Origin of the sequence: Protofrankia sp. Cas3, from assembly GCF_963555955.1 — a bacterium.
GTDB lineage: Bacteria > Actinomycetota > Actinomycetes > Frankiales > Frankiaceae > Protofrankia.
On sequence record NZ_CAUVXP010000011.1, the window covers coordinates 1 to 57,671 of the forward strand.

A 57,671-nucleotide genomic window follows, 5' to 3' on the forward strand; every position below is an offset into this window, starting at 1 on the left:
CGTCGACGGCCTGCGGATCGATCATCCCGACGGTCTGGCCGATCCCGAGGAGTACCTGCGCAGACTGTCCGAGGCCACCGACGGCGTGTGGACGGTCGTGGAGAAGATCCTCGAGCCGGGTGAGGCACTACCCGACACCTGGGCGTGCGCGGGTACCACCGGCTACGACACGCTGAACCGGGTCACCCGGCTGTTCGTCGATCCAGCGGCGGCCAGGCCCTTCACCAAGCTGTACGCCGAGATAACCGGCGCCTCCCCCGACTTCGCAGCGCTCGCCCGCGAGGCAAAACTGGCCGCGGTCGCGGACGTCCTACGGCCCGAGCTGGACCGGCTCGTCGCACTCGCACTGACGCAGGCGCGGCAGCGTCGCGCGGACCTGACCCGCGTCGGTCTTCGCGAGGCGCTCGCCGAGGTGCTGGCCGCCTTCGCGGTCTACCGCGCCTACATCTGGCCGGGCGGGGCCGCAACCCTGGACGCCCGCGCTCACGTGGTCGGAGCGTGTGAGCGGGCCCGGGAATCCCTGCCGCGACGGTCGGGCGAGATCGATCTCATCGAGAACCTGGCGCTGGCCGGTCCGCCCGAGTTCGTGGTGCGCTTCCAGCAGACGACCGGGCCCGTCATGGCCAAGGGCATCGAGGACACCGCCTTCTACCGGTACGGCCGGATGGTCGCCCTCAACGAGGTCGGCGGCGCCCCCGGCGACTTCCCCGCCTTTCCCGCCGGGCATCCGCACAGCGCGGTGCACGAGTTCCATGAGGCCAACGCGACCATCCAACGGACCTGGCCGCTGACGATGACGACCCTGTCCACGCACGACACCAAGCGGTCGGAGGATGTGCGTGCCAGGCTCGTAGTACTGACCGAGGACCCGCACGGCTGGGGCGAGGTGGCGCAACGCCTGATCGCTCTGGGTGAGCGCCATACCGACACCGAACGGGGCTGGCCGGACCGGCAAGCCGGCTACCTGCTGGCGCAGACGCTCGTCGGCGCGTGGCCGCTGCCGGCGCAGCGGGTCCGGGACTACCTGCTCAAGGCCGTCCGCGAGGCCAAGGTGCACACCTGCTGGACCGACCCGAACCTCGGCTACGAGTCCGCGCTGGTGAACTACGTCGACGCTGTCCTGGACGACCGGGACTACGTGGCCACCCTGGAGACCTACGTCGCCACCCTGGTGGAGCTCGGCCGCCAGAACTCCGTCGCCCAGAAGCTTCTCCAGCTGGTCTGCCCCGGTGTGCCCGACATCTACCAGGGCCAGGAACTGTGGGACGCCTCCCTGGTCGACCCGGACAACCGGCGGCCGGTCAACTTCGGCGAGCGGGCGAAGCTCCTGACCGAACTGGGGCCTGATGCCGGAGCCCGCAAACCACCCGCGCTCGACGACACCGGCGCGGCGAAACTGCTGGTCGTCGCCCGCGCGTTACGGCTGCGACGGGAACAACCGCAGTGGTTCGGCACGGAGGCGACCTACCGGCCGTTGTGGGCGTCGGGTTCGGCTGCCGAGCATGTGCTCGCGTTCGTCCGCTCCGGATCGGTGGTCGCGGTGGCGCCCCGGCTGGTGCTGGGACTGCGCCGCGGTGGCGGCTGGCGGGACACCACCCTCCCGCTGCCCGACGGCCGCTGGACGGACCTGTTCACCGGCCGCCGGCACGACGGCGGCGTCGCCTACGTCCTGCGGCTGCTGCGCGACTTCCCCGTCAGCCTCCTGGTGCGCACCCCCTGACCAGCCATCGCGTCGTGCCGACCAGCTTCACGTCGTGCCGCGGCCGGGTCGTGACTCAGCCGAAAATCAGCCGAAACGCTGTGCGGGACGGACCCAGCTGTGATGCCCTGAAACATGGGCAGAGGCAGAGCAGGCTGCACGCATTCCTACAAGCGACGAACCCCCTCCCCGGGACAACCGCGGGTGGCGTGTCCGACGCCGCACCGGTAACAGCGCCGTGAAATCGGGATCACAGATGCTCACGCATTCCACAACGGGTAGACAGTACCGATGAGCACTTTCCGCGTCTGGGTGCCAGAGGCGAAGACGGTAGGTGTGATCACCGATACTGGTGGCGACGAAACCGTCCACGAGATGCTGACCGACGACGGCGGTTGGTGGTGGGTGAACGTGCCCGTTGCGGGCCACGGCACCGAGTACGCCTACCTGATCGACGGCGAGGTCGACGAACTGCCGGACCCGCGCTCCGCCGATCAGCCCCAGGGCGTCCACGGTCGCTCCCGGCTCGTCGACCACGCCCTGTTCAGCTGGACGGACAGTGCCTGGCGAGGGCTGACGCTGGCCGGGAGCGTCCTCTACGAGCTGCACATCGGCACGTTCACCCCGGCCGGCACCTTCGACGCCGCCATCGAACGGCTCGACCACCTGGTGGCGCTCGGCGTCGATGCCGTCGAGCTGCTGCCCGTCAACGCCTTCGCGGGCCGCCACGGCTGGGGCTACGACGGCGTGGGTCTGTTCGCCGTCCACGAGCCCTACGGCGGTTCGGACGGGCTCAAGCGGTTCGTCGACGCCGCCCACAGCCGGGGCATCGGTGTGATCATGGACGTTGTCTACAACCATCTCGGGCCCGACGGGAACTACCTCGCCCGGTTCGGCCCCTATTTCACCGACTCCCGCATCACCCCCTGGGGACCGGCTGTCAACCTTGATGCCGCCGGCTCCGACGAGATCCGGGCGTTCATCGTCGACAACGCACTGGGCTGGCTACGCCACTACCACTGCGACGGCCTGCGGCTGGACGCTGTGCATGCCTTTGCCGACGGCCGGGCCGTCCACCTCCTTGAGGAGATCACCATCGCGGTGCACCGGCTCGCCGCCCAGCAGCGGCGGCCGCTGTTCGTGATCGCCGAATCCGACCTCAACGACCCGCGGCTGGTGACCACCCGCGATGCCGGTGGGCTCGGCTTGGACGCGCAGTGGTGCGACGACGTGCACCATGCCATGTGGGCGGCACTGTCGGGTGAGCGCCAGGGCTACTACAGCGACTTCGGCAGTCTCGCGACCCTGGCCAAGGCGATGGAACGCGCGTTCGTCCACGACGGGACGTACTCGGCGTTCCGCGGGCGCTCCCACGGCCGACCGGTGCCCAACCACATCCCGGCGCATCGGTTCGTGACGTTCCTGCAGGACCACGACCAGGTCGGCAACCGGGCAATCGGTGACCGTGCCGGGCAGACGCTCAGCGCAGGGCTGCTGCGGGTAGGCGCCGCGCTCCTGTTGACCTCACCGTTCACGCCGATGTTGTTCATGGGTGAGGAATGGGGGGCGAGCACACCGTGGCAGTTCTTCAGTGACCACACCGCGCCGGGGCTGGCCGACGCCGTCCGCAAGGGTCGCCGGGGCGAGTTCGCCGCGCACGGCTGGGGGCCCGACGAGATCCCCGACCCACAGGACGAGGCGACATTCGTTCGCTCCAAACTGGACTGGGCGGAACTGCGGACGGCGCGCCACGCCGGTCTGCTGAAGTGGTACCGACGCCTGACCACCCTGCGCCGAACCCTGCCCGACCTCACCAACCCGGACCTGTCCTGCGTACGCGCCAGCTTCGACGAGGACGCCCGCTGGTTCGTACTGCGCCGCGGCCAGGTCGCGGTCGTGTGCAACCTCGCACCACGGCGCCAACCGGTACCGGTCGAGGGCGTGCCGTTTGACGTGCCGGCCGCGTCCACCAGCGGGTTCACCTACATGCCGGGCCGTATCGAGCTCGACGGGGAATCAGTGGTGATCGCCCGCCTGCTGTGAGCCGGCCTGCTGTGAGCCGGCCTGCGGTGAGCCGGCCTGCGGTGAGCCGACCGGGTCAACGCCGACGGTCGCGGCGTTCGGTTCGGGACAGCACGGCATACAGCAGGCCGAGAATGCCCACGGCTATCAGTAGCACGACGACCAGCAGCACAACATAGGTCGTCATACGTACAACCGTCCTTTCAGGCCGAACTCGACACGGCGAACGTCCGATACCAGCCACCCACGACACCTCGGGGTCACCGGCACCGCACCCCGTCAGTATCCCGTCCGGGCCAGCGCTGCACATCTCGCGGTCCGGTCAGCCGCCGGATCATCCAGCGGCACCGGCACCGGCAAACGGGCTACCCGGCCAAAGGCCGCGCGATCATGGATCTCCTCGCGCGGCCGGCGGCCCCAAACGGGCTACCCGGCCAAAGGCCGCGCGATCATGGATCTCCTCGCGCGGCCGGCGGCCCCAAACGGGCTATGACGCCTTGGCGCTGCCTTCCCAGACGGCCAGGTCGTCGGACCCGCCGTCGCGGGCCAACGCCGACAACCGCGAAATCGCGCGCTGGAACTTCTTGCGATGCGGCCCAGCCAGCATCTCCGCCGAGAACAGCTCGCTGAAGGGCTGGCCGGACGCCACGACCGGGATCGACCGGTCGTAGAGACGATCGGCGAGGACGACGAGCCGCAGCGCCATCGCCTGGTCGGACACCGCGGTGACGCCATGCAGGCAGAACAGGGCGATATCGTCGACGAGCGCGCCGTAGCGGGACGGGTGCAACTGGCCGAGGTGGGCGCACAGTTCGGCGAAGCCGTCCTCGCTGGCACCGGGGGTCACCGCGGCACGCCGACGCACCTCGTCGTCGCTGCGGGGCGCGGGCGGCTTGGGCAGGCCGCGGTGGCGAAAGTCCTCGCCGGAGATCCGCAGGATGTCGAACCGCGACGACAGCCCCTGGATCTCGCGCAGGAAGTCATCCGCGCCGAAGCGGCCGGCACCGAGGTCCTCCGGCTGGGTGTTGCTGGTCGCGGCCAGGTGCACGCCCGCCTCGGCGAGCCTGGTCAGCAACGTGGAGACGAGCACCGTGTCCCCGGGGTCGTCCAGCTCGAACTCGTCGATCGCCAGCAGCCGTAGGCCGGACAGGGCGTCCACGGTCCGGGCGAACCCCAGCGCGCCGACCAGCGAAGTGATCTCCACGAACGTCCCGTAGGCCTTGGGGCCCGGCACCGCGTGCCACAGCGACGCGAGCAGGTGGGTCTTGCCGACCCCGAACCCGCCGTCGAGATAGACCCCCGGACGCGTACCCCCCGCGTCCGACCCGCCACCGGCGTCATCCCGGCGGCCTCCATCTCGGCGGCCCCCGTCCCGGCGGCCCCCGTCCCGGCGGCTCAGATCACGACGTCCGAACCGGAGCAGGCCACGGCCGCCGGCGCCGGCCGAACCCCGGGCCCGGGTCCCACCCGAGGCGACCCGGTCGGCGAACCGGCCCAGCGCCGCAACGGCACCGACCTGGCTCGGCTCGCCGGGATCCGGCCGGTAGGTCACGAAGCGGACGTCATTGAACCGTGGCGGCGGAACAAGGGCCGCGACCAGATCGTCCGGACGTACCTCGGGATGGCGGTCAACCAGGCGCTCCGGCATGTTTTCACCCTACGGATACACCATCGGTCGATGACGCCCCGAGAAGTACCACGCGAGGTAACTCACACCGTTTCACGCTGGCCACCGTGATATGCGACAGCCCACGCTACGAGCGATCAGCCGGCAGCGGGTCGAATGTCGAATAGAGTCTGCGCCGAATAGAGTCCGGCGAGTGCGCCATTTCCCGTCCCCTGATGACGTCGACCTGGATGCCTTCTACGGCCTGCCACCGGTCGCCGTCGGCGGGGTGCATGTGCGATCGAACTTCGTCTCGTCCCTCGACGGCGCCGCCGAGGTGGACGGTCGTTCCGGCGGCCTCGGCGGCAGTGCCGACCGCCGGGTCTTTCGCATGCTGCGCTGGCTTGCCGACGTCGTCCTCGTCGGTGCCGGCACCGCGGTCGCCGAGGACTACGGGCCGGTCGTTGTTCCGCCGGAACGCCGCGACCGACGACTCGCGGCCGGGCAGGCCCCGATCCCGCCGGTGGCGGTTGTCTCCGGCAGCCTGCGGCTCGACCCGTCCGCCCGGCTGTTCAGCGCGGACGTGCGTCCGCTCGTGCTCACCTGCCGGGCCGCGCCGGCTGACCGGTACCGCGACCTTGCGGCCGTCGCCGACATGCTGGTCTGCGGCGACGAGACAGTGGATCTCGCGACGGCACTACATGTGCTCGCCGGGCGGGGACTGGGACGCGTGCTGTGCGAAGGCGGACCATCGCTACACGCGTCCCTCGCAGGAGCAGACCTTCTCGATGAGCTGTGCCTGACACTTGCCCCGTTGCTCGCCGGCCCCGACCACGCCCGGATCGTCGGCGGCCACCGCTGGCCGAAGCCCGTCACGATGACGCTCGGTCACGTTCTCGAGGACGACGGCAGCCTGTTCCTGCGCTATCTGCGTCGCTGAATCATCGGCGTCGCCGAAGCTCCGGCCTCCGGCCCCGGCCGGGACAGACGCTAGAGAATCATGCCGGCGGCGACCGTGGACCCGGTCACCTCGTCGACGAGAATGACGCTCCCGGTCGTCCGGTTCCGCCGGTACGGATCGAAGCACAGCGGTGTCGTGGTCCGCACCGTCACCCGGCCGATGTCGTTGAGCCGCAGCTCCGACACGCTCTCGTCGCGGTGCAGCGTGTCGACGTCGACCCGGTAGGCGATGTTCTTCAGCACGCTGCGCACAGACCGGGTCGTGTGCTTGATCCCGAGCCTGGACCTGGCCCGCAGCGGCGCATCCGCCATCCAGCACACCATCATGTCGATGTCCTGGCCGACCGTTGGCTGGTTCGCCGGTCGGGCGAGCATGTCCCCGCGGGAGACATCAAGATCATCTTCAAGGCGGACTGTCACCGACATCGGCGGGAAGGCTTCGGCGACCGGTCCGTCAAAGGTGTCGATGGCCGCTATCCGCGAGGACAGACCGGACGGCAGGACGATCACGTCATCCCCGGGCTTGAGAATGCCACCGGCGACCTGGCCGGCATAACCGCGGTAGTCGTGCAGGTCGTCCGATCGCGGCCGGACCACCCACTGCACCGGGAAGCGCACGTCGATGAGGTTGCGGTCGGAGGCGATGTGCAGCTCCTCCAGGTGGTGCAGCAACGAGGTGCCCTCGTACCAGGGTGTGCTCGGCGAGCGGGACACGATGTTGTCCCCACCGAGCGCCGACACCGGGATCGTCGCGACGTCGACGATCTCGAGCTTGGCGGCGAACCCCCGAAACTCACTTTTGATCTTTTCGAACACATCCTCGTCGAACCCGACGAGGTCCATCTTGTTCACGCACAGTACCAGGTGTGGGACGCGCAGCAGTGAGGCCAGAAAGGCGTGCCGCCGGGTCTGTTGCAGCACGCCCTTACGCGCATCCACCAGCAACAGTGCCAGATCGGCGGTGGACGCCCCGGTGACCATGTTGCGGGTGTACTGAACGTGCCCAGGGGTGTCGGCGAGGATGAACGACCGCTTCGGCGTGGCGAAGTACCGGTATGCGACGTCGATCGTGATGCCCTGTTCCCGCTCGGCTCGCAGCCCGTCGGTGAGCAGCGCCAGGTCGACGTAGGCATCGCCCCGCTCGCGGCTGGTGCGCTCCACCGCTGCCAGCTGGTCGGTGAACAGCGACTTGGTGTCGAAAAGCAGCCGTCCGATCAGTGTGGACTTGCCGTCGTCGACAGAACCGGCGGTGGCGACCCGCAGCAGCTCCCCCATCAGAACAGCCCCTCCATCAGAAGTAGCCCTCCCGTTTGCGGTCCTCCATGGCAGCCTCGCTGACCCGGTCGTCGGCGCGGGTCGCGCCGCGTTCGGTGATCCTGCTGACCGCCACCTCCGCGATCACCTCGTCGATCGTCGCCGCGGTCGACGCGATCGCACCGGTGCAGGACATGTCCCCCACCGTGCGGTAACGCACCTGACGCGCAACGGCCCGCTCCCCTTCCAGTGGCGGCATCAGGGCAGTCACCGCCAGCAGCATCCCGTCCCGTTCGACCACCTCACGGGTATGCGCGTAGTAGATCGACGGAATCTCCAGGCTCTCCTGCGCGATGTAGCGCCAGATGTCGAGCTCCGTCCAGTTCGACAGCGGGAAGACCCGGATGTGCTCGCCCGGGCGGTGTCGGCCGTTGTAGAGCGACCACAGCTCGGGACGCTGGTTCTTCGGGTCCCACTGGCCGAACTCGTCCCGGAAGGAGTACACGCGCTCCTTGGCCCGGGCCTTCTCCTCGTCGCGGCGGGCCCCGCCGAACACCGCGTCGAACCTGTTCGCCTCGATGGTGTCCAACAGCACCGGCGTCTGCAGCTGGTTGCGGGACGCGCCCGGCCGGGTGTCTTCGGTGATCGCTCCGGCATCGATCGCATCCTGGACGGATCCGACGACGAGGCGGGCGCCCAGCTGCGCCACCCGGGCGTCCCGGAACTCCATCACCTCGCTGAAGTTGTGGCCGGTGTCGATGTGGACCAGCGGAAACGGCAGCTTTGCCGGCCAGAACGCCTTCTGGGCGACCCGGAGCATGACGATCGAGTCCTTGCCGCCGGAGAACAGCAGCGCGGGACGCTCGAACTCGGCCACCACCTCCCGAAAGATGTGGACCGCCTCCGCCTCGAGCATCTGCAGATGGGTGAGTTCGTAGCCCGTGACAGGCACGCGCAGTCCCCCCGTCGAGCCCAGTAGACAACACCGATAGATGACAACGCCGGCAGAACGCCGGTGGATATCAGCCCAACGTAGCCGAGGGACCGGCGCCCAGGACAGCGAAGCGGCTCGACGGCCATGCCCACCTGCGCCCGCCGCCAGCCCGGTCGCCAGCCCGTCGCCGTGGCAGGACGGACCTCAACGGCTACGGTCAGGGTGTGCCCACCATCCGGGAGAGGACCGCGCTGCTGGTCGACGAGACCCGCGCAACGGAACTGACCGAGGCGTCGCTGCACTGGCCGTCACTGACGCTGACGGCCGCGCAGCTTGCCGACCTTGAGCTCCTGCTGTCCGGCGGGTGCCCGAGCCGCCACGGCCCGGGTGTGACCGAGGATGGCTACGACGGCCCGGTGCGCATGCCGCGGCACACGGTCGACATCGGTGACGCCCATGCGCTGACCAGCGAGAGCACCGAGAAGCCGCGCCCTGGAGTAACAGTTGCGCTGCGGGACTCCGAAGGCGTGATGATCGCCGCTCTGCGAGTGACCGAGATGGCCGGGTCGGCGCTGTCGGGCGTCGTCGAGGGACTACAGCTGCCCGATCACCCCGACTACCCCGAGCTGCGGTTCACCCCCGCGTCGTTGCAGGCGGAGCTGCTCGGACGCGGGTGGTGCACGCCAACTGACCCGGCGCCCACCGCGCTGTGGGTCGACGGCCTGCTCCATACCGCGGACCTGGACCGCATCGAAGCCCTCACCGCCGATGGGAACACCGTCGTGGTCCTCGCTCCGGTCGGTGGGGCGGATCCCGCGGATGCGCGCCACCACCTGCGGGTGCGGTGCCTGCGGGCGGCGCTCGCCACGCTGATCGACGTTCGGGCCATGCTCGCCCTGGTGCCCGTCCGGGCGATGCCGCGGCTGACCGAGGCGGTCGACCTCGGCCCCGACACCACGATCCGGGTCGGGACCACCACCGGTGACCCGGTAAGCGACAATCAGGTAAGTGACAATCAGATAACGAATCACCAGCCCGCCGGCCACCGGGAGACCGACGATCGAGAGACCGAGCCTGCCCTGGCCGCGGAAGTCATCCACCGGGCACAGGTCGCGGTCGCCTACGGGCTCGGTTCGGTCATCGTCGGACCGGCGCCGAGCGCACCGGGGGCAAGCGCCCTGGGACTGCTCCTTGAGCGCGGAACACGGCTGCCGCCGGTGCTCACACCGCCCGCGGTCGCCGCCGAACTCGTCCGCGCACAGCCACCGCGGGCCGAGCGGGGGCTCACCGTGATGTTCACCGGTCTGTCGGGATCGGGCAAGTCGACCGTGGCCGGGCTGCTCGTCTGCCGACTGTTGGAGCGCGGTGACCGCCGGGTGACGCTGCTCGACGGCGACGTCGTCCGACTACACCTGTCCAAGGGGCTCGGCTTCTCCCGCGAGGACCGCAACACCAACGTTGCGCGGATCGGCTTTGTCGCCGCGGCTGTGACGGCCGCCGGCGGCACCGCGGTATGCGCGCCGATCGCCCCCTACGACGCGGTCCGCCACCAGGTCAGGACGATGGTCGAGGACAGCGGAGGTGGGTTCGTCCTGGTCCATGTGGCCACCCCGCTGGAGATCTGCGAGGCCCGCGACCGCAAGGGCCTGTACGCAAAGGCCCGCGCCGGCATCATCCCGACCTTCACCGGCGTATCCGACCCCTACGAGGAACCCGCGGATGCCGAGATCGTCATCGACACCACGCAGACATCCTCCCAGGACGCCGTGCAGACCATCCTCGATCACCTCTGCACCCACGGCTGGCTCGCTCCCTGACGCGGCTCGCAGCCCAGCGCGCGGGGCATTCCCGTAGCCGGACACGTTTCGCACCGTACACGTCGATACACCGCAAGCCAGGCGACTGAACGCATCTCGTAGAGCTACCACGAGACCGACGCGAGTCCACATGTGACACGTAGCGCGACCCGGAAATAACCCGAACGCCGGTAGCGGAAGATCTATCTTCGAATGCCCTGCCGATATGACTGCCGTGGGCCGGCCGCCGGTACCCCACGCACCAGGCGACGCCGGTTCCTGGTACCCGGCAATCTGGTATTCCCGATACCACTACAAATTCATTCTGTCTCCACGACCGCGGGTATCCAATACTGATTCTGTTTCCCGAAGTCGCCACGCCGGGGGGGCAGTCGCCAGCGGAAGGAACTACTCTCGGTCATGGCCATTCATCATGGCAGGTGTCTCATATGACATCCATTACCACGTCAACCATCGGGCAAAGCTCGCTGCTGCATATGGTCCGGCGCGGTGACCTCCCGTCGGATATCCGGATCGAGACTTTACCCTGTACTGACGCTACCAGCAGACCTGAGATCGCCTGGCGCACCGGCGAACCTCGACTGGAGTGGTTCCGTGCGCTGTTGGACGGCTCCCCCGGCCTGCGCTGGATCCATTCGGACTACACAGGCGTAGAGGATCTCCCGCTGGACGAACTGGCCGCCAGGGGGATCCTGCTGACCAACGCGGTGGGCGCGAACTCCCGCCCCATCGCCGAATGGATCGTGCTTGCCCTGCTCACCGCAAGCAAAGGTCTCCTCGACTTCGTCGACCGGTCAGCCAGGGCGGTCTGGGACACCAGCATCATTCCCGTAGACCTCGTCGGCCGGCGGGCGTTGATGCTCGGACTCGGGTCGATCGGCGTCGAAGCCGCGCGGCTACTGGATCCCTTCGGGCTCCGCCTTACCGCGGTCACCCGCCGGCCACGACCAGATCCGGTTCCCGGAGTCGAGCGAGTCATTTCCGACGCATCCTGGCCGGACCTGCTCGCTGAATCGGACTTCCTGATCTGCACCCTCCCATTGACCAAACGGACCGACGGAATGATCGGTAAACGGGAACTCGCCCTGCTGCCGTCCCACAGCTGGCTCATCAGCATCTCCCGCGGCGCAGTCGTCGACTCCGCAGCGCTGATCTCCCGACTTGACGCCGGCCTCCTCGGTGGAGCGGTGCTCGACGGCCATAGACCTGAGCCGTTACCCGTCGACCACCCATTGTGGCGCCGGCCCAACGTCCTGATTCTCCCGCATCACACCTGGCGCTCGCCGCACAGCCGCACCCGGTTCGAAGCGATGTTCGTCCGGCAGTTCCACCGCTGGGTGAACATCGAAGACATGGTGAACGTCGTCGATTACGAGCACGGATATTGAAAAACGGTGGCCACCGAGAAAGGTAGGGCAATCATGACGACAAGCACCGACCCGGTAAAGCCGCAGCCGCTGACAACCAAGACCCGCTGCGAGAACGCGCCGACTGAACCGCCGGTCAGGCTCGCGCTGAACGAAAGTTCGATCCCACCCCCGGCCGCCGTCCTCGATGCCTTCCTTCGCACCGGGCAGACTCCCCACCGGTATCCCGAACCATTCTCCGAGACCCTCGTCGCCGCAATAGCTTCCCAGCTCGGCGTGGCGGCCGACCACGTATTCGTCGGTGCCGGGTCGATCGGAATTCTGCAGGACCTGATTCGCCTGCTGGCGGCCGGCGGCGAGGTGGTTTATCCTTGGCGTTCCTTCGAGGCATACCCGCTGCTCGCGGACAACGCGCCCGCCACCTCGATTGCACTGCCATTGCGCCCGGACGGGCGATGCGATCTGGCAGCCCTGGCCGGCTCCTGCAACGACGCGACCCGGATGATCATCTTGAGTAACCCGAACAACCCGACCGGGACCATCGTCGAGAAAGGTGAGATCGAGTGGCTGCTCGAACGGGTACCGGCGACGGTCACAATCGTCCTTGACGAGGCATACCGTGACTTCGCGGACCCCGACCGTATTCAGGATGGTCTTGATCTTCTTCGCCACCACGACAATGTTGTCGCGTTGCGCACATTTTCGAAGTCCTACGCCCTGGCCGGCCTGCGCGTCGCCTTCTCCGTGTCAACCCCGGCGCTGGCTGAGAAGCTGCGGTCCACATCCTTTCCCTATCGGGTCAACGCACCCGCGCAGGCGGCCGCGCTGGCAGCCCTGAACGAACACGAATGGCTGCGCCGACACTGCGCCGTGGTCCGGCGTGAACGGATACGGCTCACCGATGGGCTGCGCCGACAAGGCTGGACCGTATGGCCCAGTCAGGCCAACTTCGTTTGGCTGGATGCCGGGGCCTACGCCACCCGGATCGGACAGACGCTCGCATCGGTCGGCATCACCGTCCGGATCTTCCCCGACGAAGGAGTTCGGATCACCATAGCGGAAGGAGAAATCAACGACCGGGTTCTGGCCGCAGTAGCGTCATGCGCGCCCGGTCAGCTCGGGTCGCCCGACAGGATGCTTCAGCGGAAGGTGGAACAATGAGCATCGGACCGCCCGGCAAAACCGATGCCGGCACCCGCCCCCATGGAATCGACCCCACCGAGCGGGAACTACGGGTACAGCTGGCGGCCTGCTATCGGATCTTCGACCACCTTGGGTGGACTGAGATGATTTTCAATCATGTGACGGTCCGCCTCCCCGGTCCGGAAAACCACTTGCTCATCAACCCTTTCGGGCTCCTCTACCATGAGGTCACGGCATCCAACCTGGTCAGGATCGACCTCGACGGCAAGGTCGTGGAACCAGGAGACTGGCCGGTGAACCCAGCCGGCGTCATCATTCACACGGCAATACACTCAAGCCGCCCGGATGCCCACTGCGTGATGCACACCCACACCACCGCCGGCAGCGCGGTGGCCTGTCTTCGCGACGGGCTGAGCCCGGACAACTTCTACTCCGCCCAGTTGGCCGGCCAGCTCGCCTACCACGACTTCGAGGGTGTCACCGTATATCCGGACGAGTGCGGGCGCCTGGTGAAGAATCTCGCTGACAAGAACATCATGATATTGCGGAACCATGGCCTGCTGACCACCGGCCGGACGATTCCGGACGCCTTTCTCCGACTGTGGCTGCTGCAGCGTGCCTGCGAGATCCAGCTCGCCGCGCAGAGTTCCGGGCAGACCCTCACAGCCGTGACCGCACAGGCGCACAGGCGCTCGTCCGCCGGCATGCGTGCCGTGCAGGACAGTGGTGGTGGCGCGAGGGAGGTCTTCGAAGCCATGCAACGCCTGATCGAACGCAAGGACCCCGATTACCGGCGGTGACATAATAGCGACTCGATGGCGGAACGTCGAACTGAAACGAGGACCCCGATGATTGCACCCACGCCCGCCGTCACAGCGTTGCGGGCGCTGCCGCGATCCGAACGCCGGGCAGCACTGGAAGCCATGGTGACAGCGGAGTTCAAAGTCACCCTGCTGATGGCCGAACAGGACGATCTTCCGCTGGACCAGAACTATTTCGACCTCGGCCTCACCTCGCTGCGGGTCATTGACGTCAAACAACGCCTTGAGGCCACACTGGGATGCGAGATCGACACGTCCGCACTGCTGCGCAGCCCGACCGTGCGACACCTGATTGACCTCCTCACCCAGGAGGCTCTCCTGGAGCTTTTTGCGGTTCCCGGGGGGCGGGAAAAACCGGTCGAGCAGCCGGCTGCAACGGCGGGCCACAAGCCTCTTGTCGACGAGCTCCTCAAGGACCTGTACGGGATCTGACCGCGAACCGTTCGGACCCGGACCCGGCCCACGACCGCGCGAACAGACCTGCTCGGGCCCGGACGACAGGAGGGACGACGATGTCGGGTGTATCCCATCCCAGCCATGAGGAACTCACGCAGGCGAGAGCGACCATCAGCCAGCAGGAGCTGCTCATCAGACAGCTGCTCCTGGAAAAGTACGAGCCGATCGCGATCGTTGGCGTAGGTCTGCGCTTCCCCGGCGGTAATGACAGCCTGGCTGATTTCACGCATTTTCTTCAGGCCGGACACTCTGGTATCGGGCCGATTCCCGCCGATCGTTGGGACAGCACTTTCTTCGCCACCACCGACGCAGGCACCGATAGCACCGACGTCAGAGGCAGAATAACTACCGTCGGCGGCGGTTTCCTGGACGGAATCGACCAGTTCGATCCGGAGTTCTTCGATATCTCGCCGGCTGAGGCTCAGTACATCGATCCGCAGCACCGGCTGGTGCTGGAAACCGCATGGGAAGCGCTGGAGAACGCCGGCATCGATCCCACTCCGCTACGCAACGGCGATGGTGGTGTGTACGTGGGGGTCAGCGCCGGAGACTACGCGCTGGAGGTCGACTCGCTCGGTTACGAGGAGCTGGCTGCACCCATCGCCACGGGCACCGCACACAGCGCACTACCCGGCCGACTGTCGTGCTTCCTGGGATGGCACGGTCCCAGCATCGCGGTTGACACGGCCTGCTCGTCGTCACTGGTGGCGCTGCATCTCGCCGTCGAGGGCCTGCGGCGTGGGGAGTGTGGGATCGCCCTGTGCGGCGGGGTGAACCTCATCCACCACCCCCGGGCCCATATCCTTTTTTCGCAAGCCAAGCTGCTCGCCCCGGACGGGCGGTCGAAGACCTTCGACGACGCCGCGGACGGCTACGCCCGCAGCGAGGGTTGCGGGATGATCGTGCTCAAACGTCTGTCGGACGCCACGCGTGACGATGACACGGTCCTCGCCCTCATCCGAGGTACGGCGGTGCGGCAGAACGGCGGCAGCGGCGCCTTCACCGTTCCCGACGATGCAGCCCGCGCTGCCCTCATGCGCGCGGCCCTCACCAGCGCGCTGCTTGAACCCGGCGACATCCAGTACGTCGAAGCTCATGCGCTGGGAACGCCGTTGGGAGATCTGGTCGAGATCGCCGCGATCGGTACCGTGTTCGCGGAGTCCCACAGCGCGGTTGCCCCCGTCGTGGTTGGCACTCTCAAGCCGAACATCGGTCATATGGAGGCGGCGGCTGGCATCGGAGCAGTCGTTAAGGTCGCCCTTCAGGTACGTGATGCCGTGATCTATCCGCACCTGCACCTGCAGACCCCCTCGCGGCAGATCCCCTGGGACAGCTATCCGATCGAGGTGCCGACACAGCAACGCCCGTGGGAAGCGCTCACCCGGCGCGCTTTGATCAACTCTTACGGATTCGCCGGAACCATCGCCACAGCCGTCATCGAGCAGGCTCCTGCGGGGACCATCCCCACCTGCGAGGAGAACGACAGCGACGCCCATGTGTTCACCCTGTCCGCAAAGAGCGAGCAGGCCCTGAGCATGCTGGTCGGGAAGTACCAACGGCACGTGGAGGATCATCCCGACCTGTCCATAGGCGACCTGTGCTACACGAGCAACATCGCTCGGGCCCACTTCGGCGTCCGCCTCGCGGGTGTGGTTCACGACCGCGATGAGCTGACATCCCTCCTTGAGCAGACGTCGGCCCGGTTTCGCCAGGCGCCGCGCGGGGACGCGGGCGACCGGCCTGGGATCGCGCTGGTGTTCACCGGGCAGACCACCGCCTGCGCAGGGCTGGGGCGGTCGCTCTACGAGCGCTCCCCGGTCTTCCGTGGGCACCTCGACGACTGCGACCGGTTGTTCACCCCCCACCTGAACCGGTCCGTCCGCGACCTACTCCTGGGTAAAATCGAAAATCCCGACGGACCCGACGATGCCGGCGACACCCGGTCTGCGCTGTTCGCGCTGGAGTACTCCGCCGCGAAGATGTGGATCAGCTGGGGTATCCGGCCCGATACGGTAGTCGGCTTCGGCATCGGCGAGATCGCCGCCGCCGCGATCGCAGGTCTGTTTTCGCTGTCCGACTCGGTCAGCCTGATCGCGGCCCTGGGCCAGCTCAGTGCACCGCAAGTCAGTGCGCCGCAGGTCAACATGTTCCGCGAGGCCGTCGCCGACATCGGTTTCCGCGAATCGGACCTGACTCTTGTCTCAAGTCAGACCGGTGCAGTGGCTGATCCCGCCGAAATCCGCACAGCCGAATACTGGGCCCGTAATTCCGGCGAGCCGAGCGGTTTCGCGGCTGGCCTGCGCACCATCGAAAGACGTGGCCGGCATGTGTTCATCGAGGTCGGCCCGCCCTCGACACCGATCGATCTGTGCCGGCAGTCCGTGGCGGTCTCCGCCCACCGCTGGCTCGCCAGTTTACGCCCGGCAGACGCAAGCGGCAGTGTGCTCCACGAGTCGATGGCGGAACTGTACACCGCGGGCGTGTCAGTGTCCTGGGCCGAATACCACCGCGGCCACGAGCGATGCAGAACAACCTTGCCCAGCTACGCCTTTGACCGGTCGCGGTACTGGCTGCCGATCACCGGCAAACTCCACACAAATGCCTCGGAATAGACATGCTTGATCTGGTGCGGTCCGGACCGGCTGTGAACCTCCGAAATATCTGTAAACCAGAAAACAGCTGAGAACCGTTCGAGAACTGAGGAGTCCGCCCGATGCCCAGTGCGATCTACCATCCAAGCATCCGAACGCTCGCCGACACGGCGGCCTTCCACGGGCGGCGGCAACCGGAACACACCGCCATCATCTGCGAAGGCCACGCCGTCACCTACGGCCAGCTGCACCGCGAGAGCAACCGCACGGCGCATGCGCTGCACGCCCACGCCCGTGGCAACAGCCACAGCCACAGGCACCAGCCGCGCGTCGCCCACCTCGGTAAGGATTCGGAGCACTTTTTCGACATCCTGTTCGGCTGCGCCAAGAGCGGAACGACGCTGGTACCCCTCAACTGGCGCCTGACCGCCGGCGAAATCGCCCACATCCTGCGCGACTCCGGTGCTGAAGTGCTGTTCGTGGGAGCGGAGTTCCTCGGCATGGCAGAAAAGGTCGGTACCGAGCTTCCTGAACCCCCAACGTTAGTCCTGCTCGACCAACCGGACGCCGTTGGTGCGGGTTTCCTGGTCTGGAAGGCGGAGCATCCCGACACCGACCTCGACACGAATCCGGCGCCCGAAGATCCCCTCGTGCAGGTCTACACGAGCGGTACGACGGGTCGGCCCAAGGGGGTCGTACTCGCCCATCGCAGCTTCTTCACGATCCGCGACAGGCTTGCTGAGCACAACCTCGACTGGGTCGACTGGCAGCTCGGCGATGTGAATCTGATCAGCGTGCCCGGTTTTCACGTCGGCGGTCTTTGGTGGGCCATTCAGGGCTTCAGCGCCGGCATCACCAACGTGGTGACACCCATGTTCGTCAGCCGGGACGCCATCGACCTCATCCGGAAGCACGGGATCACCACCACGTGCCTGGTACCGGCAATGTTGCAGATGATGCTCGCCGAGCCCGGAGTGAGCCACGCCGACTTCACGACCCTGCGCAAGGTGGCGTACGGGAGTTCCCCCATCACGGAGAAACTGCTCCAACAGTGTCTAGCGACGATCGGCTGCGAGTTCACCCAGATCTACGGTCTCACCGAATGCGGCATGGCCGCGGTATTCCTGTCACCGGACGAACATGTCGTCGGTGGCCCGCGTATGAAGGCCGCGGGCCGCCCGTGTCCAGGCATCGACCTTAAGATTGTCGACGACAGAAGAAGACCTCTGTCGGTCCACACCGTCGGTGAGATCTGCATCCGAACGCCTGCACGCATGCTCGAGTACTGGGGCCTACCAGATGCCACAGCGGATACGCTCGTCGACGGCTGGATTCACACCGGGGACGCCGGATACCTGGACGAGGACGGCTTTCTGTTCATCTGCGACCGGATAAATGACACCATCATCGTCGCTGGCGAGAATATTTACCCGGCGGAGATAGAAAACGCTCTGGCCGGTCACACCGGCGTATTTGAGGCGGCGGTCGTCGGGATACCCGACGACCGCTGGGGCGAAGCCGTCCACGCGTTTGTCGTGCCACAGCCAGGCCAATACGTGAGTCCACGCGAGCTCATGCTCTTCCTCAAGGGAATCATCGCGGATTTCAAGATCCCCACCAGTTACGCCCTCATCGACCAGCTACCACGAAACCCGAGCGGAAAAGTTCTTCGTCGCATACTACGCGACCAGTTCTGGCAGCACCGGGAACGAAAGATCAACTAGCCAGCCAAAAGGCGTGCGATCATGATTCTCCTCGCACGCCCGGCGACCCCGAAAAACCTGGTCCGCCAACAGAAAGGTCACCACGGCCATGAATGGGCGAACACCCGCAATAACCGGCACCGAGCCCCTGCGGACCAGCTATGTTCTCGACAACGCATGGCATGCCGAGCGGGAACGGCTCGGTAGCATCACAGAGCTCTACGACGCCGGTACCCTGGAACTGAGTGAGAGACTCGGGCTGACAACGGGCTGGCGCTGCCTGGACCTCGGTGCCGGGACCGGCAGCATTGTGGAACTGTACGCCGACCGTGTCGGTCCAACCGGCGAGGTACTCGCCATCGACGCCGACACCCGCTTCCTCGACCCGCTCGACGGCGGCAACATCTCGGTCCGCCGCTCCGACGTCACCGTGGACCCACTCCCCGCGGACCGCTTCGATCTCGTCCACGCCCGCCTGCTGCTTGAAAGCGTCCGCACCCGAGACGACGTGTTGCAGGCGATGAGCACGGCCGTCCGACCGGGTGGATGGGTGCTGGTAGAGGATCTCGACTGGTCCACCGCGTCCGTCATCGACCCACCCGCCGAGGTACATCAGCGGGTCGTCAGAGCCTGCGAAACGTTCTTCAGCAACCGTTCCTACGACCCGTACTACGGTCGGAAACTGCCCCGCGCGTTCCAGGCCGCGGGCCTCGTCGACATCGGCACCCAGGCTGTCTCGATCCAGGTCCAGTCGGACCCGGAGCATGGCCTCCGGACGTGGGAACTCCTCGTCGATCAGCTCGGCCCAGGCATGCTCGCCGACGGGCTGGTGACTCAGGCGGACATTGACGCCTTCCACCAGCTCTGGCACGACGGCACCACCGTCTGCTTCGGGCCGCTGCTGGTCAGCACCTGGGGTCGTAGACCCGTCCTCGACGACGTGGCCGGACCAGACCGCGACCCGACCGGGTGATCAGCATCCTGGCAGCTGGAATGCCAGAGCGGATTTTCGGGTGGGACGGGTGCATGCCGGACGCGCCGGGTAGGCCTGGAGTCACAAGGCACCTCCGGACACCGTGCAGGCGCCTGGGCAAGGAGGTGACGAGGCGGAACAGCCGGTTGGCGCGGTTGCGCGTGTGCCCCGCCAACACGACACAAAGGGCGCCGCCGTCCGGCTCCCCACGGACGGTGGTCCTGGTGACGAGACGTGGACGAACGCCACCACGGCGATCGTCGGAGGAACAACCCATGGCCAAAGCCGTCGGAATCGACCTCGGAACGACCAACTCAGTGATCGCCGCCTGGGAGGGCGGTGAACCCACGGTCATTGCGAACGCCGAGGGTGCGCGCACGACCCCGTCCGTGGTCGCGTTCACCGAACCCGGTGAACGCCTGGTCGGCCAGCTGGCGCGACGGCAGGCGATCCTGAATCCCAAGGGCACGATCTACTCGGCCAAACGTTTCATCGGCCGCCGCCACGACGAGGTGGCAAGCGAGGCGACGGCGGTCGCGTTCGACGTCGTGCCCGGCCCCGACGGACTCGCCCGTTTCACGGTCCGGGGGAAGCTGTCCGCCCCCGAAGAGATCAGCGCGATGATATTGCGCAAGCTCGCTGACGACGCCGGGAAGTTCCTGGGCGAGAAGGTCACCGAGGCGGTCATCACCGTCCCGGCCTACTTCAACGACGCCCAGCGCACCGCGACCCGGGACGCGGGAAAGATCGCCGGACTCGGCGTGCTGAGAATCATCAACGAGCCGACCGCGGCGGCGCTGGCCTACGGGCTGGACAAACGTCAGCACGAGACCGTGATGGTGTTCGACCTCGGTGGCGGCACCTTCGACGTGAGCATCCTCGATGTCGGAGACGGTGTGGTCGAGGTGCGTTCGACCGCCGGGGACACCCATCTGGGCGGCGACGACTTCGACCGCAGGCTGGTCGACCACCTTGCGGACGACTTCCGACGCGAGCAGGGCATCGACCTGCGCGACGACCCGCAGGCGCTGCAACGGCTGTTCGAGGCCGCGGAGAAGGCGAAGGTGGAGCTCAGCTCGGTGACCCAGACGCAGGTCAACCTTCCGTTCGTCACCGCGGACGCCGCCGGCCCGCGGCACCTGACCGCCACGATCATGCGGTCGACCTTCGAGCAGATCACCGCGGACCTCCTCGGTCGGTGTCTCGGGCCGGTCCGTCAGGCCATGGATGACGCGAAGGTGACCGGTGACGACCTCGACGAGGTCATCCTGGTCGGCGGCGCGACCCGGATGCCGGCCGTGCAGTCCCTGGTGCGCAGGTTGACCGGCGGCAAGGAACCGAACATGAGCGTCAACCCGGACGAGGTCGTGGCCCTGGGCGCCGCGATCCAGGCCGGGGTGCTCAAGGGCGAGGTCACCGATGTGCTGCTGCTCGACGTGACACCGCTGTCGTTGGGGGTCGAGACCCGTGGCGGCGTCCTGACGAAGATCGTCGATCGGAACACGACGATCCCGGCGCGGCGCGCGGAGGTGTTCTCGACCGCGGAGGACAACCAGTCCGCGGTCGACGTCGTCGTGCTCCAGGGCGAACGGGAACGCGCGGCCGACAACCGGGTGCTCGGCCGTTTCCAACTGCACAACATCCGGCCGGCGCCACGGGGCGAACCGCAGGTCGAGGTCACCTTGGATGTCGACGCCAACGGCATCCTCAACGTCACCGCCCGCGACAAGGACACCGGTGGCCAGCAGGGCATCACCATCACCGAGAGCTCCAATCTGGACCGCGGCGAGATCGATCGGATGATGGCCGAGGCCGATCGCAACCGCGCGCAGGACCAGGCGCTGCGCCAGGCGGTGGACGCCCGCAACGAGCTCGACGCCGTCGCCTACCAGGTCGAACGCCGGCTGGGAGAGCTCGGGGACACCGCCGCCGAACACGAGCGGGCACGGGCGGAGATGCTGGTCGGCCAGGCGCGTGAAGCCGTCAGGCAGGACGCACCGCCCGACCGGGTCCGGCCGCTTACATCCGAACTTCAGCAGGTCTATCACGGCCTGATGGCCGCCAGGACCCGACCCGACGGGCAGGCGGGCGCCACCGGCGGCTCGGCTGGTGGTCCGGCAGGCGGCGAGGACGTCATCGACGCGGACTTCGACCGAAGCGAGCCTGAGCGCCCATGACCTCCACCGACCCGCCTGCGCACGCCTGCGACAGCCCGGCTGACCATCCGGCGCCGGACGATGACCGGTCGGCGTTGGACGACCGGGAGGACCATCTGCTCCGGGCACTGGCCGATCTGGACAACATGCGCAAGCGGTATGCAGGCGAGCTGCGTCGGGAGCGGGCGGCCGAACGCAGCACCGCGACGGCCGCCTGGCTGCCGGTGCTCGACAACCTCGAACGCGCGCTGGCCCACGCCGACGCCGACCCGAGCGTGATCGTGGCGGGGGTGCGGGCCGTGCGCGATCAGGCCGTGGAGGTATTGGACCGGCTCGGTTACCCACGCCGCGACGAGGTGGGGGTGCCCTTCGACCCGGCCCGGCACGAGGTGGTGGCCGTAGTCGAGAACACCGGCGCGCCGCCGGGAACGGTCCTGGATGTGGTGCGTCCCGGCTATGGCGATGCCGAGCGGCAGCTGCGGCCGGAGGCCGTCGCCGTCAGTGGACGGCAGGATGGCGTCGCCGTCAGTGGACGGCAGGATGGCGTCGCCGTCAGTGGACGGCAGGATGGCGTCGCCGTCAGTGGACGGCAGGATGGCGTCGCCGTCAGTGGACGGCAGCAGGACTGACAGCCATGGCACGCGACTACTACGAGGTGCTCGGCGTGCCACGCGGTGCAGGCGCCGAGGAACTCCAACAGGCCTATCGCAAGCTCGCGCGCACCTACCATCCCGACGTGAACGCCGATCCGGCCGCCGAGGAGCGGTTCAAGGAGGTCAACGAGGCCTACAGCGTGTTGTCCGACCCGGGTACCCGGGCGCGCTACGACCGCTTCGGGCCGGACTTCCGCCAGATCCCGGCGGACTTTGACGAGCGGGCAGCCGCGGCGGGCTTCGGCCGGGGCGCACAGGGCCGAGGCGCACAGGGCCGAGGCGCGCGAGCCGGCGCCGGCCGCGGACGGACCCGACGCGATGGTGGGGCAGCCGCCGGGCAGGGCTTCGATGGCGGGGGTTTCAGTGGTGACGGGGGCTTCAGCGGGGGCGTCGGTGGCGACGGGTTCGGGATCGACTTCGAGGATCTCGTCGGTGACCTGTTCGGCGCCCACGGCGCGGCCGGCCCCATCCCCGGAGCCGATCAGGAAGCTGAACTGGAACTGACCGTGGAGGAGGCGTTCCACGGTGGCCGGCGGCGCGTCACCCTTGCCGGGCCGGCCGGACCGCGCAGCTACCAGGTCATGATTCCCCCCGGCGTGGTCGACGGACAGCGAATCCGGCTCGCCGGGCAGGGTGGGCAGGGCAGGGCTGGCGGCCGGGCCGGCGACCTGTACCTGGCGGTGCGGATCGCGCCGCATCCCCGCTACCGGCTCTCCGGCCGGGACATCCACGTCGAGTTGCCGGTGACGCCGTGGGAGGCCGCGCTCGGTGCGAGCGTCGCGGTCACGACCCCACGTGGCGAGGCGAAGGTCCGGGTCGTTGCGGGTTCGTCCTGCGGGCGCCGGCTGCGCCTGCGGGGCGAGGGGATGCCCAACCCCAACGGGGGCACCGGCGACCTGTACGCCGAGGTCCGTGTGATGGTCCCCCCGACCCTCACCCCTACTGAACGCCAGCTGTTCGAGCAACTCGCCGCGGAGTCGACCTTCACCCCGAGGACGTGACCATGAACGCCCACCCGCGGCCGGAGCGCCGGCCGGCAGCGCCCGAAACCGTTCGGGTGGGCTACCCGCTCGCCCGGCGCTCCCAGCGACTGACCGTGGACGCGCTCGCGCGGCGAGCCGGCCTGCATCCGGACCTGGTCCGCCGGTTCGTCGCGCTGAGCCTGCTGGACGCGACGCGTGACGCCCGTGGGCAGCTGTGGTTCACCACGGACGCGCTGGTCACGCTCGGTCGCATCCAACGGCTGCGGGCCGGGCTTTCGCTGAACTACGCGGCCGTCGGCCTCGTGCTGGACCTGCTCGACCGGGTCGAAACGCTCGAGCGCGAACTGCGCGGCCATCCGCCGACGTCCCGTCCGGGTTGACCAGGTACCAGACGCGTCCGCCGCCGGTGGCCGGTGGCCGGTGGTTCCTATGGTCGCGGGTCGGTTTGCGCCACGAAGCCGGCCAGGATGCGGTTCACCACCTCGGGGTCGGCAAGCATGATCAAGTGCCCGCAGCCGCGGACCTCGGCCGTCTCCAGCTGCGGGCACAGTTCACGCAGCCGCTCGGTGTCGGCGGGGAAGCTGCCGGCTATGTACAGCAGTGGGCAGGTGATCTTGGCCAGGGCGTCCTCGGACGGGTAGGCGATGAAGTGCCGCCAGGTCGAGACCAGCACGTGCCCGGGGGTGGCGGTGACCTCGGCGATCGTCTGCTCCCGCACATCGTCGGAGGTACCCGGCGCGAACACCAACTCGTCGGCGAAGCCGCGGATCGCCGCCAGCCAGTGCTCGGACTCAAGGCCGGTGAGGAACTGGCGGGCGGCCTCGTCGAATCCCGGGCCGGCGAGAGTCGGACCGTCAAGAACGCACAACCCTCGGACGAACTCGGGGTAGCGGCTGGCGAAATCGAAGGCGATCCGGTCGAAGCTGTGCTGGACGACGATCGCGCGGTCGAGTCCCAGTTCGCGACATACGGCGGCCAGGTCGTCGGCCGCGCCTTCGACGGTGTAGTCCTGTTCGGGTTTGTCGGACTCACCGTGGCCGCGCCGGTCGAGCGCTACCACTCGGTGGCTGGTGGCGAAGTGCGCTACCTGCGGCGCGAAGTTGGTCCGGTTCCCGCCCCAGCCGTGGACGAACAGAATCGGCGGTGCACCAGCCCCGCTGTCGTCGTAGGCGATACCGACTCCGTTGATCTCCATGGTTGCCATCGGTCTCCCTTTCGTCGTTCGAAACACCGTTTCGTCTTTCGAAACACCGTCGGGATGACCTTAGGAAGGCGTGCGCTTATCAAGCGTCGACAATTGTCGTCATCTTCGGTTCGAACCGCTGCGGCCGGCTGCTACCGAGAACTATGTAGTCCGGTTGGTCGGTTTGGCGCTCAGACCGTGTGCGATGGCGAACGCGGTGGCCTCGGCCCGGTTTCGGGCGCCGATCTTCGTGTAGATGTTCGCGACGTGGCGGTTGACCGTGAGCAGCGACAGGACGAGATCGGCCGCGATCTCCTTGCTCGTCCGTCCGGCCGGAGCAGTCCGAGTACCTCGACCTCGCGCGGAGTCAGCCCGGCGGGGCGGGGCCGCGTCGAGGTGTCGTCGTATCCCAGAATCACCGAGTGGGACACGGTCCCGAGCAGATGGCGCCGGTGGCCGGACCACAGCCCCTCGACCAGTCCGAATGCCCGCTCCAGGTGACCGTGCGCGGCGGCGACGTCACCTGCGAGCGCCGTGCGCAGGGCAAGCTGCGCGCACGCCTCGCTCCTGGCGACCACTGACCCGACCCGTTCACCGACTGCCAGCAGTTCCCGGTAGCAGTCGGTGGCGACGGTGATCCGGCCGTGGCGGAAGGTGAAATCCCGGCCCACCAGGTCGAGACCGCGCATGACCGCCCGCGGACTCGACCAGCCCTGAACCCGCGCCAGCAGTGCCTGTGTCTGTTCGACGGTTCTCGGCTGGAACGGTTCGATCGCGCGGGCCTGGTCGTCCTCGCCGCCGCGGGAGCGCAGGACCGCGACGGCGTCGGCCGGGTACTCCCGCCATCGCCCGACCCGCACCCACGCCATCGCACCGGACTCAACGGTGTCAACCGGGTCCACGGCGACCGCCAGCCGGGCCCACGTCAGGGCTTGCGCCTGCGCGACCGCCAGCCGCCGAAGAACCTCCGCCTGTTCGTTGCCGCCTTGGGCCGGCATCAGCTCCAGGGCGTTGCCAAGCAGCCGGACGGCTTGGCCGTGAGCGTGGTCGCGGCTGGCGGGCTCGGCGGCATGCAGGCAGTGGACGACGCCGCGTTCGGCTCCCGGCAGCGCCCGGGACCGCAGGTACTGCTCCGCGACGGCAGCGTGATCGGTGGGCTGTTCGCCTTCGAGGACGTCGGCGGCACGGCGGTGCAGGCGGGCAGCCCGGTCGGGATTGATCGAGTCAGCCAGCGCGTCGCGGACGATCGCGTGCGCGAACGCGTAGGGGGGCGCAGACATTCGCCGTCCGTCGCGTCGGACGAGTTTGCCGCCCTCGACCAGCCCTCGGGCTACTTCGCAGACGTAGAACGGATTTCCCGCCGTGTGCTCGTGCACCGCGCGGACGACCGCCCGCGGCACCTCGTCCGTCCCGGCTGGCTCGTCCGTCCCGGCTGGCTCGTCGCCACCGGTACTCCTGGCGCCGGTACTCCTGGCGCCGGTCTCGCCGAAGGTCCGAGCCAGGTAGCGCCCCACGCCGGTCGGGTCGAGTCCGCGCAGCCGCAGGTCAAGATAGCCGTGGATGCGGACGAGGGATCCGAGCAGAGCAACGAGCGCAGTGTCGCCGGCAATACCGGCAATACCGGCAATACCCGACACCGCCGGGTCGGGGTCCCGATACGTGCCGATCAGTACAATGCCGGCGACCACCGCTCGCGCCGCGACGTAGCCGTAAAGCTCGAGGCTGTCCGCCGTCGCCCAGTGCAGGTCGTCTGTCACCACGACGGTCCCCGTACCGGCCCCGGCCCCAGCGGCAGCAAGGGTCTCATGGGCTGACGCGAACACCCGCAACCGTGCCTCGCGTGGGTTCAGCTGCCCCGTGCCGATGTCAAGGCCTCCGAGCGGTGCCATTGCGTCCACCCACGGGCCGTACGACGATTGGGCCTGGCCCTGGAAGCACACACCCCACAACACCCGGACACCGGCGCTGGTCGCCATCTCGGCGAAGGCACGACAGAGGGCTGTCTTGCCGACGCCTGGCTCGCCGGAGATCGACACGACGCTGCCCTGACCGGACCGCGCGCGTTCGAGAGCGTCCTGCAGCAACGCCAGCTCCGGCCCGCGCCCGACGAGACCCCCCACGCGAACGCATGCTACGCGCGAAGCCACAATCGGCACCGGGCTTCCCGGGCTTCCCGGGCTTCCCGGGCTTCCGGACCTTCATCCACCCTCCGTCCGCCCGCGTGGACCGGAGAACGACCCCAACCGCCGACGCTAGGCATGGGATCTGTCTTCCCGCAGGTCAAACACCTCCCGCCGGAATGCCGTAAAAAAAGCACTTTTCCATCATCGAAATGATGGCTAACATGCGTTCTCAGTACTGCCTTCACAGTATGGCCGGAGTTGCCGCGGTACTCACGACTCCGGCCATGGTGACGCGAACACCGTCGGGCACCTGCGCAAGCGTATTAACGCATCGAGTAGAGGACCCACGCCGATGACGTCCTACACCCAACTACGCGGCCAGGTCGACGGTATCCGCCACGGTGCCGTTCCCGACTGGTTGACGCGGGCGCTGGTAAAGGTGGCGACCGCGCCCGAGGACGCTACCGTGCTGTGCCATCCGCTGGGATTCCTGTGTGTGCCGGTGTGGCGATTCGGCGACGGTGGTGTCTGCGTGCACGTGTGGACCCGGCAGGTCCCCGCGGCGCGCCCGACCACATCACAGGTGCACTGCCACAGTTGGGACCTCTACAGCCTCGTGCTGGCCGGCGAGGTGCACAACCACCTTCCGCGGGTCGTGCCGGTTGCCCCGGTGCGCATGGCCACCGTGCCCACGGCTCCGGCAGCCACCCATCGGCTCTTCGAGGTCCACAGCCACCACGACGTGGACGAGATTCAGGCCACCGGCGAGCTCGTGCGCTGCGAGCCGGGAAGGGTGGAAAGCGTACGCGCGGGTGACGTTTACACCATGGCGGCCGGGACGTTCCATCTGACCGACATCGTCGGCGGTGAGGCGGCGACCCTGGTGCTGGCTCGCAACCGACCGGGCGGACGCGACCAGACGGTCGGAGCGGTCCACCTGCCAAACCATCGCGTCCGGCGGGCGCACGGCGATTCCATCACACGCAGGTGGGCGGCCCGGTTCGTCCTGCGGCTGCTCACCGAGCCCCGGCCGGTCCTCCAACCGGTATAAGGGCATACCTCCCCACGCACACGACATCGCGTGTCTCTTCAACCTCGCGGTATCCCCACGCCATACTGGCAGAATGCCGCCACAAGCCCATCCGACCCGTACGGGCCGTCCGTTGGACTTCTTCATCAGCTACTCCGTGGCTGACGGGCGCTGGGCGTCCTGGATCGCCTGGGAGCTGGAGACCGCCGGCTACCGCACCATGATCCAGGCATGGGACTTCGTTCCCGGCACCAACTTCCTGGATTTCATCGACCGTGGGGTGAGTGAAGCGACCGCTGTCATCGCGGTCCTGTCCCGCCGCTACCTTGAATCCAACTGGACCCGGCTGGAATGGCTGGCGGCTCTCGACGCGGACCAGTCCAGGAACAAGCTCATCACCGTACGCGTGGAGGACTGCAAACCCGACGGCGTACTTTCGAAGATTACGTTTGTCGACCTGGTCAATGTGACAGACCATGAGCAGGCACGCGCGCTGTTACAGGGGAAAGTTTCCGCCGCGCTTTCCGGCCGCGCAAAGCCGAGCGTCGGTCCTGGTTACCCGCTGTCAGCTGCTGCGGATGCCGTCCCACTCGTGGACGCCCCACCTGCGGCAATCGGTCCACCGGTCGCTCCGAGCCGCGTCACGACCCGCAGGGTTCCCGCCGCACCGCCCGCGTACCCCCCGTCAGCGCGCTCCGCCCGCACGCCGCGGGAATCCGTCACGGTGCTGCACCTTGCCGCACCGCGGATACCGCGGCGCGACCCGAATGGCGGGCGCTCCGCCGGCGACGACCTCCAGGCACGGGTCTGGGGGGACGTCACCCGGCTCGTCCACGCCGGAGCACCCCAGCCGGACCTGCTCGTCATCACCGGCGACGTGACCAGGTCCGGCCACCTGCGGGAGTTCGAGGAGGCGTTGACCTTCATCGCCGGTCTGCGGGCGCTGCTGAGCCTCGAACCCCACCGGCTCGTAGTCGTCCCAGGCAGTCACGACGTGAACCATGCCGCGTGCCGCGCGTACTTTGCCGACCGCGACGCCGACGACATGAAACCGATGCCTCCCTACTGGCCGAAGTGGCGGCACTTCACCAGGTTCTTCCGCGAGGTCTATCAGGGCGTCGAGGGCCCGCTGTTCGAGGCCGACCAGCCCTGGTCACTGTTTCACGTCACCGACCTCGACGTGGTGGTCGCCGGGCTCAACTCGACGATGGCGGACAGCCATCGCGAGGCCGACCACTACGGATACCTCGGCGACACCCAGGCCAGCTCGTTCGCCAACCAGCTGCGACCGTTCGAGCGGGAGGGGTTGCTGCGTATCGGCGCCGTATACCACCCCCCGCGACCAACAGGCGGCGGTCCGGCCCACGAGGCAGTCGTGCTGCGTGACACCGCTACCCTGGACCGGCTGGTAGCGGCCCGCCTCAACCTGCTCCTGCCGGGGCTACGGGCGGGTGGCCAGGGCGAGTCCAGCATGCTGCGCTCCGGCCTGCCGGTGCCGCCGGCACCCGCACCCGGGCGGCTTCAGCTGCTGACGCTCGACCCCGACGGGCTCACCCGCTGGACCGACGGCGACGGCCCGAACCTCACCCGGACCGGGCATGCCGCCGGGGTGGAGAAGCTGCGTCGGCGCTGGCAGTCCGTCGGCGTGACGTTCCCAGCCACGACCACCAACAGCGCCGGCAGCCCGGCCGGCACCGGCACCTCCACCGCCGTGCCGAGCGTCACCCTCGTGACCGGCGACGGGTCCGATCCGGACGTCGGACCGCGCGGTAATGCCGATCCGCTCGCCGCCCACCTCGAGCGAATCGAGGAGGTGTGCCGAACCCGGTACCCCGATGCCCGCATCCGCCGGGTCACCGGCCCCGTTCCGCATCTCCTGGTCACCTACGTCGAGGACGGCTACACCCGCCAGGCCCGGATCGGCGCCCACCTCGGCCCGATCACCCGAGACGACGTGGAGGAGTTCGTCCAGCACGTCCACACGGTGGAACCCGACCTCCGTTCAGAGATCGTCACCGATGTTCCCCCCCAGCAGACCCTGCGCGAGGAGGCGTGGCGCCGGCGGGTGCGCGTGCGCAGCTTCATCGAGTTCCAGGGCCTGTTGGATCTCAGTGACTTCGTGGCGGACCAGAACACCCGGCTGGCCAACGACCCGCAGTATCGGTCAGGCTTGTACGTCCCACAGCGCTACCGTGAACTTGTCGGGACGGACCGTGATATCCATGACGGACTCGCCGAAGAGTTACTGCGGCTGCTCGGCCAGGACGAGGGCCGGTTCGTCCTGCTGCTCGGCGACTTCGGTCGGGGCAAGACCTTCGCCCTGCGTGAGGTCGCCCGGCGGGTGCCCACCGAGCTGCCCCACCTGACTCCGATCTTCATCGAACTCCGCGCCCTGGACAAGGCCCACACCGTCTACGGGCTGGTCGCCGCCCACTTTGCCAACCACGGGCGGAACCTCATCGATCTGACGGCGTTTCGGTACATGCTGCGGGAAGGCCGCATCGTGCTGCTGTTCGACGGCTTCGACGAGTTGGTGAACCGGGTCACCTATGATCGGGCAGCCGATCACCTGGAGGCGCTCCTGCAGGCAGCCCAGGGCAACGCAAAAATCATCATCGCCAGCCGGACCCACCACTTCCGCACCGAGTCCCAGGTGCTCACCGCGCTCGGCGAGAAGGTCGGGCTGCTGCCGGGGCGCCGGGTGTTGAGCGTCGAGGATTTCGTCCCATCCCAGATCCGCACCTACCTGGTGAACCACTACCGCGGGGACGAGACGGCCGCCGACGAACGCCTGACTCTGATCAAAAACGTTCAGGACCTTGCCGGGCTTTCCGCCAACCCGCGGATGCTGAGCTTCGTGGCCGACCTGGACGCCGCCCGACTGGCCGAAGTGGCGAAAGCCGGGCATACCCTGTCCGCGGCCGGGCTCTACCGGGAGATCCTCACGTCCTGGCTCCAGTTCGAGGTACGACGCGCCCAGGGTGTCCAGGGAATGCCTGTCACGCTCAGCCTCGACGACCTGTGGACGGCGGTACGAACCCTCGCGTTGCTGCTGTGGGAGTCCGGGGAGTCGTTCCTGCGCCTCGATGAAATCAGCGAGGTCGCGACTGCCCTCACCACGTTGGCCAAGGGAAGTATGTCCGCCCAGCAGGTCACCCACGCCATCGGGGCCGGCAGCCTACTGGTGCGCGCTGACGACAGCCTGTTCGGGTTCATCCACTTCTCGGTGATCGAGTGGCTCGTCGCCGATGACATCGCCCACCGTTTCAGGCATGGCGAGTCCCACCCCGCGTTGTTGTCCAGACGTCACCTGTCCCGGCTGGCGGTCGATTTCCTCTGTGACCTGGCATCGGGCAACGCATGCCGGGCCTGGGCCACCGACGCGCTCGCCGGGTCGGATGTCGACAGCGTAGCCCGGGCCAACGCGTTGAAGATCAGCGCTCGGCTGCGCACCCCCCTCCACAGCGACCTGCGGGGACGATCGCTACGCGGTGAGGACCTCTCATACCGCGAGATGCGCGCGGTCGACTTCACCGGCGCGGACCTCACCGACGCCGTGCTGACCGGCGCCGACCTCGCCGGTTCGATCATGAGAAACGCCATCCTCGTCGCCGCCCGCCTCAACGACACCGCACTTACCGGCGCGGACCTCACCGGCGCGAACCTCACCCGGGCGCGCCTGCTCGGGTGCGACCTGCGGGATGTCAATCTCGACGATGCGTCGCTGCGGTACACCGCCCTCGTGGCCACGAGGGCTGACCCCGCGGTACTGGCCGATGCGCGCCACCGGGGCGCGGCCGTCAACCCGGGTCAGGATGTCCAGGTCGAGTTGGCACCGTCCGCGGTCGGAGTCTCGTTCGGCTTCGAGATCGGCCGGCTCCCCGACCCGGTCGCCTACAGCCCGGACGGTGCGATCCTGGCGATCGCGTCCGAGGACGGCGGGGTCCTCACCTGCGACGCGGCCACCGGCAAGCCGCTGCGGACGTTGCAGGGCCACCAGAGCCGCGCCTACGCCGTCCGTTACGCCGGCGACGTGCTGGCCAGCGGTTCCAGCGACACGACCATCCGGTTGTGGGAACCGATGACGGGCCGCCCGCTGCACACGTTGCGCGGCCACGCCGACTGGGTCTGGCCGATGGAACTGAGCCCGGACGGCAGCGTGGTCGCCGTCGGCGACAGCAGCGGCACCGTCCGGTTGTGGGACACCTCTACCGGCCAGGTCCGCACGCACCTCGCCGGGCACGCACCCCGGGTGTGGACGGCGGCGTTCCACCCGGACGGCAGCCTGCTCGCCACCGGCGACGACGGCGGCACGGTACGGCTGTGGAAGACCGCGACCGGCGAGCTGCACCTGGAGATCGTCTGTTCCCGGCCGGTGTACCGGCTGACCTTCAGCCCCGACGGCAGTCTGCTCGCCACTGCTGGTGACGGCGGTGGCGTCCACCTGTGGGATTCCACTACCGGTGAACTACGGGAGAATCTCGCCGGTCACGAACGTGCCGTGTACACGCTCGACTTCCACCCGGATGGGCACCTGCTGGCCTCCGGCGACGTCGCCGGTGTTGTCCGGCTGTGGGGTCTGGATGGAGCGCGGACCCGGCGGGTCGCCACCCGGCACACCGGCGCGGTGTACCGGGTGCTGTTCAGCCCGGACGGCACGCTGCTGGCCACCGGCGACAGCGACCGGGTGCTGCGGCTACTCGACCCGGTTACCGGCGAGCAGCGCCACGAGCTCACCGGGCACAAGGGCTCCGTCTGGCCGATGGCCTTCCGGCCGGACAGCGCCCAGTTGGCCACCAGCAGCAACGACGGCACCGCCCGACTGTGGGACCCGGCAAACGGCGGATGCGTACGGGAACTGTCCGGGCACGGCCGGCGGCTGACCGCGGTGCGCTTCAGCCCGGACAGTTCCCTCCTGGCCACCAGCGGGAACGACGGGGCGGTGTGGCTGTGGAATCCCCGGACCGGTGAGCGTCGAGGCCACCTGACCGGTGCCGCCGACCGCCTCACATCCGCCATCTTCACCCCGACCGGCGCCACGATCGCCGCGGCCAGCAGCGGTGGCGGTGGTGTGCACCTGTGGAACCTGGAGATGCCCGGCATCGACGGCCCTGGAACCTACGAGCGGGAGCTTCGGGTCGAGACCGACCACGTCTGGGCGGAGGCGTTCAGCCCGGACGGCGACATGCTGGCGACCGCGAACGACGACGACTCCGTTCAACTGTGGTACCGCTCGACCGGCCGGCACGTGCGGACGTTCACCGACCACCGGGGCCGGGTCCGCTCCGTCGCCTTCAGTTCGGACGGCGCTCTGCTGGCCACCGGCTGCGACGACAAACTCGTCCGGTTGTGGGATGTCAGGACCGGGGAGTGCCGTCGTACCCTCCCCGGCCACGAAGACCGGGTGTACGCGGTGGAGTTCAGCCCGGACGGCGCCCGGCTCGTGAGCGCGAGCAACGACGGCACGGCCCGACTGTGGGACGCCGGTACCGGCGAGCTGCTGCGTACCTTCACCCAGCACACCGGACGGCTCTGGTCGGCCACGTTCAGCCCGGACGGCACTGTGCTCGCGACCGCCGGCGACGACCTGCTCATCCGCCTGTGGGACCCCGACAGCGGGCGCTGCCTGGACCTGCTCACCGGGCACACCCGCCGGATCTGGTCGCTGGACTTCAGCCCCGACGGCACCCGGCTGGCAAGCTGCGGCGACGACGGCACGGCCCGGCTGTGGGACGTCTGTCGGCCCGGCGCCGCCACGCTGTCCGTCACACTGGTGGGGCACGGCACCGGGTGGGCGGCGTTGGCTCCCGACGGCGGGTACAAGGTCGGCGGCGACGTGGCCGGCGAGATCTGGCATGTCATCGGTATGTGCCGGTTCGAGCTGGGTGAGCTCGACGACTACCTGGACGCCGTGCGTCCGATGCCGATGGAGACGGTCTTCGGACCTCCCGCCGCAGGGGACCCGCTACAGACCGCAGCAGACCCCCATAGATAACATGACCAGGTGGCGGTCGTCCGGATCTTTCTACTGGTCGCCGCCGTAGTCGGCGTCTTCGTGCGGCCCGTGCGGCCCGTGCGGCTGCCGAACTGGGCGGTGCCGGTGGCCGCCGCGGTGATGCTGCTCCTCATCGGTGCCATGACCGCCGACGCCGCGCTCGACGCCGTACGCCCGCTGCTCGCGCCGCTGGCGTTCCTGCTGCTGGCCGTGCCACTCGCGGTGATGCTGGACAGACTCGGCTTCTTCGCGGCGCTGGCCGCGCTGGTGGACACCGGCCCGAACCCGCGCCTGGGTCTGTGGGTACTCGCCGCGGCGGTCACGACCTTCCTCAACCTCGATGCGTCGGTGGTGCTGCTCACCCCGCTCTACATCCAGATCGCGCGTCAGTACGGGTTCAACCAGACCATGCTCGCCGTACAACCGGCGTTGCTGGCCTGCCTGGCCTCCAGCGCGTTGCCGATCTCGAACCTCACCAACCTGATCGCCGCTGACACCTACGGGCTCGGTGTCGCCGACTTCGTCGTCAGGCTCGGACCCGCGTCGCTGGTGGCGGTGGCGGTCGGCTGGGTCGTCTACCGGCGGGCCGACACCACCGCCACGGTTGCGCACGACCAGGTGCGGGATCCCATCGACCCGCGGGCCTTACGGTTGGGAACACCCATCGTCATCTTCGTGGTGCTCGGTTTCACCGTCGGCGACCTCGTGGACATCCCCGCCTGGGCGGTTGCCGGTGTCGCCGACATCGTGCTATTGGCCCTGACCCGGACGGTTCGGGTGCGCGACATTCCATACGGCGCGGCTGCCCTGGCCCTCAGTCTGGGAATCGTCGCCACCGCCGCCTCCCCGCACCTGGGCCTCGGCGCCCTTTTCAGCGGTTCCGGAACCCTCGATCAGCTCCGGGTCGCGGCGGTCGCAGCCCTCGGCGCGAACACGATCAACAACCTGCCTGCCCTGCTCATCAGCCTGCCAGAGGTCAACGCGCATTCGGCAACGCTGTGGCCGCTGCTGTTCGGCGTGAACTTCGGACCTGTTCTCGTCCTGCACGGCTCACTGGCCGGCCTGCTCTGGCGTGATACGGCCGCCCGCCTCGGCGTTGAGGTGACCCCCTGGCAGTACACCAGGCTCGGTCTTCGGATCGGCCTGCCCGCGCTGCTCGCCGGTCTCGCCGTCGTCATCGCCACCGGAACGTTTATCGGCTAACGCCAGAGAATCACGATTACCCGACCTGATGGTCACCGATCGGCGTACGGCATCTGGGACACTATGTTGACGCCGTGGTCGGATGGTCACGCAAGTCGGCACCTGACGACTGGCAGCCCGATGACCTGTGGCGGCGTCGCTCACGCCGAACCCGTCGACGTGAATGCGTCAAGCTGAGGAGTTCACCGTGCCTTCTTCGACATCCGTCACCCTCGACGTAGTCCTCCTACTCCCCTGGAATGTGCGGGAACAGGCGATCTCGTCAAGCAGAGCGCTGGCGGCGCGCATGGCGAGCAACGGCTTTCCGTCCCACTTCCGCCTGGGCGAACCGTACGATGCCAGTGCCAGTGCCAGTGCCAGTGCCAGTGCCGACGGCGGCTGCGAACCGCACGTGTCGCTGTTCATGCTCGCCGTCGCACCGTCCGAGGTGCCCGACGTCGTCGAGGCGGTGCATGGGGTCGCCACCGCGTCGCCGCCGCTGCATGCCGTCGGGAACGAATATCGGCACAACCCGCATGGCGCGCCCGAGATGTACTTCGCCCGGTCCGCCGCATGGGTTTCCCTCCAGCGCAGCGTGATCGAGGAGGTGGAACCGCTGCGCCGAGGGCGGCTGCGCAAGGTCGGCCCGTCCGGCGAACGCCTGCATGATGTGATGACCTGCCGGCCTCCGGCCAACCCGGTCGCCGCCGCCCAGCTCGCCCGGTACGGCTACGACGAGGTGGCGGACGGCGACGGCGACCGCTTCAACCCGCACGTGACGCTCGCCTGGCCCGACGACCCGAACTCCCGCGTCAGCCTGACGGACCTGCCACCGGCGCAGGTGTATTCCTGTGTCCTGTCGGAGATAGCGGTGTATGGCATGAGCCCGTATGGCACCTGCACCACCGGCCACGCGACATTCCCACTGTGCGCACAGCGTGCGTCAACTTTTACGGGATCTTGACGCCGACGAGAACCAGCGAGCCTCCGATCGAAGGGAACATCCGCGCGAGGAAGCGCACGGAGATACCTCGATTCTCCCCGCCCACGACCACATAGTTGGAGCGGAACCCGACTGGCCGGAAGCCGCAGGTGTGGAAGGTCCGCACCAGCGACGAGTAGGTGAACGGACGTATGTGCAGGTTCAGATACGGGTGCAGGGCGTCGATCTGCCGAGGGCTCCGCCCGAGGAGAAAACGAACGCGGTCCTGCACCGTGGCGAGGTTGGGCGTGGTCACCACCAGCGCGCCACCCGGGACCAAGATCCGCCAGCATTCCCGGAGAAAGGCGACCGGGTCGAAGAGATGCTCGATGATCTCACCGGCGAAGACGCCGTCCACGGTCGCGGACCGCAGGGGCAGCGGGTGCGACAGGTCGGCTCGCACCAGGGGGATGTGGTCGGATGTCGCCCGGCCGGGCCGGTGGGCGGCCGTGTCCATGTCCACCATCACGGTGCGGGCGCCGCGCCGGCACAGTCCCTCGCTCACGGTTCGTGTCCCGGCGCCCAGATCGGCGATGAGGGGGCGCGCCACCCGCCGCCGCGTCTCACGCATCAACAGATCGGACGCATCGGCTACCCGGCGTGCATGGTAGGCGGTGGCGAGGTAGGCGGCGACCTGCGTTCCGTCCGTATAGGAACGCAGGTTCGCCGCAAGGATCGGGTCCATGACAGTCAGCGAACGACGATCGGTGCGGCGATCGGGCGACGACCCGACGACGCTCAGTAGGCACCCTCGCGACGCAGGACGGCGAACAGCGTCCGCCAGAGAATCACGAAGTCCATGGCCAGCGACCAGTTCTCGACATAGCGCAGGTCCAGGCGGATCGACTCGTCCCACTCGAGATCGGAACGGCCGCTGATCTGCCACAGTCCGGTGAGTCCGGGCTTGACCATCAACCGGCGATGTACGTCGCCTTCGTACTGCGCCACCTCCGACGGCAGCGGCGGCCGCGGGCCGACCAGCGACATGCTTCCGTTGATGACGTTGAACAACTGAGGCAGTTCGTCCAACGACCACTTGCGCAGGAAGCGCCCGACCGGGGTCACCCGGGGATCATTACGCATTTTGAACAGCAGGCCCTCGGAACGCTCGTTCGCCCCGCGGAGCCCCTCCAGACGCGCTTCGGCGTCGATGTACATCGAACGGAACTTGTACATCCGGAACGAATCACCACCGCGACCCACCCGGGTCTGCTTGAAGATCGCCGGACCCCGGCTGTTCAGCCGAACCGCGATTGCGAGCCCCAGGAGCAACGGCGCGAAAATCATGACCGCGGTGAGCGCGAGACAACGGTCGACCAACGCCTTCAGGACCCGCCGGCCACCGGTGAGCTCCGGTTCCTCGATATGGAGCAGGGGAAGGCCAGCCACCGGGCGGATCGAAATACGGGGACCGGTGACGTCGGTGAGCGCGGAGCTCACCAGAACGTCGACGTCGCTGCCCTCGAGAGCCCACATCACCTGTCGAAGGGTGTCGCTGTCCAGCTGCGGACAGATGGCCACCGTCGTCGCTCTCGTGGCCTGGATCGCGGTGTGGAGGCTGTCCAACGTTCCGACGATCGGAACCCCGAGCAGGTCGAAGCCACTTCGTTCAGGCAGGTCATGGCTGTGGCGACCCGGGGACCGATCAAGGCAGACCCCGACCACCGACCAGCCGGACGTCGGGTCACGATGGGCCAGGCGGACGAGGGTCGCCGCCGACTCACCAGCACCGACAACCAGCACCCTGTGCAGACAGCGACGGTTTCGCCGCATATGGTGAAGAATGCCACGCCCACCACTCCGGCCGACAACCGAAAGGACGGTGGCGACGGGAAACGCAATGAGAATATAGCTTCGAGCAATCTCAAGTTTTGTCGCGTAGGAAATCACCGCGACACACGCGGTGATCCGGGCCGCCGCGTTCACGACCCGCTTGAATTCCTCCGAACCGCCGCCGAGAAAACGTCCCTCATATGCGCGCCCGAATGCCATCGACAGCGCCCAGGCCACCGGCAGTAAGCCGCTCATAAGGATATACGGCCATGAGGACTGAAACGGATGGTCACCAAAACGCACAAAGAACGCTATAATCGCGGCCAGCACACAGCCCAGGAGGTCGAACACGATGAGAAGGCGAACATACCTGCGCTCCCAGGCGACCTGAGCACGGTATCCCACCCGCTCCATGGCACCCGTGGCCGCTGATTCCGGGACGGCGGACCGACGCCGGCGAGACTGCCGGCCGTCCTCGGGCATGTCGCCGAAATCGGGATCAGCTTGATCCCACATGTCAAAACCGCGGACAAGGGGTGCCAATCTGGCCCCCGCCGCTGCCCGAGCGTCACCGGACATTGTCTCCGTCACTGCCAGCCCCCCCAGGACTCGGACGACTTCTCACTGTCTGCAAGCATAAGATCTCTATCCGCACGATCGGGCGACCTGCCGCCAGCCCTCCGCCACGACCGTGTGGATGGACCCACCCGTTGCGGCCACCGCGGAACAGCGTCGATCAACCAGGAACCAGCTTCCGCCGCGGCCGTCCAGGCGTCGTCAAACGCCGGGTCCGGCGGGTCGGATACCCGGACGGACGCCATCGGGGTTCGATCTCCGGCAGCGCGTGCTCCGTTCCTCGGTGAGGCCTCGGTGAGGCATGGACGCGATCGCGCGACAGGTCCGACAGGTCGCAACAGAACCAATCGCGGTCCGCGAGAATCTCACCCGTCCCAACAGATCGGTAAACCGAGCCGCCGTGTTCCGGCCGCCGTTGTCAGATCCTACGGGAACCGTGAATGGCATGTCGGAACAACCGCCTGGGATTACCACACGGAAAACCGTACCGGTACCACTCGGGAAGCAATCCGGCGACCCCCTTGAGGTTACCGGAAGCGGTCGGCAAGGTGACGCGGGTCAGACATCCATGGACTTGTGGTAACCGATGGTAGCAGAGAATCACAGCCATCCACGATCGGGGACGAAGTTACGCGACGTAATTGCAACATAATGACCAGTTTACCCGGAACGCCCACCCGGATGCCCGCTCAGACGGGGGCGGCCCACGACCCAACCGGATGAAAAATCGGTACGAACCAGCATGAATGGTGCTATTCCGCCGGCGGGTCGCGGCCGGACGCTACGGCAGCGCCGCAACGAGATCAGCGACCGGCTTGCGAACCCCGGTGAAGAACGGCGTTTCCAACCGGGTATGCACCCGCGCCCGGCTGCCGCGCAGGTGCCGAAGGCAGTCGACAATCCGGTGGAGCTCGTCCGCCTCGAACGCCAGCAACCACTCATAGTCACCGAGACCGAAAGCAGCCACTGTGTTCGCCCGGACATCAGCGAACTCCCGACCCATGATCCCGTGTTCGGCCAGCATGCCCCGCCGTTCGTAGTCGGGCAGCAGATACCACTCCAGTGACCTGTTGAACGGATAGACACAGACATACGGCCGGGGATCCTCGCGCCGGACATAGGCGGGGACGTGGTTGCGGTTGAACTCGGCCGGCCGGTGCAGGCCGACCCCGGACCACACCGGGGCCATGGCCCGCCCCAGGACACTCTGACGGAACCGCTGGTAGGTCTCCTGCAGCAGGTCCGGATCCGGACTGGTCCACCACAGCAGGACGTCGGCGTCCGCGCGGTACCCACTGATGTCGTACATGCCGCGGGTGTAGACGTCCTTGGCCAGGGCACCGGCAAGCAGGCCCTCCACCTCCGCGACGACCGCACCGCGGTCCGCGGGTAGCGGGTCCCGCGCCGCAAAGACCGACCAGGAGGTGTAGAGGAGCTCGGCATTGAGATCGCGCGCGGACAGCGCGGGAGTACTCGGGGAGATCTCGGTACTGGGCTGGATGGGGCCGCCGGCCGCGCGACCAGAATCATGATCGCGCGGGCTTCGGCCGCTCGGAGTCTCGGACATGGCCCAATTGTCGCCTAACCGGAGCTGCCTGGCCGGGCGGTGCCGGCAGACGCCACGTCAGTACCGCACCGTGCGCTCACCGTCGGGTACGTCTCACCGTCGGGCAGGCCTGACCATCCGGTGCGCGTCACGGCCCGATCCGCCCGGTCCGCACAGCGTCATCCGCGCGCAGCACCGTTTCCGCTGCCGCCTCGCCGGACCGGACGCATGCCGGGATGCCGACCCCGTCGTATCCCGCGCCAGCCAGTGCAAGGCCGGTGGGCAGCGCCCGGCGGGCGGCCGCGATCCGGTCCAGATGCCCGGGCAGATACTGCGGGAGCGCGTCGGGCCAGCGTGTCACCCGGCTGGCCCCCGGCCGGACCGTCAGCCCGGTCGCAGCGGCGAGCTCGGCCGCGACCACGCCGGCAAGCTCGACATCGCCCCGCTCGAGGTCACGGACGTCGCCGGCCCGCCCGACGCTTGCCCGCACGACGGTGAGGTCGGTACCGGCCGACAGATGCGGCCACTTCGCGGACACGAACGTAGCCGCCTTGACGACCCCGCCCGCACGCGGCGGCACCAGATAGCCGCTGCCGGGCGGTAGCCGCACTCCCCGGTAGAGGAGGGTGATCAACCCCACCGACACGTAGGGGACGGCGGCCAGCGGTGCGGCTGCGTGCGGCGCCACCCGCGCCAACAGGGCCCGGGCCACGGCCACGGGCACGGCGAGGATCACGGCGTCGGCATCGATCTCCCGTTCGCCCGGCCCGCCGGCCCCCGGGGCGGCCGGTGTGTCGGGGGCGCCGGTATCCATGACGGTCAGCCGCCAGCCCGACGGCGTCCGGCCAACCGCACGGACGGTCGCGCCGAGCACGATCGTCGCCCCGCTGGTGTCCGCGACAGCTGCCGCGAACCGTCCGAGGCCACCACGGACCGAGGCGAACACCGGCGTTCCCGCGGGATCCGCGGGCGCGGTGCGGGCCCGGACCCGGTACGCCCCGAGCAACAGCGAGCGGTCCTCGGACATGATCGGTATCAGCTGCGGAACCGTGGCGCGCAGGGACATGGCATCGGCCCGCCCCGCGTACACCCCGCCCAGCAGCGGGTCGACGAGCCGCTCGACGATCTCGCGGCCGACCCGGGCACCCACGTAGCCACCGACGGTGGGGTCGTCCGGCAGGATCGTACGCGGCAGCACCAGATCGGCGGCTGCGCGGAGCAGCCCGACCGGTGAGAGCACCCGGGAACGGATCAGGCCGATCGCGTCGGTCGGCACGCCGAGCAGGGTCCGCGGCGGCAGTGGCCGCAGCCGGCCGGAGATCAGCAGCGAGGCCGCGGTGGTCGCCGGATGAACGATGTCGTGGCCCATTCCCACATGCCGGGCAAGGCGCACGGCGTCCGGTACGCGGGTCAGGAACGACTCCGCACCCTCCTCGATGGGCATGCCTTCAAACGAGGTGGTCCGCAGTTTGCCTCCGACGCGGTCGCCGGACTCGACCACGGTGACCTCAGCCCGGCCCCGTAGCGCATGGGCGGCAGCCAGCCCCGCGATGCCCGCTCCGACCACGACGACCCGCATGTGGACCCGCTCCTCCCGATCGCGGCCGCCTGCCCGATGCGGCCGCCGCGGGTCCAGTCTCCCTCCGCGCCCGACGGTCGGGTCGGGCCGCCCGGCAATGTCACGGCGCCGGCGACCAAGAACGCCCGGCGCTGCGGGCTGTCAGGCGGTCAGGCCTCGTGAACCAGGTCCACGATGTGGGCGAGTACGCCGGGATCGGTCTGCGGGAGCACTCCGTGCCCGAGATTGAACACATGACCGCTCGCCTTGGCACCGCGGGCACACACGTCGTGGACCTTGTCCGCCAGGACGTCCACCGGCGCAAAGACCGCGGTCGGGTCGAGGTTGCCCTGGACCGCGCGACCCGGACCGATCCGCCGGGCGGCCTCGTCCAACGGAACCCGCCAGTCCACCCCGACGACGTCCGCACCGGCCTCGGCCATGGCGCCGAGCAGCTCGCCGGTGTTCACCCCGAAGTGGATGCGCGGGACGTCGGCATGGTCGAATGCACCAAGCACACGCTGGCTGTGCGGGAGCACGTAACGGCGGTAGTCGGCCTCATCCAGTGCCCCGGCCCACGAGTCGAACAGCTGGACTGCGCTCACACCCGCCTCGATCTGGACCCGCAGGTAGCCGATGGCAATGTCGGCAAGGCGTTCCAGCAGGTCGTGCCACAGCCGCGGCTCGGTGTACATGAGCTCCTTGGTCCGCGCGTGCGTCCGGCTCGGGCCACCCTCGACCAGGTAGCTGGCAAGGGTGAACGGCGCGCCGGAGAACCCGATCAACGGGATTGGCCCAAGCTCGCCGACGAGCGTGCGGACTGCGTCGGCGACATACGGCACGTCCTCGTCGCCGACCGGCCGCAGACGGGCGAGCGCACCGCGGTCGCGGACCGGCTCCGCGACGACCGGGCCGACCCCGGCGACGATGTCGATGTCCATGCCGATCGCGACGAGCGGCAGGACGATGTCGGAGAACAGGATCGCGGCATCGGTCCGGAACCGACGCACCGGCTGCAGAGTGATCTCGGTCACCATGGCCGCATCGCGGCAGGAGTCGAGCATGGCTGTCCCGGCGCGCAGCCGGCGATACTCCGGGAGCGCCCGGCCCGCCTGCCGCATGAACCACACGGGCGTGCGCTCAGTGGACTGACCGCGACACGCCCGTAGGAACGGCGCGTCGCGGAGTTCGGACTCTCCAGTGGGCGCGCCCGAGACTCCGCGCCCGGGCGCCGCTGCGCGGTACATGGCCTCGATGGTTGCATGCCGGACGCGCCGGGTGTTCAGGCGGCGACCTCGATCGCCGCGACGTCGGTCACGCTCCACCATCGCGGACCGACCGATCACAGCATGAGACCGGCCGGCGGATGAGGCGACGGACGGGGGCCACAGCATGGCAACCGGACCACGCACGGCCGCGGCCACGACTACCTTCGACATGACGTAGAAGAAAATACCGTGGAGGCCCGACCATGCCAGCTGCGAGCAACACCCGCACGAACAGAGGCGAGAAGAGGTTGCTTGCCACCGCGCAGGTTGTCTCGGTCGCCGAGGCAACGTCGTTCCTCCTGCTCCTGGTCGCAACGACGATCAAGTACGGTGCCGGCCACCCCGGCGGCGTCCGGATACTCGGTCCGATCCACGGCGGGCTCTTCCTCGCGTACTGCGCGATAATGATCGCACTGGCCCGGAGTCGGCGCTGGCCGATGTCGAAGACGCTGCTGGCGCTAGGTGCCGCCGTCCTGCCCATCGCCCCGTACATCGTGGAACGCCGGTGGCTGCACGTCCCCGCCGCGGGTCACCCACCGACGCCGGCCGGCAGCTCGACCACATCCACGACAGCCCCGACGCCCGGTACCGCGCCCTGAGTTTAGTGGTCGATGCTCACCAAAGGCGACCAGCCGGACACCCATGGGCATGCACGACACGCCGGGGCCGAATGCGTGGCAATGGGGCAGGTCCGTGCCACCGTCAGGGACGGTCCGAATGGGATGGGAGGGTCCGTGATGTCCACACGAACCCTCCCGACGTGGACGTGACCTGGGAGTGGTGTTCGGATGGAACATGTCCATGTGGGCGCCGACGGGTTAACCCAACGGGTGTGCCCCGAGTGCGGTGACATACGCGATTTCGAGCAACCGCCGTGTTCGGACGGGCACGGGGCGGAGTGTCCCGACCGGGCATGTGTCGAGTGCGGAACGGCGCTGTTCGTCGATCAACAGCAGGTCCCCGCCAGGCCGGGCCGGGCGTCGGTGGGGGTAGCACCGCGGTCCACCGGCCATCCGATCCCGCACCGGTCCCGCTATGTCGCCTGATCGGGTGTCAGGCGCGGGCAGGCGTATGCATGCCCGGTCTGCTGCCCGGTCTGCTCGCCCGGTCGCCCACGCTCTGTCGCGCGCCTGCGGTCCGGACGTCCTAACGTGACGTCCATGGGCGCATCGCTGTCTCCGGAGGGCGTGCCGACAGCCTTCGTGGCCGCTACAGCCGCACTACGGGACGCGTTGGGGCGGGTGCGGTCAGAGATTGCCGTACACGAGCTCCAAGCACCTACCAGGCTGGCGCCGTATGCGTTCGCCATCGCCGGTGGCCTGGTGTGCGACGGTGACGAGGCCGCCTCCGGGCGTCTGATCCTCCTCGTCGATCCGGTCGGGCACAGCGCCTGGGAAGGCACCGCACGGTTCGTCTGCTATGCCCGGGCGGCTGTCGATCCCGAGATCGCCGTGGACCCGTGCCTGCCCGAAGTCGCCTGGTCGTGGCTGCGCGAGGCGCTGGAAGCGAACCAGGCCGCCTACCGCGCGATGGGCGGCACCGTGACCATCACGAACTCGAGGCGGTTCGGCGTTCTCGCCGCGGACGGCGACAGCTCGGATGTGGAGGTGCGCTGCTCGTGGTCGCCGGACTGGGCCGAGACGACCGGTGCCGCCGGTCGCCGTGGGTGGCGTCCGACGGAGGCCGTGGCCCAGCTGCATGCCTTCGCGGACCTGCTCGCCGCCATGGCCGGTCTGCCACCGCGGGTCTGCGGAGTGGTGCCGCTGCCCACCCGCCGCGCATAGGAGCGCCCGGCAGTGTGTCTCACGGGGTCACGGGGTCACGGGGTCACGGGGTCACGGCTGGGAACAGTACCGACCGACGCAGAATTGTGATCATGGCGCTCATCATCTCACCATCGCAGGTCATAGTCGAGAACGCTCCGCGCCTGCATGGATGCCAACGGTAAAATTGATCACCCATCCCGGCACCAATCACGGGTCCACAGCGATTTGACCCGGCCTCGTCCGCCCGAGTGCCGTTCGCAGCAGCTCCTTGAGACGTACCATCGCCGATCGTGACGTCGACGGTTCCGGACTCATCGCACCAGCAGGGCCACGATCCAGATGGCGGCGCCGAGCAGGCTCGACCGCTACTGGAGCCGTCCGAAGGCATCCCCTCGGTCGTCGTCGACGAGCCTTCGCTGCGCGCGGCCGCGGCGCGGCTGGCCGCCGGGACCGGTCCGGTGGCCTTCGACGCCGAACGGGCCTCGGGGTACCGGTACAGCCAACGGGCCTATCTGGTCCAGATCCGCCGCCGCGGATCTGGAACCCACCTCGTCGACCCGATCGCGGTGCCCGACCTGTCCTGCGTCCAGGACGCCGTCGGTACCGCCGAGTGGGTCCTGCACGCCGCCAACCAGGACCTGCCCTGCCTGGCCGAGATCGGCCTGCGGCCCACCACGCTGTTCGACACCGAGCTTGCCGGCCGGCTGCTGGGTTACGAGCGGGTAGGCCTTGGGATCATGGTCGAGAAGGTGCTGGGCTTCTCGCTCGAGAAGGGACATTCGGCGGCCGACTGGTCGACCAGGCCGTTACCGGAACCGTGGTTGCGCTATGCCGCGCTCGACGTCGAGCTGCTCATCGAGTTGCGCGACGCCCTGCACGGCGAGCTTGCGGCGCAGGACAAGCTGCGGTTCGCCCGCGAGGAGTTCGCCGCGATCGCCGCGGCTCCGCCCCGTGAGCCGCGGCCGGAACTGTGGCGGCGTACCAGCGGGATCCACCGGGTCCGCAACCGTCGCCAGCTCGCCGCGGTCCGCTCGATGTGGACGACCCGGGATCGGATCGCCCGCGAACGGGACATCGCTCCTGGACGGGTGCTTCCCGACAGCGCGATCATCGACGCGGTCCTGCGCAACCCCGCGGACGTCGAGGCCCTGACCCAGCTGTCGATCTTCTCCGGCCCGCGGCTGCGCCGAACCGCGCGGACCTGGTTCACCGCGCTACGGGAAGCCGCCGGGCTGCCCGAGAGCGCCCTGCCGCAGGCCGTCGCGGCCGGCGGCGACGGCCTGCCGCCGCCGAGTCGCTGGGCCGACCGTGATCCGGTGGCGGCCGCCCGCCTCGCCCGGGTCCGCGCCTGCCTGGGCGCCATCGCCACCGAGCGAACCATGCCGGTGGAGAACCTGTTGGAGCCGGCCCTCGCCCGCCGGCTCGCCTGGTCACCACCGGCGGCCCCGGCGGCGCCGGCGGAAGCTGAGATCGTCGCGGAGCTGCTGCGTGCCGGCGGCGCCCGGCCATGGCAGGTGGAGCTCACCGCCGGCCCGATCGCGAGCTGCCTGCCAGATCCGCCGGAACTGCCAGATCCGCCGGAACGGGCCGAGCCGCCAGAACCGCCAGAACTGCCAGAACCGCCGGCGGGACCAGCAGGGTTACCCATTGGTAACAACCTGCCGTAGGCTTCGGGGTGTCGGCGAGCACGTCGGCACCGGCTTTGTCCGGGTCCCCCGGTCAGGAGGCACAGGTGTTCCTAGCTGCCAGGGACTCCGTCCGCGACGTCGTGTTCGTCGACGGCGTCCGCACCCCCTTCGGCAAGGCGAAGGGGGTCTATTCCGAGACACGCGCGGACGATCTCATCGTCAGGGTCATCCGCGAACTGCTGCGGCGCAACCCGTCGCTGCCGGCCGACCGGATCGACGAGGTGGCGATCGCCGCCACCACCCAGATCGGCGATCAGGGCCTGACCATCGGCCGGGTCGCGGCGATCCTGTCCGGTCTGCCGCAGTCCGTACCCGGCTACGCCGTCGACCGGATGTGCGCCGGGGCGGTCACCGCGGTCACGACGACCGCGTCCGCGATCGCCGTCGGCGCCTACGACGTCGCGATCGCCGGCGGGGTTGAGCACATGGGCCGCCACCCGATGGGCGAAGGCGCCGACCCCAACCCCCGTTTCGTCTCCGAGCGGCTGGTCGACCTCTCCGCGCTGGTCATGGGGCAGACCGCGGAGAACGTGCACGACCGCTACCCGACGATCACAAAGGCGCGGGCGGACGCATACGCCCTCGCCTCCCAGCAGAAGGTGGCCAAGGCCTACGCGGACGGCCGGCTCCAACCCGATCTGGTTCCGGTAGCGGCCCGGCACGTCGACAGTGGCTGGGATCTCGTGGCGAGCGACGAACCACCGCGCCCGGACACGACGCCCGCCGGACTCGCCGGCCTCAAGACCCCGTTCCGCCCCCACGGCCGGGTGACCGCAGGTAACGCGGCGGGCATCAACGACGGCGCGACCGGATGCATACTCGCCGCCGCGGACGTCGCCGGGGAACTCGGTCTCACCGCGAAGATGTCCCTGGTCGGCTTCGGCTTCGCCGGCGTCGAACCCCACGTGATGGGGGTCGGGCCGATCCCGTCCACCGAGAAGGCCCTGGCCCGTACCGGCCTGTCCATCGACGACATCGGGCTGTTCGAACTGAACGAGGCCTTCGCCGTCCAGGTACTGGCCTTCCTCGACCACTTCGGCATCGCGCAGGACGACCCGCGGGTGAACCCCTACGGCGGCGCGATCGCCCTGGGGCATCCGCTGGCCGCCAGCGGCGTACGGCTGATGACCCAGCTCGCCCACCAGTTCGCCGAGCGTCCCGACGTCCGTTACGGACTCACCGCCATGTGCGTCGGCCTCGGCATGGGCGCCACGACCATCTGGTCGAACCCGCATTTCAACGACGCGGCGGACACGGCGGACGCGGCTGGAGAGCCGAAAGGCGCGCGACGATCGTCAGATCGCGCGCCCGCAGGCCGCAGTCCCCGGAGCACCAACGGGACGGGAGCGGCAACATGAACTCGACCGACACGCCGACCCTCGATCATCCGGGCGAGGTGGTGACACACGCCCACGTCCGTTACGTGCAGGTACCGGAGGTCGCGGGGCCGATTGCGCTCATCACCCTTGACAACGGCATGGACCACACTCGGCCGTCGACCTTCGGCCCCGCCGGGCTGCGCAACCTGCTCGCCGCCGCGGCTGAGATCGAGGCGCACGCCCCGGCCGTGTCGGCCGTCGCCGTCACCGGCAAGCCGTTCGTCTTCCATGTCGGCGCCGACCTGTCCTTCCGGTCGTCGTTCACCGATCCGCGGGCAATCCGGCCTGTCATCCACGCGTTGAGCGAGCTCGCGCACACCGCGATGCGCCGGATCGGCGCGGGACGCCTGGCCGGCGCCAGGGTGCCCACCTTCGCGCTGATCAACGGCGCGGCCATGGGCGGCGGCCTGGAACTGGCGCTGCACTGTGACTACCGGGCGGTCTCCGGCGCGGTCGCGGCGTTGGCCCTGCCCGAGGTCTTCCTCGGTGTGGTCCCGGGGTGGGGCGGAACCCAGCTGCTCCCGAACCTGGTCGGCGCGGACAGGGCGGTCACCATCGCCATCGAGAACCCGCTGAGCCAGAACAGGATGCTCAACGCCGCTGCGGCGGTCGAGCTCGGCCTCGCCGACGTGCTCCTGGAACCGGCGGACTTCCTGGAAGAAGCCCTGCGCTGGGCGGGTCAGGTCATCCGCGGTGAGATCGACCCGGCCGCCGCGCGGACGCCGGTACGGCGCGGGCAGGCCTGGGCCGACGCGGTCGCCCGTGGCCGGGGGTTGGCCGACGCCAAGCTGCACGGCGCCGCACCCGCGGCCTACCGCGCGTTGGAACTGATCGAGCTCGCCGAGACCGCCGATCTCGACTCCGGCCTTGCCGCCGAGGCCGACGCGCTCGCAGACGTCGCCGTCACCGAGGAGCTGGCCGCCAGCCTTTACGCCTTCGACCTGGTACAGAAACGGGCGAGGCGTCCAGTCGGTGGGCCGGACGCTTCGCTGGCCCGCCCGGTCACCAAGGTCGGTGTGGTGGGCGCAGGCCTGATGGCGAGCCAGCTCGCGCTGCTGTTCGCCCGGCGCCTGGAGGTCCCGGTCGTGCTGACCGACGTCGACCAGGCCCGCCTTGACGCCGGTGTGGCCGCCGTCCACACCGAGATCGACAACCTGTCGGCCAGGGGGAGACTCTCCCCGGACGCTGCGTCGCGGCTGAAGGCGAGCGTGACCGGCTCGCTGGGCCTCACCGCGTTCACCGACGCAGACCTCGTCATCGAGGCCGTGTTCGAGGATCCCGCAGTCAAACGGCAGGTCCTGACCGACCTGGAGGCGGTGCTCAGCCCCACGGCCCTGCTGCTGACCAACACCTCCGCCCTGTCGGTCAGCGAGATGGCGTCGGGGCTGGCGCATCCGCAGCGGGTCGCCGGGTTGCACTTCTTCAATCCGGTCGCCGTCCTGCCGCTGGTCGAGGTGGTCCGGGGCAGGCACACCGATGACGCGGCCATCGCCACCACCCTCGCGGTCGCGAAGAAGATCAAAAAAAATGCGGTGCTCACCACCGACACGCCTGCGTTCGCACTCAACCGCCTGCTCATTCGGTTCATGGGCGAGGTGCTCGGCGCGATCGAGGACGGTACTCCCCCGGCCGAGGCCGACCAGGCGCTGGAACCCCTCGGCCTGCCGATGTCCCCGCTGGCGCTGCTCGGGTTGGTGGGCCCGGCGGTTGTCCTCCACGTCGCCGAGACCCTCCACGCCGCCTATCCTGACCGCTTCGGCAAACCCGAAGGCCTTGCCCGGCTTGTCGCCGCCGGCCGGACCGGGGTCTACGCGGAGCACGGGGATCCGCATGAGATCGACCAGCAGGCCGCCGAACTCCTGCGGGTCCATGCCGACGGTGACGCCCCGGTGTCGACCGGTGAGCAGGTGCGGGAGGCGGCGCTGGCCGCGCTCGCCGAGGAGATCCGGATCATCCTCGACGACGGCGTGGTCGCCGAGGCGGCCGATGTGGACCTGTGCCTGATCCTCGGTGCCGGCTGGCCGTTCCACCTCGGCGGCATCACGCCGTATCTGGATCGCACCGGCGTCAGCGAGAAAATCACCGGCCGCCGTTTCAGCCCGCCGGGTGTGGCGAGCATTTCCTAGTTTCTGGGCTTCTGGGCTTCTGGGCGTGCGAGCAGAACCACGATCGCACGCCCTTTGTTCAACTATTTCTCGGTGGCGCCCGGGCGCGCGAAACAGCAATATGGTGATGACCGCGCCCGGTAGGTCGGCGCATTCAGCACCGACATAGGTTATTTCGGGCGGTACCGGACACCCGGGTTCATAAAATGTGAGCGCACCGACCGATCAGCGGGGTGGCGGTCGGACCGGTGGCGGCGACCGTCCGGGTCCCTCGAGGGCGTTTGACTGATCGCAATTTGACAGGCGACGTTCACTTCCCGGACACCGTCGTTTTATCCGGCGATAATATTTTCCGGACCATCCTCTCCTATCCTCCAGCACAGACAGAACGGTCAGGTCCGGTACAGACCGAAAGGCCGCCGTTAACGGGGGAAAACGGAGGCGACGGGTGCCACGTCAGCTCATGCGACATAGACTCATCGAAGCGGCGACCCAGGTTATTCGCACCCGCGGGCTGGCAGTTGCGACATCCAAGGAGATTGCGCGCGAAGCCAACGTGGCCGTGGGCAGCATATACAATCATTTTGTCGACAAAACGGACCTCATCACCGCGGTGATGCTCGAAGGCCTGCCAACCCTCGACGACGCGCTGGACCAGCTTCGGCTCCGCGTCGGGCGCGGGACGGTACAGGGCAACCTCGAGGAGCTGTCACAGGCTGCAATCATGTTCTTCGCGCAGTACCTGCCGCTGGCCGGGGGGCTGTTCACCGACGCCGAACTGCACGCGGCGGTCCGAACGAAGCTCATCACCGACCGTCGCGATCTGTCCACGGTTCACGATGGCGTGGCGTACTATCTCGCTCAGGAGCAGCAGATCAGCCGGATCAACCGGAACGTCGACCCCACTGTCGCCGCTGCGGTTCTGCTGGGCGCATGCAGCCAGTATGCGCTGCTCACCCACATGTCCCGGCCAGACGCCCTGCCCGAAGCGGCCCGGTACGCCACGCTCACGGTGTTCATGATTCTCCCCGCGCTCGAACCGGATATCGCGGGAACCTGCTGACACGGATTACGGGGAACCCGAGGGTGGGGTTGCCGGAACGTGCCCGGTGAGCTGCCGGTCCGTACCTGCGGGCGGACCAGCTGACGGCGCGGGCTCCGGTGGATGTGCCGTCCACCACGCGGGCTCCAGCCGAAGTCCGGTGAGGGTGTCCGTCTCGTCCCAACGCTCGTGGTCGATCAGGAGTCGCAGCAGTCGGAAGCCCTCCTCAGCCTGGGCGGTCTCCGCCTGCACGCGTGCCGGCGGCGTGCCGGCTCCAGCCCGGGCATGGCGCATCGCGGCCGCCAGCTCACCGGTGGACGCGTCCGTCCGGACGGCGGGCTGACCGAGCCGACGCGCGAGGCCGGCGAGCTTGGCCTCGTGTGCGACCGCGACCACCGGAGTCCCCGCGGCGGCACCGGCGACGAGCGCGTGGAAGCGCATCGCGACGAGCAACCTGGCCGAGGCTGCGCTCGCCCGTGCCTCGGTCAGGTCCGCCGGCGGTGGCAGGACAATGCTGCCGTCAAGCCGAGTCTGCAGATATGCCGCTACCGCATGGTCGTCCGTTCCCGAGGTACCGACACCGACCTGCCACGGCTGGAGAAGTACCTGTAGCCCGTCGGCGGCCTGCTCGGTGAGGGCATCCACGAGCCGGTCCAGCAACGACCACAGCTCCCGTCCGCTCGCCGCTAAATGACTGAGCGCAACCAGAATCGTGTCGTCACGGCCACTGTGCCGGCTCCCGCTACTGTGCCGGCTCCCGCTACTGTGCCGACCCCCGGTACTGTGCCGACCCCCGGTATGCAGAGGTGGGTTCAGCAACGTCCACGCGGGGTCGGAGCCGACCCGAAACGGTGTCGGTGCCCCGCAGTTGCCCAGCAGGTGAGCGGACTCCTCGTCGCGGAGAACGAGAAGGTCGATCCGGCGGACCAGCTCGCGGGCAAGCCGTCGCGAAACTGAATCAGGCAGCAGACCGACACCGACACCGACCGCGGCCACCCGACGTCCCAGCGTCCGCGCCGAGCTGACAAGCGCGAGCGAGCGCATCAACAGCGAACGCTCCGAACGGCCCGCGCTCGGGTGCAGCGTTTTGAAAATCGTTCCGCCACCGAGGACGAGCACATCCGCACCCACAAGCGCCTGGCCGACCGCCCACAGGTCGCCACTGTCGACGGCGTCACATCCATAGGTATGTTCGGTCCATCCTGGACGGGCTGTAGTGACCACGATGTCACAGTCCGACAGCGCCCGCAGGAACGCCTGCAGCAGCGCTTCGTCGCCCGGATTACGCTGTCCGAACGCGCCGGCCAACAGCACCCTTGCCACCGGTCACCTCCTCGTAGAGATCGAGATGACGACTGGCCACGGTCGGCCAGGACCTACCGTCGGCGAGGAAAGCGTTCGCCGTGCGGATCCGGTCGAGTTGCGCCTGGTCCCGCGCGAGTTCCCGCAACCGGTCAGCAAGCGCCGCGGGCGTTCCCGGTATGGTCATCAGCGGCGGGGCGCCGACGCAGTCGGCCAGCGCATGTGAGAGCAGTACCGGGGTTCGGTAACCGAACGCCAGAGCCAGGACGCCGCTGCTCGCGTGGGGTTTCGGATACGGCAGCAACGCGAGGTCGGCGGCTGCGAACCACTTGCCAACCTGCTCTTCCGGGACGTACCCGACGAACCGGACCGTCCCTGCGAACCGTTCGCGAAGCCCGTCCGCGTAGTTACCCGTTCCGGTCATCCGCGGATGGTCACCCCCCGCAACCACAAGCTGGACGGTGTCACCGGCCAACGCGGCAGCCTCACAGGCAAGCTCGAGGCCCTTGTAGGGCGCGACAAAGCCGAAGCACAAAACGGTCAGCCGACCGTCCAGGCCAAGCGCGAGCCGGCTGTCCCGGCGATCCGGGGTGAGAAGTTCCTCGATCCCATGTGGGATGAGTACGGCGGACGGTACGACATCGGTGAACGCACGTTCGTGGACAACGACCGCGTCGGCGAGCCGGCTGACCGCATGCTGCAGGCCGGCAAGCCCGCCACGCGCCACCGGGGCCGGTACCGTTACCCGGTGCATCCGCGTGTACTCCGGTGTGACGTCCTGAGGTGAGACCACCTGGTGCATGGTGACGACAACCGCAGGTCGGCCACGCCGCCGGGCAGACAGCGCCGTCACCAGGGACGGCAGCGCCGCCGCCCCACCGTAGAGGAACAGCTCGTGCTGCAGATGGATGATCGGAGCTCCGGTCTCACGCGCGGCCCGCCAGGCTGCCAGCAGCGACCACGGTCGGTCACCAAAAGACCGATGGATGGTGAGCACCGGGCCGTCACCGGAGACCGCCGCATCCGACTCCACCATCTTGATCTTAGGAGCAACCACCGCGACCGTCGCGCCCGCGTCAACCAGCGACGTCGCCAGATTCGCGGCATAGGACGCGACACCGCTCGACCCTGCGTGCTTCGCGCCCCGCGGGGGATAGGGCGCCACCAGTGCTACATCAGGCCGCGACATCGACCACTCGCTGACCTGTCATGAGCGGTGCCGGCGCGACCCCTGGTGCGGCGGGGACGGGCGCCGGGACCGGCATCATCCGATGACGCAGCCACAATCGCAGTAGCGAGCGAATCATGCGGCGGCTGTCCGCGAACAGATTCAGCCGCGAACCCTTCTGGTCGATCCAGACGGTGGGCACCTCGGCCACCTCACATCCCAAGGCGCGGGCCACGACCAGAAGGTCGACGTCGAAGAGGAAATCGCGGGCGGACAGATGTGGAGCGACCTGGTCCAGGACGTCCCGCCGAAGCACCTTGGCGCCGCACTGGGTGTCGAAGTAGGGCAACCGGAACATCATGCGAACCAACGTCGCAAAACCAAAACTGGCCGTCCGTCGTCCCAATGGACGGGCTACGGGCAGGAGCGACGCCGGATGCCATCGACTGGCCACGGCGGCACCGACGTCCTGGGCGACCGCCGCGAGTCTCAACAACTCCCCCGGTGGAGTGGCGCGATCAGCGTCGACAAAAGCAACGAGTTCCGCGTCGGTCCGCCGGAGCGTCTCAATTATCACGCCACCCTTGCCGAGCTTCGGGTAACGATACATGTGCAGTCTGCCATCGGCGAGCTGGCGGCTACGAACGATCGCCGCGGTTTCGTCGGTGCAATAATCCAGCGCCACGAGGAAGCGAATGCCCGGCGCGTCGAGCGCACGCAGGTAGCTGTCCAGCGTACGACCGATCCGATGCTCCTCGTTGTGTGCGGGAATAATGATGTCGAGACGCATTGCACTCCCTAACCAGGAGAGTCGACAAGGGCGGGAAACACATTCACCGACAGGTCACCAGATCTATTTCGAAAATTCGGCGACGCATGCCGGCATACGGCATGATGGCCAGCCGCTGCCGGCCGCAGTGTGATCCGTTCCGCCCGGCCCCTCCCCATGGGTCACAGCGTCGAAAATACTCATTGTAAGAAATCAAAGTCAGGCTCTACCCGGCCAGTTTCCTGGCCGTAACTGCCAGGAGACGTCAAAGTTGCGGTTACATGGCCGTTTGCTCCAGGCCCGGTGTCCATACATGGAACTCCAGGTAGAGCCGGGAGAAACGCTACGATGCGTCACCGTGGATGAACGTGCGTTCAGCCTCCGGTTCGGATTCCGGCCCCGACCCGCCTCGACGAACCTACACAACCCGCCACCACCCGACACCCGTAAAAGCCCAACAAAAACAGGACCAACCGAACGCCGCTATTGTGCGGTCCGCTGGCTGCCGCGGCGATGTTGGCCAACCGCACGGACCGGCGCCGACGACGGATCGCGGCGAAGCGCGCCCCGGCAACGCCGACACCGAATGTCTCCACGCTGGGCGGCCCGCCCGCACCCCACCGCGCACGGCACCGACTCATACGGCTCGAGATCGAGCTGGCCTACATAATCCCCGACCAGTTGACGGCACCGGCAATGCACTACATCACAACAGAGGAGCAACTCCCCGCGACGATGAAGGCGCCATTCATGACCGCACTCCCCACAGGGCCTCACCTGTTGACCCGTGTTCATTGTCCGCCCCCCGATTCAGGCCAGCCGCGTACTCACCGCTGGCAGTTTCCTCGTCCGGAAACCTGTGATTTAGAGCGCCCGGCAACAGGGGCGCTCTTACACCCGGCTCGGCGGGTTCAGTCACCAACTGTCTGCACCGGTGTGGTGGTTGATGAGGAAGGAGTTGACGACGAAGGAGTAGCCGGCGGTGGCTGCGTCGCCGTCGCCGTCGCCGTCGCCGTCGCTGCGGGCCGTGCCGGCGCAGCTGCGGGCGGCTGCGCCGCTACGGAGGCCGCCGTTGGTGACGGCGAGGTAACGGGCGCCGCCGTTGGTGGCTGCGACGTAGCAGCCGGCGACGTAGCAGCCGGGGAGGAAGCGCCGGACGGCGACTGGGCGCCAGCAGGCGACGCCGCCGGCTGCCCAGCCGCAGCTGGAGCGGACGTGGTGGGCTGCGGCGCGGACGACGTACTCGGCGTAACAGTCGGCGTCGGGTCCGGCGTCGGGGCCGGCTGCGGAACTGCACCGGAGGTGGGTGTCGGCTCAACCGTGCCGGCCGGCGACGGCACCACGGCGATGGCGGAATCGGTTGGTGTCGGGGCTGGCGACAACCCGGCATCGGGTGTCGCCCGGCCGCCTGGCGTAGCTACGGCTGGCGGCTGGCCGGCGACGACACCGCCACCCGGATCGTTGCGGACCGGCGGGATCGTGAGTGGGTCAACCGCGCTGCCGTCGGCGGGCGGCGGTTGCACCGCGAACGGGCCAACCGTGGTTATCCCGGTGCCGCGCGTCGCCGGCGAGAGCCGGACCGCACCGATGTAACCGTCCAACCACAGTGGTGTGATACGGACCACGTCCCCGGTCTGCGGCGCGTGGATCACCAGGCCGCCACCGACGTACATCGCGACATGATGGATCGTCGCTGGATCGGAGCTGTCGTAGGCGTAGAAAACAAGGTCACCGGGTAGCAGCTCGGCCAGCCGGACGGCTTGGCCGACCCGGGCCTGATCTGCGGCGACCCGGGGAATGAGGATCCCCGTGCTCGCGAATGCCTGCTGGGTGAGCCCGGAACAATCATAAGAATCCGGACCTTGCGCACCCCACTCGTACGGCCGACCGAGCTGGCCGAGTGCAAACCGCAGCGCAGCCCGGGCCTGCGGTGACGGACCGAGACCGGCGACGTCCTGCGCCTGCGCGAAGATATGCCAGGCGGCCGTCTCAGGTGTGCTGGGCATCCCCGGCGTGCTGGGCATCCCCGGTGTGGTGGCCGTCCCCGGTGTCGTGAACGGGTCGCCGATGAGCTCCGGCCCCGCCTGCGCCTGGCGAACAAGGTCGCGCAGGTCAGCCCGCAGTGTGATGTCCGGTCGCCCTGTCCAGTCGCCGTAGAGCCCGGAGCCGAGAACGGGCCCGGGCGTCCGGGTGGTCGCAGCCCGGACCGGCGACGGCAGCCAGGACGCCGACACGGGGCCTTGCGAACCGCTCAACCCGCCCACCGCCATGCTGGTGACCAGCACGATGTGCGCGAGGTGCCGCATCTCGTGCCCGCCCCGCTGTGACTGCATGCTCCTCCGTTCATCCGGACTGTTGTGCATACCCATCCCCGACAGGAATCAGGAATTCAGTCTCCGCCCCCGTGTGCCGCAGGCCCGCAAAGCGGGGGCACCCGATCACAGCTACTTCGTACAAGCCACTCGGCGATGCGCGAAAAGCATGATCGGACCACCTTCGGCCCGCCGGATGCCACCGCTGCCGACCGTTGTTCCCCCTGGGCGATCCTCGCGCCCTCGTGCTTGTGCACGTTATACGGAGAGAGCGCCGTCACTCCAGCACGTCAGCCGATTGGAAATATTCGATCATGAAAACCCGACGGACCGACCTTTGATCCGGCTCCCGGATCGGAGCCCGGTAATTCAGCCGACGTTCAAAGTCTATACACTAAACGTTTCCAGATCACGGTGCCGTTGTTCAGAAGAAAAACCTTACACCAACAGCCACACAACCGATGACCGTTCGCCGGCTACGACCGGCTCCACCAACTGGCCACCCACCGGACATGGCGAATTTGCCATGACGAGACGGTCAGGAAATGCGGCAAGGACAGAGTTGGAAACTGTGATCGGGTCGATCTCCGCCTGATGCGGGGAGCCGACTTGGGGGGGCAAGGAAGCCAAGGGATCATGGCGCGGCGAGGCCGCGCGTGCGGATCTTTTCCGGGCACTTCGCATGCGACCATGCATTGACCGCGGCGTTCCCATCCACCCGCTGGTATCCTTGTGCCCTTTTCGGGCCGGCGCCGCCCCGACCGCGGCCAACATCCAGACAGCCAAAGGCGGTGCGACCAACTCTTTCGCGCCGGTGGAGGCGCGCAGAGACAGCGGGGGAACAACCGATGGCGGAGGATGGGTCCGGTCTGTGCCGGCTGCGCTACGGCGGGCTGGCGTGACCATCGCCGCCGAGAATGCGACGCTCGTCGGCGCCACCGGCATCTCACTGCCCCGTCGTCGGATCGTGGCCGAACAGGTCATGGTCATCGCCGGCCAGCTCGGCGCGGGCGGCGGCAATCTACTGTTCTCGATCGTCGCGCTGCGGCTGCTGAGCCCGGGCGACTACGCCGAGCTGGTCACGTTCATCGCTCTATATCTCCTACTGCATGTCCCGGCGGCCAGCCTGTCGGTGGGTAGCGCGATTGCGCCGGGCGACGAGCGGGCGCTGCGCCGCGCCGGGTTGGGGCTCGGCGCCGGCGCCGGCGCCGTCCTCGCGGCGACGAGCGTGCCGTTGTCCGCCGCGCTGCACCTGTCGACCGGGCTCGTGCTCGTCCTGGCCGCTGCCGGCCCGGGTGCGGGGCTGCTGGCGCTCGCCCGGGGAAAGCTGTACGGCGCCGGGCTCGTCGGCGGAGTCACCGCGAGCCTGCTGGCCGAGCCGGTGGGACGGCTGACACTCGGCGTGGTGCTGACCGCGGCGCTTGGTCCGGTCGGCGGAGCGGCCGGGGTCGTTGCCGCCGGCTACTGCGCGCTCGGGATCGCTCGGTGGCGCGGCGCCGGGGTGCGACCGTCAGTGTCGCAAAGCGCCACCGGCGCGAGCCGGCAGACGGCGGCGATGGTCGTGTTCCTGCTGCTCGCCGTCCTGGCGAACCAGGATCTCCTCTGGGCGAACGCGATCCTCGGGCGCGACCAGGCCGCGCTGTTCGCGGTCCTGTCGACGCTCGGCGGTGTCGCGGCGTTCGCGACCGCGACCATCCCGATGGTGCTGCTGCCACGGGCCGCGAACCGTGACACCGCAGCCGTGCTCGTCGCACTGGGCGGGGCGGCCGCGGTCGGTCTCGGTGCG

Annotated in this window: 40 protein-coding genes and 1 pseudogene (1 of these 41 running past the window's edge); 26 read left to right on the top strand and 15 right to left on the bottom strand. The window is 68.5% G+C overall.

The annotated features are described in order from the left end of the window. Together treY and treZ are read left to right on the top strand one after the other, a co-directional pair. Nucleotides 1-1,720, top strand: a 1,720-nt coding sequence (treY, locus tag U9983_RS03920) for a malto-oligosyltrehalose synthase (protein WP_322752700.1), incomplete at its 5' end; no start/stop codon positions are given. Nucleotides 1,721-1,990: 270 nt separating this feature from the next. After that, nucleotides 1,991-3,742, top strand: a complete 1,752-nt coding sequence (gene treZ / locus U9983_RS03925; RefSeq protein ID WP_322752701.1) for a malto-oligosyltrehalose trehalohydrolase — start codon at nt 1,991-1,993, stop codon at nt 3,740-3,742. Between the two features lie 466 nt (nt 3,743-4,208). Here the strand turns inward: treZ and zapE are convergent, their stop codons facing one another. Continuing rightward, nucleotides 4,209-5,369 carry a cell division protein ZapE gene (gene zapE, locus U9983_RS03930; RefSeq protein WP_322752702.1) on the bottom strand — a complete coding sequence of 387 codons (1,161 nt, stop codon included), beginning with the start codon at nt 5,367-5,369 and terminating at the stop codon, nt 4,209-4,211. Between the two features lie 172 nt (nt 5,370-5,541). Here zapE and U9983_RS03935 point away from each other — a divergent pair, with 172 nt between their 5' ends. Continuing rightward, nucleotides 5,542-6,267, top strand: coding sequence for a pyrimidine reductase family protein (locus U9983_RS03935; RefSeq protein WP_322752703.1), 726 nt, complete (start codon nt 5,542-5,544; stop codon nt 6,265-6,267). Between the two features lie 50 nt (nt 6,268-6,317). Here U9983_RS03935 and U9983_RS03940 read toward each other — a convergent pair whose 3' ends face one another. Together U9983_RS03940 and cysD are read right to left on the bottom strand one after the other, a co-directional pair. After that, entirely contained in the window at nt 6,318-7,562 is a 1,245-nt protein-coding gene (locus tag U9983_RS03940; RefSeq protein ID WP_322752704.1) for a sulfate adenylyltransferase subunit 1, read from the bottom strand. Nucleotides 7,563-7,578: 16 nt separating this feature from the next. Beyond that, a complete protein-coding gene (cysD, locus tag U9983_RS03945) occupies nt 7,579-8,493 on the bottom strand; it encodes a sulfate adenylyltransferase subunit CysD (protein WP_322752705.1) in 915 nt (304 codons plus the stop codon). Between the two features lie 206 nt (nt 8,494-8,699). Between cysD and cysC the strand changes: the two genes are divergently transcribed. From cysC to U9983_RS04005, 12 genes are all read left to right on the top strand, one after another. Further along, on the top strand, nt 8,700-10,292 hold the full coding sequence (gene cysC, locus U9983_RS03950; RefSeq protein ID WP_322752706.1) for an adenylyl-sulfate kinase: 1,593 nt from the start codon (nt 8,700-8,702) through the stop codon (nt 10,290-10,292). Nucleotides 10,293-10,720: 428 nt separating this feature from the next. Then, nucleotides 10,721-11,680 carry a D-2-hydroxyacid dehydrogenase gene (locus tag U9983_RS03955; protein ID WP_322752707.1) on the top strand — a complete coding sequence of 320 codons (960 nt, stop codon included), beginning with the start codon at nt 10,721-10,723 and terminating at the stop codon, nt 11,678-11,680. Between the two features lie 33 nt (nt 11,681-11,713). Then, nucleotides 11,714-12,820 (top strand): aminotransferase class I/II-fold pyridoxal phosphate-dependent enzyme, encoded by a 1,107-nt coding sequence (locus U9983_RS03960; protein ID WP_322752708.1) that lies wholly within the window; start codon nt 11,714-11,716, stop codon nt 12,818-12,820. Beyond that, the gene (locus tag U9983_RS03965) at nt 12,817-13,602 is read left to right on the top strand and encodes a class II aldolase/adducin family protein (protein ID WP_322752709.1); all 786 of its coding nucleotides are present in this window, start codon (nt 12,817-12,819) and stop codon (nt 13,600-13,602) included. Before U9983_RS03960 ends, U9983_RS03965 begins: the two co-directional genes overlap by 4 nt. Nucleotides 13,603-13,650: 48 nt before the next feature. Beyond that, nucleotides 13,651-14,055, top strand: a complete 405-nt coding sequence (locus tag U9983_RS03970; RefSeq protein WP_322752710.1) for an acyl carrier protein — start codon at nt 13,651-13,653, stop codon at nt 14,053-14,055. A gap of 80 nt (nt 14,056-14,135) precedes the next feature. Next, nucleotides 14,136-16,691: a type I polyketide synthase gene (locus U9983_RS03975; RefSeq protein WP_322752711.1), complete on the top strand. Its 2,556-nt coding sequence runs from the start codon at nt 14,136-14,138 to the stop codon at nt 16,689-16,691. A gap of 101 nt (nt 16,692-16,792) precedes the next feature. Continuing rightward, complete coding sequence (locus U9983_RS03980; protein WP_322752712.1) at nt 16,793-18,394, top strand: long-chain-fatty-acid--CoA ligase; 1,602 nt, start codon at nt 16,793-16,795, stop codon at nt 18,392-18,394. Nucleotides 18,395-18,482: 88 nt separating this feature from the next. Continuing rightward, on the top strand, nt 18,483-19,346 hold the full coding sequence (locus tag U9983_RS03985) for a methyltransferase domain-containing protein (protein ID WP_322752713.1): 864 nt from the start codon (nt 18,483-18,485) through the stop codon (nt 19,344-19,346). Nucleotides 19,347-19,621: 275 nt separating this feature from the next. Then, nucleotides 19,622-21,523 (top strand): molecular chaperone DnaK, encoded by a 1,902-nt coding sequence (gene dnaK / locus U9983_RS03990; protein WP_322752714.1) that lies wholly within the window; start codon nt 19,622-19,624, stop codon nt 21,521-21,523. Continuing rightward, a complete protein-coding gene (locus U9983_RS03995; RefSeq protein WP_322752715.1) occupies nt 21,520-22,131 on the top strand; it encodes a nucleotide exchange factor GrpE in 612 nt (203 codons plus the stop codon). Before dnaK ends, U9983_RS03995 begins: the two co-directional genes overlap by 4 nt. Nucleotides 22,132-22,136: 5 nt before the next feature. Then, nucleotides 22,137-23,156: a DnaJ C-terminal domain-containing protein gene (locus tag U9983_RS04000; protein WP_322752716.1), complete on the top strand. Its 1,020-nt coding sequence runs from the start codon at nt 22,137-22,139 to the stop codon at nt 23,154-23,156. Between the two features lie 2 nt (nt 23,157-23,158). Then, complete coding sequence (locus U9983_RS04005; protein ID WP_322749605.1) at nt 23,159-23,518, top strand: chaperone modulator CbpM; 360 nt, start codon at nt 23,159-23,161, stop codon at nt 23,516-23,518. A 47-nt stretch (nt 23,519-23,565) separates the two neighbouring features. Here U9983_RS04005 and U9983_RS04010 read toward each other — a convergent pair whose 3' ends face one another. From U9983_RS04010 to U9983_RS04020, 3 genes and pseudogenes are all read right to left on the bottom strand, one after another. Continuing rightward, nucleotides 23,566-24,342 carry an alpha/beta hydrolase gene (locus U9983_RS04010; protein ID WP_322752717.1) on the bottom strand — a complete coding sequence of 259 codons (777 nt, stop codon included), beginning with the start codon at nt 24,340-24,342 and terminating at the stop codon, nt 23,566-23,568. A 141-nt stretch (nt 24,343-24,483) separates the two neighbouring features. Beyond that, the gene (locus tag U9983_RS04015) at nt 24,484-24,786 is read right to left on the bottom strand and encodes a helix-turn-helix transcriptional regulator (RefSeq protein WP_322752739.1); all 303 of its coding nucleotides are present in this window, start codon (nt 24,784-24,786) and stop codon (nt 24,484-24,486) included. A 1,247-nt stretch (nt 24,787-26,033) separates the two neighbouring features. Next, nucleotides 26,034-26,477, bottom strand: a pseudogene (locus U9983_RS04020) (AAA family ATPase); the annotation flags it as partial. Nucleotides 26,478-26,796: 319 nt separating this feature from the next. Between U9983_RS04020 and U9983_RS04025 the strand changes: the two are divergent. From U9983_RS04025 to U9983_RS04040, 4 genes are all read left to right on the top strand, one after another. Continuing rightward, nucleotides 26,797-27,495: a hypothetical protein gene (locus U9983_RS04025; protein WP_322752718.1), complete on the top strand. Its 699-nt coding sequence runs from the start codon at nt 26,797-26,799 to the stop codon at nt 27,493-27,495. Nucleotides 27,496-27,568: 73 nt separating this feature from the next. Next, the gene (locus tag U9983_RS04030; protein WP_322752719.1) at nt 27,569-33,469 is read left to right on the top strand and encodes a TIR domain-containing protein; all 5,901 of its coding nucleotides are present in this window, start codon (nt 27,569-27,571) and stop codon (nt 33,467-33,469) included. A gap of 9 nt (nt 33,470-33,478) precedes the next feature. Next, nucleotides 33,479-34,672, top strand: coding sequence for an SLC13 family permease (locus U9983_RS04035; RefSeq protein WP_322752720.1), 1,194 nt, complete (start codon nt 33,479-33,481; stop codon nt 34,670-34,672). A gap of 187 nt (nt 34,673-34,859) precedes the next feature. Beyond that, a complete protein-coding gene (locus U9983_RS04040) occupies nt 34,860-35,615 on the top strand; it encodes a hypothetical protein (protein ID WP_322752721.1) in 756 nt (251 codons plus the stop codon). On the opposite strand, the gene U9983_RS04045 is transcribed toward U9983_RS04040, so the two are convergent. The 5 genes from U9983_RS04045 to hemE form a co-directional block, all read right to left on the bottom strand. Beyond that, nucleotides 35,602-36,318 carry a class I SAM-dependent methyltransferase gene (locus tag U9983_RS04045; RefSeq protein ID WP_322752722.1) on the bottom strand — a complete coding sequence of 239 codons (717 nt, stop codon included), beginning with the start codon at nt 36,316-36,318 and terminating at the stop codon, nt 35,602-35,604. The genes U9983_RS04040 and U9983_RS04045 overlap by 14 nt on opposite strands. A gap of 53 nt (nt 36,319-36,371) precedes the next feature. Next, nucleotides 36,372-37,820 carry a sugar transferase gene (locus tag U9983_RS04050; RefSeq protein ID WP_322752740.1) on the bottom strand — a complete coding sequence of 483 codons (1,449 nt, stop codon included), beginning with the start codon at nt 37,818-37,820 and terminating at the stop codon, nt 36,372-36,374. Nucleotides 37,821-38,763: 943 nt separating this feature from the next. Next, entirely contained in the window at nt 38,764-39,549 is a 786-nt protein-coding gene (gene hemQ, locus U9983_RS04055; protein WP_322752723.1) for a hydrogen peroxide-dependent heme synthase, read from the bottom strand. Nucleotides 39,550-39,676: 127 nt separating this feature from the next. Next, nucleotides 39,677-41,107 (bottom strand): protoporphyrinogen oxidase, encoded by a 1,431-nt coding sequence (gene hemG / locus U9983_RS04060; RefSeq protein WP_322752724.1) that lies wholly within the window; start codon nt 41,105-41,107, stop codon nt 39,677-39,679. Between the two features lie 149 nt (nt 41,108-41,256). Then, nucleotides 41,257-42,333: a uroporphyrinogen decarboxylase gene (gene hemE, locus U9983_RS04065; RefSeq protein WP_322752725.1), complete on the bottom strand. Its 1,077-nt coding sequence runs from the start codon at nt 42,331-42,333 to the stop codon at nt 41,257-41,259. A 224-nt stretch (nt 42,334-42,557) separates the two neighbouring features. On the opposite strand from hemE, the gene U9983_RS04070 reads away from it, so the two are divergent. From U9983_RS04070 to U9983_RS04095, 6 genes are all read left to right on the top strand, one after another. Continuing rightward, the gene (locus U9983_RS04070) at nt 42,558-42,953 is read left to right on the top strand and encodes a DUF3817 domain-containing protein (RefSeq protein ID WP_322752726.1); all 396 of its coding nucleotides are present in this window, start codon (nt 42,558-42,560) and stop codon (nt 42,951-42,953) included. Nucleotides 42,954-43,514: 561 nt separating this feature from the next. After that, nucleotides 43,515-44,138, top strand: coding sequence for a DUF3000 domain-containing protein (locus U9983_RS04075; RefSeq protein ID WP_322752727.1), 624 nt, complete (start codon nt 43,515-43,517; stop codon nt 44,136-44,138). Nucleotides 44,139-44,410: 272 nt separating this feature from the next. Beyond that, nucleotides 44,411-45,787 (top strand): HRDC domain-containing protein, encoded by a 1,377-nt coding sequence (locus U9983_RS04080; RefSeq protein ID WP_322752728.1) that lies wholly within the window; start codon nt 44,411-44,413, stop codon nt 45,785-45,787. Between the two features lie 65 nt (nt 45,788-45,852). Then, nucleotides 45,853-47,166 carry a thiolase family protein gene (locus tag U9983_RS04085; protein WP_322752729.1) on the top strand — a complete coding sequence of 438 codons (1,314 nt, stop codon included), beginning with the start codon at nt 45,853-45,855 and terminating at the stop codon, nt 47,164-47,166. Next, nucleotides 47,163-49,313 carry a 3-hydroxyacyl-CoA dehydrogenase NAD-binding domain-containing protein gene (locus U9983_RS04090; protein ID WP_322752730.1) on the top strand — a complete coding sequence of 717 codons (2,151 nt, stop codon included), beginning with the start codon at nt 47,163-47,165 and terminating at the stop codon, nt 49,311-49,313. Before U9983_RS04085 ends, U9983_RS04090 begins: the two co-directional genes overlap by 4 nt. Nucleotides 49,314-49,755: 442 nt before the next feature. Beyond that, a complete protein-coding gene (locus tag U9983_RS04095; RefSeq protein WP_322752731.1) occupies nt 49,756-50,355 on the top strand; it encodes a TetR/AcrR family transcriptional regulator in 600 nt (199 codons plus the stop codon). Nucleotides 50,356-50,361: 6 nt separating this feature from the next. On the opposite strand, the gene U9983_RS04100 is transcribed toward U9983_RS04095, so the two are convergent. The 4 genes from U9983_RS04100 to U9983_RS04115 all read right to left on the bottom strand — a co-directional run bounded on the left by U9983_RS04100 (nt 50,362) and on the right by U9983_RS04115 (nt 55,906). After that, nucleotides 50,362-51,657: a polysaccharide pyruvyl transferase family protein gene (locus U9983_RS04100; RefSeq protein ID WP_322752732.1), complete on the bottom strand. Its 1,296-nt coding sequence runs from the start codon at nt 51,655-51,657 to the stop codon at nt 50,362-50,364. Further along, the gene (locus tag U9983_RS04105) at nt 51,617-52,825 is read right to left on the bottom strand and encodes a glycosyltransferase (protein WP_322752733.1); all 1,209 of its coding nucleotides are present in this window, start codon (nt 52,823-52,825) and stop codon (nt 51,617-51,619) included. The genes U9983_RS04100 and U9983_RS04105 overlap by 41 nt, the downstream gene beginning before the upstream one ends. Next, entirely contained in the window at nt 52,812-53,594 is a 783-nt protein-coding gene (locus U9983_RS04110; protein WP_322752734.1) for a glycosyltransferase, read from the bottom strand. The genes U9983_RS04105 and U9983_RS04110 overlap by 14 nt, the downstream gene beginning before the upstream one ends. An 890-nt stretch (nt 53,595-54,484) precedes the next feature. Further along, nucleotides 54,485-55,906: a C40 family peptidase gene (locus U9983_RS04115; RefSeq protein ID WP_322752735.1), complete on the bottom strand. Its 1,422-nt coding sequence runs from the start codon at nt 55,904-55,906 to the stop codon at nt 54,485-54,487. 877 nt (nt 55,907-56,783) lie between these two features. Here U9983_RS04115 and U9983_RS04120 point away from each other — a divergent pair. Further along, nucleotides 56,784-57,671: the start of a glycosyltransferase family 39 protein gene (locus U9983_RS04120; RefSeq protein ID WP_322752736.1), read on the top strand. 1,824 nt of this gene lie beyond the right edge of the window; the window shows 888 of its 2,712 coding nt (coding positions 1-888); it begins with the start codon at nt 56,784-56,786; its stop codon lies off the right edge, out of view.

Coding starts and splice junctions, on each gene's coding strand:
- hemE (WP_322752725.1), bottom strand. CDS start 42,333: ATGTACCGCGCAGCGGCGCCCGGGCGCGGAGTCTCGGGCGCGCCCACT.
- U9983_RS04045 (WP_322752722.1), bottom strand. CDS start 36,318: ATGGACCCGATCCTTGCGGCGAACCTGCGTTCCTATACGGACGGAACG.
- U9983_RS04030 (WP_322752719.1), top strand. CDS start 27,569: ATGCCGCCACAAGCCCATCCGACCCGTACGGGCCGTCCGTTGGACTTC.
- U9983_RS03975 (WP_322752711.1), top strand. CDS start 14,136: ATGTCGGGTGTATCCCATCCCAGCCATGAGGAACTCACGCAGGCGAGA.
- U9983_RS04115 (WP_322752735.1), bottom strand. CDS start 55,906: ATGCAGTCACAGCGGGGCGGGCACGAGATGCGGCACCTCGCGCACATC.
- U9983_RS04095 (WP_322752731.1), top strand. CDS start 49,756: ATGCGACATAGACTCATCGAAGCGGCGACCCAGGTTATTCGCACCCGC.
- hemG (WP_322752724.1), bottom strand. CDS start 41,107: ATGCGGGTCGTCGTGGTCGGAGCGGGCATCGCGGGGCTGGCTGCCGCC.
- zapE (WP_322752702.1), bottom strand. CDS start 5,369: ATGCCGGAGCGCCTGGTTGACCGCCATCCCGAGGTACGTCCGGACGAT.
- U9983_RS04090 (WP_322752730.1), top strand. CDS start 47,163: ATGAACTCGACCGACACGCCGACCCTCGATCATCCGGGCGAGGTGGTG.
- hemQ (WP_322752723.1), bottom strand. CDS start 39,549: ATGTCCGAGACTCCGAGCGGCCGAAGCCCGCGCGATCATGATTCTGGT.
- U9983_RS04070 (WP_322752726.1), top strand. CDS start 42,558: ATGCCAGCTGCGAGCAACACCCGCACGAACAGAGGCGAGAAGAGGTTG.
- U9983_RS03995 (WP_322752715.1), top strand. CDS start 21,520: ATGACCTCCACCGACCCGCCTGCGCACGCCTGCGACAGCCCGGCTGAC.
- U9983_RS03985 (WP_322752713.1), top strand. CDS start 18,483: ATGAATGGGCGAACACCCGCAATAACCGGCACCGAGCCCCTGCGGACC.
- U9983_RS04105 (WP_322752733.1), bottom strand. CDS start 52,825: ATGTCGCGGCCTGATGTAGCACTGGTGGCGCCCTATCCCCCGCGGGGC.
- U9983_RS04005 (WP_322749605.1), top strand. CDS start 23,159: ATGAACGCCCACCCGCGGCCGGAGCGCCGGCCGGCAGCGCCCGAAACC.
- U9983_RS03980 (WP_322752712.1), top strand. CDS start 16,793: ATGCCCAGTGCGATCTACCATCCAAGCATCCGAACGCTCGCCGACACG.
- U9983_RS04010 (WP_322752717.1), bottom strand. CDS start 24,342: ATGGCAACCATGGAGATCAACGGAGTCGGTATCGCCTACGACGACAGC.
- U9983_RS03970 (WP_322752710.1), top strand. CDS start 13,651: ATGATTGCACCCACGCCCGCCGTCACAGCGTTGCGGGCGCTGCCGCGA.
- U9983_RS03965 (WP_322752709.1), top strand. CDS start 12,817: ATGAGCATCGGACCGCCCGGCAAAACCGATGCCGGCACCCGCCCCCAT.
- dnaK (WP_322752714.1), top strand. CDS start 19,622: ATGGCCAAAGCCGTCGGAATCGACCTCGGAACGACCAACTCAGTGATC.
- U9983_RS04110 (WP_322752734.1), bottom strand. CDS start 53,594: ATGCGTCTCGACATCATTATTCCCGCACACAACGAGGAGCATCGGATC.
- U9983_RS04050 (WP_322752740.1), bottom strand. CDS start 37,820: ATGGAGCGGGTGGGATACCGTGCTCAGGTCGCCTGGGAGCGCAGGTAT.
- U9983_RS03955 (WP_322752707.1), top strand. CDS start 10,721: ATGACATCCATTACCACGTCAACCATCGGGCAAAGCTCGCTGCTGCAT.
- treZ (WP_322752701.1), top strand. CDS start 1,991: ATGAGCACTTTCCGCGTCTGGGTGCCAGAGGCGAAGACGGTAGGTGTG.
- U9983_RS03940 (WP_322752704.1), bottom strand. CDS start 7,562: ATGGGGGAGCTGCTGCGGGTCGCCACCGCCGGTTCTGTCGACGACGGC.
- U9983_RS04000 (WP_322752716.1), top strand. CDS start 22,137: ATGGCACGCGACTACTACGAGGTGCTCGGCGTGCCACGCGGTGCAGGC.
- U9983_RS03960 (WP_322752708.1), top strand. CDS start 11,714: ATGACGACAAGCACCGACCCGGTAAAGCCGCAGCCGCTGACAACCAAG.
- U9983_RS04075 (WP_322752727.1), top strand. CDS start 43,515: ATGGGCGCATCGCTGTCTCCGGAGGGCGTGCCGACAGCCTTCGTGGCC.
- U9983_RS04025 (WP_322752718.1), top strand. CDS start 26,797: ATGACGTCCTACACCCAACTACGCGGCCAGGTCGACGGTATCCGCCAC.